Origin of the sequence: Rhodopirellula bahusiensis, assembly GCF_002727185.1 — a bacterium.
Classification (GTDB): Bacteria; Planctomycetota; Planctomycetia; order Pirellulales; family Pirellulaceae; genus Rhodopirellula; species Rhodopirellula bahusiensis.
The window spans coordinates 173,015-230,685 of the sequence record NZ_NIZW01000004.1 but is presented as its reverse complement, the minus strand read 5'-3'; the positions used below and the strand labels follow the sequence as shown (position 1 = coordinate 230,685).

38 protein-coding genes (2 of these 38 running past the window's edge) are annotated in these 57,671 nt (G+C 55.9%); 13 read left to right on the top strand and 25 right to left on the bottom strand.

What is annotated here, in order from left to right; all coding sequences use genetic code 11:
* The 3 genes from CEE69_RS07570 to CEE69_RS07555 form a co-directional block, all read right to left on the bottom strand.
* Positions 1-5,814, bottom strand: the beginning of a protein-coding gene (locus tag CEE69_RS07570; RefSeq protein WP_449314200.1) for a tandem-95 repeat protein. It extends 12,525 nt beyond the left edge of the window; only the first 5,814 of its 18,339 coding nucleotides appear in the window; the start codon lies at positions 5,812-5,814; its stop codon lies beyond the left edge, outside the window.
* A 614-nt stretch (positions 5,815-6,428) separates the two neighbouring features.
* Positions 6,429-7,778 (bottom strand): DEAD/DEAH box helicase, encoded by a 1,350-nt coding sequence (locus CEE69_RS07560; RefSeq protein ID WP_099260175.1) that lies wholly within the window; start codon positions 7,776-7,778, stop codon positions 6,429-6,431.
* Positions 7,779-7,894: 116 nt separating this feature from the next.
* On the bottom strand, positions 7,895-8,980 hold the full coding sequence (locus CEE69_RS07555) for an ABC transporter substrate-binding protein (RefSeq protein ID WP_390179964.1): 1,086 nt from the start codon (positions 8,978-8,980) through the stop codon (positions 7,895-7,897).
* A 791-nt stretch (positions 8,981-9,771) separates the two neighbouring features.
* Between CEE69_RS07555 and CEE69_RS07550 the strand changes: the two genes are divergently transcribed.
* Positions 9,772-13,590 (top strand): hypothetical protein, encoded by a 3,819-nt coding sequence (locus CEE69_RS07550; RefSeq protein WP_233214958.1) that lies wholly within the window; start codon positions 9,772-9,774, stop codon positions 13,588-13,590.
* Positions 13,591-13,600: 10 nt separating this feature from the next.
* Here CEE69_RS07550 and CEE69_RS07545 read toward each other — a convergent pair whose 3' ends face one another.
* Positions 13,601-16,441, bottom strand: coding sequence for a PAS domain-containing sensor histidine kinase (locus CEE69_RS07545; RefSeq protein WP_233214950.1), 2,841 nt, complete (start codon positions 16,439-16,441; stop codon positions 13,601-13,603).
* Entirely contained in the window at positions 16,434-17,516 is a 1,083-nt protein-coding gene (locus CEE69_RS07540; RefSeq protein WP_233214946.1) for an ABC transporter substrate-binding protein, read from the bottom strand. Before CEE69_RS07540 ends, CEE69_RS07545 begins: the two co-directional genes overlap by 8 nt.
* A 495-nt stretch (positions 17,517-18,011) precedes the next feature.
* Here CEE69_RS07540 and CEE69_RS07530 point away from each other — a divergent pair, with 495 nt between their 5' ends.
* Both CEE69_RS07530 and lpxK read left to right on the top strand, forming a co-directional pair.
* Complete coding sequence (locus CEE69_RS07530; RefSeq protein WP_099260097.1) at positions 18,012-20,648, top strand: DEAD/DEAH box helicase; 2,637 nt, start codon at positions 18,012-18,014, stop codon at positions 20,646-20,648.
* Positions 20,645-21,742, top strand: a complete 1,098-nt coding sequence (lpxK, locus tag CEE69_RS07525) for a tetraacyldisaccharide 4'-kinase (RefSeq protein ID WP_099260096.1) — start codon at positions 20,645-20,647, stop codon at positions 21,740-21,742. Before CEE69_RS07530 ends, lpxK begins: the two co-directional genes overlap by 4 nt.
* On the opposite strand, the gene CEE69_RS07520 is transcribed toward lpxK, so the two are convergent.
* Positions 21,715-22,932, bottom strand: coding sequence for a RimK family alpha-L-glutamate ligase (locus tag CEE69_RS07520; RefSeq protein WP_099260095.1), 1,218 nt, complete (start codon positions 22,930-22,932; stop codon positions 21,715-21,717). The two genes, lpxK and CEE69_RS07520, sit on opposite strands and share 28 nt — an antisense overlap.
* A 126-nt stretch (positions 22,933-23,058) precedes the next feature.
* Entirely contained in the window at positions 23,059-23,592 is a 534-nt protein-coding gene (locus CEE69_RS07515) for an ATP-dependent zinc protease family protein (protein ID WP_099260094.1), read from the bottom strand.
* 301 nt (positions 23,593-23,893) lie between these two features.
* Between CEE69_RS07515 and CEE69_RS07510 the strand changes: the two genes are divergently transcribed.
* Entirely contained in the window at positions 23,894-24,742 is an 849-nt protein-coding gene (locus tag CEE69_RS07510; RefSeq protein WP_099260093.1) for an SDR family NAD(P)-dependent oxidoreductase, read from the top strand.
* 44 nt (positions 24,743-24,786) lie between these two features.
* On the opposite strand, the gene CEE69_RS07505 is transcribed toward CEE69_RS07510, so the two are convergent.
* A complete protein-coding gene (locus CEE69_RS07505) occupies positions 24,787-25,557 on the bottom strand; it encodes an MBL fold metallo-hydrolase (protein WP_099260174.1) in 771 nt (256 codons plus the stop codon).
* 140 nt (positions 25,558-25,697) lie between these two features.
* Here CEE69_RS07505 and CEE69_RS07500 point away from each other — a divergent pair, with 140 nt between their 5' ends.
* The 3 genes from CEE69_RS07500 to CEE69_RS07490 are packed head-to-tail and all read left to right on the top strand — an operon-like array spanning position 25,698 to position 28,458.
* Positions 25,698-26,600, top strand: coding sequence for an ABC transporter ATP-binding protein (locus CEE69_RS07500; RefSeq protein ID WP_099260092.1), 903 nt, complete (start codon positions 25,698-25,700; stop codon positions 26,598-26,600).
* Entirely contained in the window at positions 26,597-27,412 is an 816-nt protein-coding gene (locus CEE69_RS07495) for an ABC transporter permease (protein WP_099260091.1), read from the top strand. Before CEE69_RS07500 ends, CEE69_RS07495 begins: the two co-directional genes overlap by 4 nt.
* 8 nt (positions 27,413-27,420) lie before the next feature.
* Positions 27,421-28,458, top strand: coding sequence for an ABC transporter substrate-binding protein (locus tag CEE69_RS07490; protein WP_099260090.1), 1,038 nt, complete (start codon positions 27,421-27,423; stop codon positions 28,456-28,458).
* A gap of 35 nt (positions 28,459-28,493) precedes the next feature.
* Here the strand turns inward: CEE69_RS07490 and CEE69_RS07485 are convergent, their stop codons facing one another.
* The 8 genes from CEE69_RS07485 to CEE69_RS07450 all read right to left on the bottom strand — a co-directional run bounded on the left by CEE69_RS07485 (position 28,494) and on the right by CEE69_RS07450 (position 36,769).
* A complete protein-coding gene (locus CEE69_RS07485; protein ID WP_099260089.1) occupies positions 28,494-29,495 on the bottom strand; it encodes a lysophospholipid acyltransferase family protein in 1,002 nt (333 codons plus the stop codon).
* A 127-nt stretch (positions 29,496-29,622) separates the two neighbouring features.
* Positions 29,623-30,333: a hypothetical protein gene (locus CEE69_RS07480; RefSeq protein ID WP_233214944.1), complete on the bottom strand. Its 711-nt coding sequence runs from the start codon at positions 30,331-30,333 to the stop codon at positions 29,623-29,625.
* 44 nt (positions 30,334-30,377) lie between these two features.
* Complete coding sequence (locus CEE69_RS07475; protein ID WP_233214943.1) at positions 30,378-30,659, bottom strand: hypothetical protein; 282 nt, start codon at positions 30,657-30,659, stop codon at positions 30,378-30,380.
* Positions 30,660-30,830: 171 nt separating this feature from the next.
* Positions 30,831-31,121, bottom strand: a complete 291-nt coding sequence (locus CEE69_RS07470; protein ID WP_099260087.1) for a hypothetical protein — start codon at positions 31,119-31,121, stop codon at positions 30,831-30,833.
* 110 nt (positions 31,122-31,231) lie between these two features.
* Positions 31,232-32,215 carry an alpha/beta fold hydrolase gene (locus tag CEE69_RS07465; protein WP_099260086.1) on the bottom strand — a complete coding sequence of 328 codons (984 nt, stop codon included), beginning with the start codon at positions 32,213-32,215 and terminating at the stop codon, positions 31,232-31,234.
* Positions 32,212-34,992, bottom strand: a complete 2,781-nt coding sequence (locus CEE69_RS07460; protein WP_099260085.1) for an amino acid adenylation domain-containing protein — start codon at positions 34,990-34,992, stop codon at positions 32,212-32,214. The genes CEE69_RS07465 and CEE69_RS07460 overlap by 4 nt, the downstream gene beginning before the upstream one ends.
* The gene (gene ectB / locus CEE69_RS07455; protein WP_099260084.1) at positions 34,989-36,353 is read right to left on the bottom strand and encodes a diaminobutyrate--2-oxoglutarate transaminase; all 1,365 of its coding nucleotides are present in this window, start codon (positions 36,351-36,353) and stop codon (positions 34,989-34,991) included. Before ectB ends, CEE69_RS07460 begins: the two co-directional genes overlap by 4 nt.
* A 158-nt stretch (positions 36,354-36,511) precedes the next feature.
* Complete coding sequence (locus tag CEE69_RS07450; protein ID WP_099260083.1) at positions 36,512-36,769, bottom strand: (2Fe-2S)-binding protein; 258 nt, start codon at positions 36,767-36,769, stop codon at positions 36,512-36,514.
* Positions 36,770-36,943: 174 nt separating this feature from the next.
* On the opposite strand from CEE69_RS07450, the gene CEE69_RS07445 reads away from it, so the two are divergent.
* Both CEE69_RS07445 and CEE69_RS07440 read left to right on the top strand, forming a co-directional pair.
* Positions 36,944-37,180, top strand: a complete 237-nt coding sequence (locus tag CEE69_RS07445; protein ID WP_099260082.1) for a ribbon-helix-helix domain-containing protein — start codon at positions 36,944-36,946, stop codon at positions 37,178-37,180.
* Positions 37,181-37,186: 6 nt separating this feature from the next.
* On the top strand, positions 37,187-37,513 hold the full coding sequence (locus CEE69_RS07440) for a type II toxin-antitoxin system RelE/ParE family toxin (protein WP_099260081.1): 327 nt from the start codon (positions 37,187-37,189) through the stop codon (positions 37,511-37,513).
* A gap of 8 nt (positions 37,514-37,521) precedes the next feature.
* On the opposite strand, the gene CEE69_RS07435 is transcribed toward CEE69_RS07440, so the two are convergent.
* From CEE69_RS07435 to CEE69_RS07410, 6 genes are all read right to left on the bottom strand, one after another.
* Complete coding sequence (locus CEE69_RS07435) at positions 37,522-38,151, bottom strand: hypothetical protein (RefSeq protein ID WP_099260080.1); 630 nt, start codon at positions 38,149-38,151, stop codon at positions 37,522-37,524.
* 166 nt (positions 38,152-38,317) lie between these two features.
* Entirely contained in the window at positions 38,318-40,114 is a 1,797-nt protein-coding gene (locus CEE69_RS07430) for a hypothetical protein (RefSeq protein ID WP_099260079.1), read from the bottom strand.
* A 2-nt stretch (positions 40,115-40,116) separates the two neighbouring features.
* Positions 40,117-42,141 (bottom strand): multiheme c-type cytochrome, encoded by a 2,025-nt coding sequence (locus tag CEE69_RS07425; protein WP_099260078.1) that lies wholly within the window; start codon positions 42,139-42,141, stop codon positions 40,117-40,119.
* 225 nt (positions 42,142-42,366) lie between these two features.
* Positions 42,367-42,966 (bottom strand): phosphoribosylglycinamide formyltransferase, encoded by a 600-nt coding sequence (gene purN, locus CEE69_RS07420; RefSeq protein WP_099260077.1) that lies wholly within the window; start codon positions 42,964-42,966, stop codon positions 42,367-42,369.
* Positions 42,963-46,469 carry an isoleucine--tRNA ligase gene (gene ileS, locus CEE69_RS07415; RefSeq protein ID WP_099260076.1) on the bottom strand — a complete coding sequence of 1,169 codons (3,507 nt, stop codon included), beginning with the start codon at positions 46,467-46,469 and terminating at the stop codon, positions 42,963-42,965. Before ileS ends, purN begins: the two co-directional genes overlap by 4 nt.
* Positions 46,470-46,566: 97 nt before the next feature.
* A complete protein-coding gene (locus CEE69_RS07410) occupies positions 46,567-48,618 on the bottom strand; it encodes a mu-protocadherin (protein ID WP_199169815.1) in 2,052 nt (683 codons plus the stop codon).
* A 420-nt stretch (positions 48,619-49,038) separates the two neighbouring features.
* Here CEE69_RS07410 and CEE69_RS07400 point away from each other — a divergent pair, with 420 nt between their 5' ends.
* Positions 49,039-50,313: a DUF1559 domain-containing protein gene (locus CEE69_RS07400; protein WP_099260074.1), complete on the top strand. Its 1,275-nt coding sequence runs from the start codon at positions 49,039-49,041 to the stop codon at positions 50,311-50,313.
* Between the two features lie 125 nt (positions 50,314-50,438).
* On the opposite strand, the gene CEE69_RS07395 is transcribed toward CEE69_RS07400, so the two are convergent.
* Complete coding sequence (locus CEE69_RS07395) at positions 50,439-50,627, bottom strand: hypothetical protein (protein WP_099260073.1); 189 nt, start codon at positions 50,625-50,627, stop codon at positions 50,439-50,441.
* A 251-nt stretch (positions 50,628-50,878) separates the two neighbouring features.
* Positions 50,879-51,904 (bottom strand): glutamine synthetase beta-grasp domain-containing protein, encoded by a 1,026-nt coding sequence (locus tag CEE69_RS07390; RefSeq protein ID WP_099260072.1) that lies wholly within the window; start codon positions 51,902-51,904, stop codon positions 50,879-50,881.
* Positions 51,905-52,271: 367 nt separating this feature from the next.
* Here CEE69_RS07390 and CEE69_RS07385 point away from each other — a divergent pair, with 367 nt between their 5' ends.
* A complete protein-coding gene (locus CEE69_RS07385; RefSeq protein ID WP_099260171.1) occupies positions 52,272-52,865 on the top strand; it encodes a hypothetical protein in 594 nt (197 codons plus the stop codon).
* Between the two features lie 89 nt (positions 52,866-52,954).
* Complete coding sequence (locus tag CEE69_RS07380; protein WP_099260071.1) at positions 52,955-53,386, top strand: peptidylprolyl isomerase; 432 nt, start codon at positions 52,955-52,957, stop codon at positions 53,384-53,386.
* Positions 53,387-53,541: 155 nt separating this feature from the next.
* On the opposite strand, the gene CEE69_RS07375 is transcribed toward CEE69_RS07380, so the two are convergent.
* Positions 53,542-56,481: a CRTAC1 family protein gene (locus tag CEE69_RS07375; protein WP_099260070.1), complete on the bottom strand. Its 2,940-nt coding sequence runs from the start codon at positions 56,479-56,481 to the stop codon at positions 53,542-53,544.
* Positions 56,482-56,799: 318 nt separating this feature from the next.
* Between CEE69_RS07375 and CEE69_RS07370 the strand changes: the two genes are divergently transcribed.
* On the top strand, positions 56,800-57,671 hold the 5' portion of the coding sequence (locus tag CEE69_RS07370) for an FG-GAP repeat domain-containing protein (RefSeq protein WP_099260170.1). The gene runs 778 nt beyond the window's last position; the window shows 872 of its 1,650 coding nt (coding positions 1-872); it begins with the start codon at positions 56,800-56,802; the stop codon falls past the right edge of the window.

Genomic DNA, 57,671 nt, shown 5'->3' with positions numbered 1-57,671 from the left:
ACCGGGGCTGACTTCCGATTTGAGTTCACGTTCGAGAATGAATTCGATGTTGGTGTAATTCGCGTTCTCTTCGAACAGGATGCTACGCCAATCATTTGATTCTGGACGGCTAGCGAACGAGTCACCATTGGTGTCCAGGAACGAAGTTCCATCCGGCATCAAACCGGCACCTACGGAATCGTCAGCCAAGCTGGTCAAGACGACAGGCGAACCTGGCATACCGATCACTTGAACCGTTCCGCCGATGCGATCGTCGATGTCACCGACGGTGCCGGTGGCAGTCAATCCGGTGCCGCTGGTGGAGCTAAACGCGGTTCCACCACCAGACAATTTGACGACCAGGCTTTCTTCCGCACGGCTGAACAAACGCAAGCCGCCGCTGGAGTGCAGGTTGCCGACATCAATGCTGTCAAACAGCATGTGAACGATGTCCGTGTCATCCCAGATGCTCTCGGTGGTGAGTTCGCCACCGCGGATTTCTAGACCGCTGAGTTGTCGTTCCGCCGCGGCGCCGTTTGCGACCACTTCGTAACGGTTCAAACGGATCAAAGGACCGTAGTTGTCATCGAGCTCAGAGAAGTTCTCAACCGAACCTGTTTGACGACCGAGGTCGACGATGCGTTCGGCGGTCATCGAGTTGCTGTCGATGTCGATGATGCTGCCGCGGTTATCGACGAAGTCGTTGCCAACGATGATTGGTTGGCTGCCGCGAACGTGAATGGTCGATGGAGTGACGCCCGGACGACCGAATCGGCCAACGTCACCGGCACCATCTTGTCCGTCGTCATTGAATTCGAATCGTGAATTGACAACGCGAGCGGAGGCTTGTTGCAATTGCAACGGAACAAAGCCGCGGCTTTCACCACCGGGAATCAAACTCACGCCACCCGCATAGGCGATGGTCGCGGAGTCCAGGCTGATGTGCGAGTTCGGGCCGGCATAGATGCCTGACCAGTCGCCGCGATCCGGATCGAAGACCGTGCCGGTCGCTGCATCGTTGCTGGTGTCGAACGTTCCGCCCGCACCAAAACGATCGTCAAGCAAACTGGTGAAAATCACTGGACGCTGGGCAGTGCCTTCGGCCAGCAGTTGTGTGCCATGCCCCAGTTCGATTCGTGCTCCGTTGAGCTTGATGATCATCCCCGGATCGATCGTCAGCGAAGCGTCCAAGCGGCCGCGAACGCCGTCCAAATCTGGGTCGAGCAGTGTGCTGTTGGCTGCGGTCTGTTCGCCATCGTCAACAAACGTCTGGCGTGTCGCGTCCAATTGAGCGACGAAGACGTAGTCATTCGTGCCCGGAATGCTGCGATACAAACGACGTGCGACAAAGTTGCTGACTCCGCCGATCGCTGGCAAGTTACGAAGTTCAATCGACGAACCGCTCAAAGTCGATGGGACGACGAAATCGCCGCTTGGGTCGCTCGCAGCGGATTCGAATCCGAAGACGTCGACGAACGTCATCTTGTAGTCGTAAGTCCCTTGATCCAGGTTCCCGCCCAGATTGACGTTGCCCGCGGAACTGGTCAGGTCGGGACGAATGCCGTCTTGGATACTGCCACCGGGAGTGCCCACGATGGAAAGGTTTTCTGCCAGGTAGTGAACCACATCGATGTCGTCGAATCGGCCGGAAACGGTCAATTCGCGAGGCGGTTGATTGGCAGTGGTTTGAACTCGAATGAACAAGCCATTGATACTGTTATCAAGCAGTTGGTTCGAGTAGATGTCTGGACCCACGCGGTCGTAATCCGCGATGAAGCGTCCGGCCACTTGGAACTTCGGACCTTGGAAAGTGGTTTCCTCGAACGTGTCCGGCGAAGCGCTGATCGCCGCATCGGCACTGCGTGTGATGTCGTTGAACGAGATCGTGGGTCGGCGACCGATCATCGTGATCGGGTTGACCAACTGTTGAACCGAATCGATCAGCAAGTTGCTACCACCGCCGAAGCGAATTTCAGCGTGATTGACGCGGTCAATGAAGATGCCTTCGTCTTCCAACGAACTTCGGCCTTGAACCGAGTCGAAGTCACTGCGGAAGACAATTCCGCCCCAGTCGCCAGGTCCGGCTGTCGGCGAGATTCCAGCCGCCGAGACATCGACGTCACGGTCTCGCATGCTCGTCAGGATCACGCTGCCGTTTTCGTAGGCGGCGGTCGCATCCGATGGATCTGTCAACAGAGTTGTGATCGGATCAAATGTCGGGTCGTTGACGTCGTTGTCCGTCGACAATTCAACCAGTCGTGGAGTACCCAAGACTTGCAGCAATGAACCGCTGCGGTCGATTTGCAAGCTGCTACTACCGACCCCGATGCGAGCACTACGGAATTTCAATGCGGCACCCGCATCAATGACCGTGGTCACGCCTCGCGGGATTTCCATGTTGCGTCCGTCTTCCAGGACGCGGCCACCGGTTTCAGTGACACCGAATTGATAGCTGAAGTTGTCGTCTTCCGTTTCGATGTCTCCATCGATTCCACCGTTGCCAACGATGCGAACTTGGTCACCAAAACGAGCGACTGAGAACGCGCTGAGCACGTCGTCACTGGCGATGTTGTTGATCGGCGAATCAATGCTGCCGTCGGCTTGGGCGGCGCCCATTTTATCGACGAAGATCGTTCGGCCATGGATCGTCATGCCCCGGAAGTCAGTCGAGGTGTCGACGGATCGCTCGCCGGACAGTTGAACCAACTCACCCGAGCCAATCAATTCCGCCGAGACGCCCGTGATGCCGGTCAACAGGTTGATTGTGGTAGCCAATTCGTTCGCCAAACCTGCTGCGGGCGAACCCGCACCAACGGTGGCGTTGTACTGAACTGTGACGCTGCCTGGAACGGTCGAGCTTTGACCGATCGGTACGAATTCGTAAACGCGGCGAACACCGGTTCCGCTGATGACTTCGATCGTTTGATTGGGAGTGATCGAGTTGCCGGTCAGTTCAAATTCCAGGATCCGTTCTTCTGGACGGGTTTGGAACCAGAATTGGTACAAGCCGCCCGGAGCTCCATCGCCGTCACCATCCAACGGTGTGCCAGGCACACCGATGCGATCGCCAACGTTGTTGCCATCCAAGTCCATGTCGCGAAGCACGTTCACTTCGTCGACGTTAGGATCAAATTTGACAAGCAGTTCGTATTCGCCCTGCGTGCGACCACCGAAACCACTTTCAGGGATCAATGGGTTGTATTCATCGTTGCCGCTTGCGGCGACGCCGATGTAGTAAGTGCCAGCACCCAGTGACGCGGTGAGGTAGGAATCTTCGCTGAAGTAATCGTCGTTGCGGCTGAGTTGTTCCAAGCCACCGCCGGAGAGGCTGATGGCCGAGAAGTCGAGCACTTCGTTCGGACGTGAAATGTCGGTCGTTGCATCGCCTTCGATCAAGCGAGCTTGGACCAGTGACGAAGCAAACGGATCGTCGTTGATCGCATTGATCAACGCGGACACCGGAACGGCACCCACGCTGCTGCGACGTGGAACGTCCAACAGGATGACGTTGTCGAGCAATTGTCCATCGTCACCGGTTTGACGCAGCACGCGAACTTCGTCGTCGTTGGCAGCACGATCGCTTTGAACGAATTCGATTCGAGTTTGGTTGCCTTCGGCACCTGCTGCGACGGCCATGAACTCGACAGTGAGCGAAGGGCCGAGGTCGAAGTCCGAGGTCGCTGATGCAGCGACTTCTTGGAACAGGGTCAACGTCGTATCGAGAAGGCTGGATTGAGCCAAACGTTCCGCGAAAGTTTCGACGGTCAACGTTCCGAGTCGATCTGCGTCGTTCAGGTTGACCTCGAACCGATACATGTCGATGTCGACACTGTCGGGTCGATAGAGATACTGACCGTGCAGCACGTCCGCGTTACCTGGGAAGACGGGTTCCAGGTTGTTCAGAGCCGCTTCGGTATCCGGGTTGATCGTGTCGTTGAGGAACGCGAACGATCCGCTGAGCAATGTTTCGGGTGGCAATTCAGGAGCGAATTCCAAACCGAGCAACAATCCGACGCCGGCGGCTGCTTTGCGAGTGAAGTCTTCGCCGTAGGCTGTTCCGAAAGTGATCTGGTTGCTGAAGACAATCGCGGGATCCGCGAAGGTTTCGTCCACGCGAACGTTGGCGTTGATGACGTTGAAGCTGACGGAGCTTGCCAGACGTGCGTTGTCACCAACGGCGAACGTGATGCCTTCGGAAACCGTTTCTCGGAACTGCACGCCGATCTTGGCCGACCAGAGGTCGAGCACTTCACGAACGCGATCTTTCTGACGATCGGTGATCTGGTTGCTGAAGGTTGTGCCGCCGGTTGAAGCGACAATGGATTCAAAGTTGTAGGCAATCTCGGTGATGCCATCGACCGAATCGGCACCGAACAATGGGTTGAGGTGGCCTTGGAAGGCGGTGTCGACCTGACGGTGTCCGGGATCGTCGTTCCCACCGGGAAGATCCAAGTCAAACGGCATCGGCGAGATGGATTCGCGAATCAAAACGCTCGACAGTTCACCCGTCGAACCGAGTTCGCCAAGGTTGTACGAGGTTGTCAGCGTGCCGCCCAAACCAACCAAGTTGAAGTCACTCTTGTTGGTCAGGCTCAATGGCAGTGCGAGCGAACCGAAGCTGTTTGAATCGACTTCAACCAATCCGGCGACCGATGGCGTGCTAGCAACAGCGACTCGCAAATCATTGACCGTTGGTGTGGATCCACCAAAGTCGACGACGACGCGTCCATTGGCATCCAAGCTGACCGCCAATCCACCCGCGGCCGAGTTCACGAAGGCAACGGATCGTTCTGGTTGGTCTTCGCCAAGCAACAACGATCGGATCAAAAACTCGCTGCCGCTATTGTCCAGACCAACGCTGGTGAACGGACGAGGGATCACTTCAGCTGGTTGCAGTTGCAATTCAGCCGAGCTGCTGATGGCGTTTCCGATCCGCAGACGGAACGTGCCTCCGCCAACGGGAACTGCGAAGGTTTCTTTGAAGGCAGCTAGGTTGGCTTCGGCTTCGGCCACGGTAGGCGTGCCAGCGACCAAGGCTGCCTCAAGCTGGGCCAGTTGCGATGCATCTTGGGCGGTGAGAACGGCTTGCTCGAACTGCAGGTCGTTGATGTCTTCGGTGTCGAAGAACAAGCGTGCGGTGAAGGTCGCTTCGTCGTACACAACCTTGGCGGGTTGATACACCACATCGTCGGTGGTTCGGACCGAGTCTTGGGTCAGCAGCAGTTGGTAGAAGCGAGGGTTTTCGGCCGATCGCGTGGTGGGGTTTCCGCTGGCATCGTTCTCAACGAACAACGGATCTTCGTTGAAGTAGACAACGATTTCATTGCGGTTCTGCGTCAGGCTTCCGTCCGCGTTGCGAACAACCGGTTGCGGCACGACCGATTCGATCAATGCACCCAGGTCCAAATCGAAGTCGATTGTTTGGACGCGTTCGCCCGCTTCATCGGGAACGAACAGTTCGCCATTCAGGTTTCGAATTCCGACGATGTCTTCATCGGGATTGTCGTAACCGAACAGTTTGATTTGGTAGTCGTCATCCGGCAGGTTTTCGGCAAACCGGACGATGATTTCATTTTGATTGGGATCGCCCAATGAAATCGAACCCGGCTCGATCACGATCTTCTCATTGAAGTCGCTGTCGCCACCGGCACGACTGATTTCAACACCGCCCAACGTCGTCGGGTCGATCTGTTGATTTTCGTCGAAACGGAACGTCAACACGCGCGGTGCCGTTTGGCGGACCGCACCGTCGTCGATCAAATCGCCCTCGTTGGGTTGCACCCCAATGAGTTGCGGCCCGGCCAGTAATTGGCGAGCTTCGAGCGTTTCGACCAAATGACGTCGACGCTGTTGGCGACTCTCGCCCCCGCGTTTGGACGTCTTGGACCGACGACGAACCGGCGCCGATGGCGCACGATCGCGGGAAGAGGCATTTTCCGTGGACGGAGACACTGTGTTTCGCTGACGCGAGGTCATAGACCGAACCTTCTAGGCAGACCAGAGATTGGGCCTTCATTGGCTTCCGAAACAGCCAATTTCCAACCCAATCCGCCGAACTTGTTGTGAATCTCGGAACTTCAACGGACCGCGGAATTGCGGCCAATCAAAGATCAGTCGTGGATGACAAGGCTGATCACACGGCGTTGCTGGGGATCGCTCCGACGTCGATGTCGGGCAATTGGGGCGCAGCTCGCGCGATCAGTCCGATGAGTATAGTTGGGGTAAATAACGTCGCAAATTTTTGCGTCATCGCTACTTACCGCAGCGTTCACTCGTTGGACAAATGTGCCAATTGCACCGGTTCTGATGACGAAATCGACCCGAGAGGTACGCCCACAAGAGGGGGCGGGAACGGTGGGTCAGAGGTCTCGCAACTCACAGCCGTCACAATCGACACATTCTTGCGTCAACTTGGACGTTGGGCCTGCGAAAAAGTTCCCTGGTAGAAATCAGCGCCGGCGACGGCGTTTTCGTGTCATAGGGTTGAGGGTGCGCCGTACCTCTTTCTCTGGCTCGGGCGCCGCCGCGGCAACCGCTGCTGCTTTCTCAGCGGGCGATTCAAAACCATCCATTTGATCCCGGATCAGCAATTTGTTGATCCGTTGTTCAATGCTGGTCAGGATGTCGCCTTCACCAGGCACGACAAAGGTATAGGCGACACCATCTCGGCCCATTCGACCGGTTCGGCCGACTCGGTGAACGTAGTCGTCGCAATCTTGGGGGACATCAAAGTTGACGATGTGTGAGATCGTACTGATGTCAATTCCGCGGCCGACAACGTCCGTTGCAACCAGAAACTTCAAGTTGCCGTCGCGAAGTTTCTGAAGCACGCGGTCACGCTCGCGCTGCTGCAAGTCACCGTGAATGGCACCGCAGGCGCTTCCGTATTCATGTGCCAGCTTTCTGTGCAGGCGATCGGTTCCACGCTTGGTGCGACAGAAGATGATCGCCTGTTCAGGTTTTTCGCGTTTCAGCAGCGACTCCAGCAATCGAACTTTGTCGTCCTGGGCAATGGTGAAGTAGCGCTGTTCGATCGTGTCGACAGCCATTTCATCACGGCAGCAATCGATCACGACTGGTTCGTGCATGTAGCTCTCCGCCAAACGGCGAACAACCGGCGGCAAAGTGGCCGAAAGCAGCAAGGTTTGGCGATTTCGAGGGCATTTCCGCATGATCCGTTCGATCTGCGGCCGGAATCCGATGTCGAGCATGCGGTCGGCTTCGTCCAGCACCACGCACCACACTTTGTCAGTGCGCAAAGTGCCTCGTTGAAGGTGGTCGTGCACTCGACCGGGGGTCCCCACAACAAGTTGTGTTCCATTTTCCAGCTGACGAAGCTGGCGGTTCATGTTTTTGCCACCCGACAGCACTGCAATCTCGGTCGGGACGCCACGAGCGAGCTTTTCGGCTTCCGCGGCAACTTGATCGGCCAACTCACGAGTCGGGACGATCACAATCGCTTGCGGGTCGCGGCAATCTTCCAAGGAATCCAGCTGCTCGAGGATCGGAATCCCGAACGCGGCAGTTTTGCCGGTACCCGTTCGGGCCTGCCCGATCACGTCTCTGCCATCCAAGGCATGCGGGATCAAAGCGGCTTGGATCGGCGAGGGCGTTGTGAATCCCGCGTCCTTCACCGCTTGGCGCATAACCGGCGACAGATCCAATTCATCGAAGGAATCCATGTCTGGCGGCGTTTCTACCGGTCCGACGGATTCAAGTAGAGCGATTGTGTCGACAGGCTCTTCGAAGCGAGCGGGTCGTGATCCGCGTCCTGTACGCGGTGGGCGTTGATTTCTCATTCTGTTCATGCCGGGAAGTCTATCCTCTGACTGTCGTTTGCGACACTGATCAGATGCGGCGGGAACGCAATTTTTGTTGGGTTCCGCCCCGCAAACGCATCCGCGTCCACCTGAACTCACTCACTTGCGATGGCGGGACGCAAGAGTCGCGAGATGTTTGGGTCGTCTTGGTTCTTTGCCGTTGCGACAAAAACACCGGTGTCGATGAACTGCTCGGGCGTTTCTCCACGAAGATGAGCCGCCATCGTTTTGACTGCTTTGTAGCCCATCGCGACGGGATCCTGCAGCACAATCGCCTGCACATCGCCAGCCGACAGTGCGTCTCGCAGCGAGTCGCTGCTGTCGAAGGTGACCAAGTTGACTTTGCCGGCCAGGTTCCGCTCGCGGAGCGCACGCAGGGCTCCTTCGGCGGTTGGTTCACAAACGGTGCAGATCCCATCGACTTCTTCGCCAAATCGATTCAACAACGCCTGAGCTTTGTCGATGGCGGATTCCGTGGTGGTGCCAGCGTACTGGTCACTGCTTAAAACTCGGATGTTTGGGTACTCGGCGATGGAATACAGAAAACCCTCTTCGCGTTGGTGAGTGCTTTCACTGCCTTGTTCGTACCTCAGCAAGATCACGTCACCGCCCTTTTCTCCCAAGGCGCTTGCCATCGCCTCGCCCGCCAGTTTGCCGCCTTCGAAGTTGTTCGTCGCGACGTAGGAAACAAAATCGTCCGGGTCGGTGTTCAATCCGCTATCGAAAATCACCACCGGTACGCCGGCACGACTCGCTTCCTTCACCGGACGGACCAGAGCGTCGGCATCCAATGGAGCGAGCAAGATTCCGTCAACTCGAGCGTTCAGGAATCCTTGCACGACATTGATTTGCTCATCACGGTCGTTCTCTTTGGAAGGTCCCCGGAACGTGATCTTCGCGTTGATCTCTTCGCCGGCTTGTTCCGCACCATGTTTGACGGATTGCCAGAAAATGTGCGTGGTGCCTTTGGGGATGACCGCGAAGTGCAACTCTTTGTTGCCTGAGTCGGCTGACGTGTCCGCTGGAGGCTGGCAGCCAGCGCAGGCCAGCAACATGACGACCGGCACGAGACAGAATGAGCGACGAACGAGGTTTGCTAGCAATTGACCAGCCGAAGCACTTGAGCCAGTCGCGTTGATCAAGCTTCGGTGATCCGATGTCGCTGCAGAGTGATGACGCAACTCGGCGGAACGTGACGCGGCAGATGAGGGATCACCCGTAGAAACCTGTGAATTTTTCTGCGCTTTGGAATGTGAAGAGAACTGCATTGAAGGAGTTGGCTTTGGCGGGAGTGAAAAGAAAATCGATAAAGTTTTCACGCTGATTCTAAACGATTTTCGGGACCAAAATGAATCGGAGTCAAAGGACCATCGAGAACCTGAAAGAGTTTTTACGAACTCGGCTTGACCCACGAAAGCGGCCCCGGCTAAGTTGCCCCCATCGTCGCAAACGGACCTCCAACCCGGTCCGATTGCGACGTGCGATGTTTCAAAATTGCATCTCGCATTGGTCGTCTTTTGATTGCGATTGAAAGGCTGGCTGCGAGATTCTCAAGACGTTTTTGATGGTCACGGATCGACCTGAAAACCCTTGTTAGGATTTTGAAATGACGGACGTTCGGTTGGTGATCACAAGGATGTGCTCACTTGATCGAACAAACCGCCCACCGGCTCCCGGAACAGAAGCGCGTTGTCCTCCGCCCCCCTAGGACCTCGTACTTTCCGGGAGCTTTTTTTCTGCGCCGACTGAAAGTGCGATGCGACGATGTTCGCGTCCATGGTGCGAGTGCAATCGTCACCGCGGCAACGATCCATCACCCACGAATCTTCTTCGCAACCTGAGTCATGCACCCGTCCCGCGAAGGCTTCAAAAACGTCTCTTGGGGTCGTTTGACAAAAATGGGTATGCTTCGCCATGCCGCACCACGATGGAAGGGGATGCGGCTTACTTTTCACGGATTGGATCGATGGCGATGCGACGCAAAGCGAGCCGGGACTACGACCTCGATGCCAAATTAGGTGTCATGGAACGTTCGCAGGAAGTTCGCACCCGCAGTCGCCGGCAAGGCCGACTGCAACGCAAGCGAACGCTTGTGCTGGTGCTGCTGGCGTTCGTCATTCTTGCAGTGGGGGCTCTTCCGAGTCTCGTCAGTCACTCGCCAATGGGACGTTCTTTGTTGGTGCGAACGCTCGATTCGTACGACTTGGACGCCGACGTTGAGTCGATGCAAATCGGTTGGTTGACGCCTCTTCAAGTTCGAGGCCTGCATCTGGTGGGACGCACCGGCGGATCCGAGATCTCCGTGGATGATTTGCAAACCTCCATCTCGCTGAGCAACCTTTGGTCGGGTGAACCTCAATCGGGGCAATTTGGTGAAGTGCTTGTTCGCGGTGTTCAGCTTTCCTGCACAGTTAGCAATGGAACCACTTCCATTGAACAGGACCTGGCCAAGCTTCTGGCCCCCAGCAGCGAACCATCCGCCTTCGTTCCTCGAGGCATAGTCAAACTGCAAGATCTCGCTGTTCAAGCGACCGACCTGGCAACCAACCAAACGTGGACTCTGAGCCAATCTCACGCGGATGCCACGCTCGACGCATCGTTGCTGGATGTCACCTTTGATGGTGTCTTGAGCCAGCCCGGTGGTGGCGACGGGTCGCTGGCCGGGCACGTTAAATTGGCAATGGATTCCACGAATGCGTCTGCAGCCAATGAGCAGCTTGCGGTGGAGATTGATGCGGATTCTCTTCCGCTGTCCGTTCTCGCTCTTGCTCAGCGTCGTTTTCCCGGCAGCGAGTTGCCGACGGCTATCACGGGCGATGTTTCTGGCAGAACACAGCTGATACTGACAGGAGCTGGCGAGCCTAACCTTTCCTTGCGTCAATTGTATGTGCGAAACCTGGTTGCGGCAGATTCGCAAACCGGTAGGAAGCTTTGGGACAACGAGCTAGCAACGTTCGATGGCGACTTGCAAATTCGCGGCGGACGTCTCAACGCCCAACAGATCAACGCGAAGACGGACTTTGCTAGCGTTCAAATGAACGGTTCGTTCCCCGATTCCGTTTCGTTGGCGGGGGCTTCGACGAATCCATTGGCGTGGCTGAATCAAGTCGACGCAACCGCGACCGTTCAAGTTGACTTGCCGCGATTGCGACGTGCATTGCCCGAGTTGTTGCCTCTGCGAAACGGGGTCACTTTGGTCGACGGAATTGTCGAAGCTCGCATCGAACCCCTCGCGGATTCAGGCTCAACGGCACTTCGAGGCGAGAACGTTCGTCGCCGCCGATTGAACATTCGCAGTGGCGTCATTCAGGCTCAATCCGATGGTGGCGAGGTACGTGTTGCACCCATCGATGTGCTTGCGATCGTCGCAAGCGATTCCCAAAGGCTTTTCGCGGAACAGTTCCAACTCGACAGTCCTTTCGCTGCGGTCAACGGCCAAGGTGACCTGCGAAGCGGATCCGCCAATGTGGATATCAATTTCGGAAAGCTCGCTCGTATTCTGCGTCCACTGATTGACTTGGACGAACGACGCTTGGAAGGCAACGTCCAAGGCGGTCTGCAATGGAATGCTCAGAACGACGGAATGTGGCGTTTGCGTGGCGATGGCCGGATGACCGGACTAGCAATCGAGCTGACTCCCGGGCAAAGCTTTCAACCTTCATCGTTGCAGTCTCAACTGGATGTGACAGGTCGTTGGCAACCAAGCGGCGGTGGACATTTGGCTGAATTGACCAGCGGAAAACTAAACGTTCTCGGAAATGGATTGGAAGCCGATGTTGAATTGGTCCAAGCGATCTCGGGTTTGGATGCCAACCGTTTGATTCCGTTACGCATGAGCGGCCAAGGTCAGCTCAATGCAATCGCACAAACTTTGGCACCTTGGATGCCGGCGGGCTACGAATCACTGCAGGGTGGTTTTCGATTCAATGCACGAGGAGGGCTGAGTCAGTCCGGTGCGGCGTTGCTGGAATCCGTGGATGCCCAAATCACTCAGCTCGAAGTTCCAATGTCGGATCAGATCTGGGAACAACAGTTGGTCAAAATGCATTTCGATGGCAAGGCGAGCTATCCACAGCAAGACGTCATCATCCGATCTTTGACCGTCGCTGGGGATGCTGCCTCCGCTGCGATTCAGGGTGAATGGATTGGCGGCATGACCGATATCGAAATCGCGTGGCAAGCGGAACTGGAACGATTGCAGACCAGTGTCCGCGAGCGTCTCGCGACTCGTCCAAAAAATCCACGCCTATCGCAATCCAATTCTCAATCACGGTCGGCTCAACAAGTTGCTTACCGAAACGCGACAGCCAACAACGCCGCGTCGAGCGAGTGGTTGCTGCGAGGCAAAATGGAAGGCAGCGTCGTGGCCACGGGTGATCCGGCTGTGCTGTTTTTAGACTCGCACCTGACGGGACAACAGTTTGAGCTGGTGGAGACCGTCCCGCCGACGTCGGTCAACTTTGGCAGCACCAAGCGAGTCGTCTGGGCGGAGCCGAATCTGCGTGTCGATGGCCGAGCGGAATGGAACCGGGTCGAATCGTCACTGCAGGCCAAGGCCATGCAGATCGCTGGCGATTGGTTCGCGACGACTTTGTCGGGAACGGTTGATTGGAAAGGCGATCAGCAATCTGTCCGCATGGAGGGCCCCGCGAATTTCAAGATGGATGAGGTGGCCAGTCGACTCGCCGAGCTGACAGGAACACCAATTATCGCCGAGGGAATTCACTCGACTCCATTGAAATTGGAGTATCAGCAAGGTCCCAAGGACCAGGTTTCATTCAACGTGAATGGCAGCTTGGGCTGGGAAAGCGTTGATACGGCTGGAATGTGGTTCGGTCCTGCGGAAGTGCCTTTCCAAATGACCGAAACGGTCGTCTCGATTGCTCCGAGTACGATTCCGGTTCTGGGTGCCAGTCGCTACGTGCAGCAACAATACGGCCCGGTGGTGGCACCGCTGGACTACGACCCGAATGATCCGGCCACCTATCAAACGAACGGGATGGCTTCGGCTGCCAATGGCAAGCTTTTGTTGGCCGGAGACGTCCACTATCGCCCTGCCATTTGGATCGATCTGAAGCCGGGGCCGATTGCCAAGAATGTTCAGCTCACGCCCGAGATCACCGGCCAGTGGCTGAAGTACATCGCTCCGATCGCAGCAGATGCCGCTCGAGTGGATGGCACCTTCAGTGCGACGCTCGAACAAGGCATGGTCTCCATCGACAATCCGAATCAATCGACGATTCGAGGCAGATTGGAAGTTGATCAAGTTCGTATGAACGCCGGACCGTTGGCGGATCAGGTCATCGCAGGTGCCCGGCAGTTGCAATCTCTCGCTGCTATTGGATCACGTGCCAACCCGCCTCGCAGCGGACGGACATTGATCACCATGCCAGCTCAAACGATCGAGTTCAACGTCGCCGGCGGAGTCGTGGATCACCGCGCACTGCTATTGGAAATTGATCGTGCCAAGGTGACCACCAGCGGCCGCGTGACGATGAATGGGCAGTTGGATTTGATCGCTCAAATCCCACTGGATGCATCATGGATGGGAAGCGATCTAAGTATGTTGACCGGTCAAACCATCACCATTCCAGTCAGTGGGACTTTGGATCGTCCACAGTTGGATTCGTCTGGTATCCAGCGGATCATGGCGGACATGGGAACTCGAGCCGCACAGGATGCCGGCGCGAATTTCCTTCAGGAACAGATCGGCCGCGGCCAACAACAGCTCGAAGACAGTCTGAACAAAGGAATCGAAAAGCTTCGGATCGATCGATTGTTTGGGCGGTAGTTCGGGCTTTTCAAGAGAGTGCGATCGGAGCGTCGATGGCCGGCATGGGCATCGGTGCTACCGCGATGGCGTTTGTCGAAGAATCAGTTTGCTTTGTCTCTCGCGGAAGGGACAGAGTGAACAGGGTTCCTTCGCCGAGTTCACTTTGGATCTCGACCGTCCCTTGATGCAGTTTGGTGATGACGTCGTAAGTGATGGACAACCCTTGCCCGGTTCCTTTGCCGACCTCTTTCGTCGTGAAAAATGGTTCAAAGGCTTTGGCTTTGACCTCATCTGACATTCCTGGACCATTGTCCCTGATTTCTATATAGACGTGATTGTCGTCGAATCGGGTGGTGACATCGATCTCGCCTAGTTCGATTGAATCGTCGTTCAGTGTTTCACCAATCGCATCCGCCGCATTGATGATTAGATTCAGGAAGACCTGGCTGAGTTCAGCGGGCAAGGCACCGATTATTGGTAGATCACTCGCGAGCGACAGCTCCACCGAAGCGACGCATTTCCATCGATTGCGACTGAGGATGCTTGCGTCATGAATGAGAGCATTGATGTCCGTGTCGCTTTTGGCTTGCGACCCGGGGTGCGACATCACTCTCATTGCCCGCACAATTTCGACAACTCGGCTGGCGGCTGTTGATGTCTCTTCGATCGCCATCGGGAACTGCGAACGTATGAAGTTCAAACGATTTTCTTTCAGCATCTCGAGAGCAGTCTCAATTCTTTTTTCCCTGCTCTCCGGGCTCATCTTCAGCAGTTCTTGGAAGGTGTCGACGACAGCAAGTAGACGACCGGAGTGTTCTTGCAGGAAATCAATGTTGCCTCCGATGCACTGCATTGGAGTGTTGATTTCGTGAGCAATGCCAGCGGCAAGTTGCCCAATCGACTCCAGCTTCTGAGCTTGAGCAAGTTTGTTTTCAAGCTTTTTGTAGCTCGTCATGTCCGTTGCACAGGCAACGAACACCTGTTTGGATTCGTGCTCGATGGTGAGCGTTCGGACGTGAACCGGGTAGGTCGTGCCGTCGGTTCGTTGGTGGGTTGATTCGTATTCCACTTCAACGGCATCGCCCTGGATGATGGGCTGCAGATGCTTCTTCAGTTTCTTTGCGTTTGTCGCGTCAAGAAAGTCAGGAAGGCCTTTTCCGCGATACCCGGTTTCATCCACCAGCAGGTTTTGACAGGCGGCGTGATTGAGTTCCAGTAGTTCAAGGTTGTGCGTGCTAAACACGTAGATCTCGCTGGGACATTCGGCTTGAATTTTTGCCAACCCATTGAGTCGTTCTTCTGCAGCCTTGCGTTCCGTGATGTCAATGTAGGCGCCCACCAGACCAACGCTCTTGTCTTCCAGGTTGCGTAGTGGCGTTTTACTGGCGAGCACGACGAAGGACCTCCCGTCCGAACGATGCTTTGCCATCTCTTGGTTCTTAATGGGAATCCCATAACGCATGATCGAACTTTCCAAGGCAATCTTGTGCTCGCGAGTTCCGATTTCCCAGGGAAGTTCAGCGTCGGTTTTTCCGACAATGTCCGCTTCGGAGGTCAGCCCCATCCATTGAGCGAAAGAGCGACTGCATCCCTGGTAGCAACCCATTTGGTCTTTCCAGAAGAGCGGGATCGGCAAATTGGAAAGCACCGAGCCCAGCAAGAGCTGCTCGTTTGCCAACTCGGTTGCCGTGTGATCAATCGCATCGACCTGCATTGCGATGTCTTTCGACACCTTTCGCGTGAGAATGAGGAAGATCAGTCCTAGAATTGCTCCGGATGCGAGGTTGACTCCCCAAACGGTCTTGAGTGTTTTTGCAAAGCTTTCCGAGTATCGGTTTTTTTGTTTTGCGCCTGCCAAAGCAAGCTTGTTTCGTTGCTCATCGAACATGCTAGCGTGCTCAGCTGCGAGTTCGACAAGTCTCTCACGCTCGGACCTGCTTTCAGCGAGAGCGAACTGCAATGCCAGGAGTCCGGGCAAATGATCGGTGAAGGAGCCGGGTGATTTCCTTGGTTCGATGTGATCCGTCATCGGATCAAAAATGGTCGATTCGACTTCGTCGATTACCTTCGATTTCCCGAGCTCTTCGGTTGATGCCTTCAACCGCAACAAAATAGGGCGAATATGGTTTTGACTCATATCGGTCAAGTCATCGACATTGGGAGTCGCTATCAATTGGCTGAGATTGAAACGTAGTTGCTTGATATCACCGCTGAGCTGATTGGTGAGCGTCGAACCGGCGCAATCCCTCATGATCTCCGCGATGGGTTTTGGCTGGTTCGAAAGATGGCTCCGCAACCCAAGCGCCAGATTGAGGCGGTGTATGCCCCGTTTTTTGTCAGCGGTTTGCAACAAATCGACGAGCGTGCGGTCCAACTCCGAGAAACGTCGTTCCGACATTGCTGTCAGATAGATTTGTCGACGCTTCCAGATTTCTGCCCGGTTGTTCCATTCCTTCAACGGTGCAGCTTTGATCTGCAGCCGTTCGTCGCCCTGGAAATCAAGGGCAGCGTTGAGAGAATCGCAAGTGCTTTGGACCAGCAGCAATTCTTCGTGCCAATGATTGCCCAGGTGAACCAAGGGTGCGTCGGTCGTAACGGCCGAATCCGACAGCAGCTCCGTCCACTCTTTGTTTCGGCTGACCGTCACTCGGCTCATTGCTAGCCTCGCATCGTTGACCTGAGCTTCGATTAAATCTGCTTTGGTTCGGCTGTCTTCGTGCCAGTTCAACAAGGCGGTCGCGATGGCAAAGAACAGAACGCCACTGCAAACCGCTGTTGCACTCAGCCAGCGAACTCTACGTTGAGCATCGTGGGCGTTCTTTGACTTCTTGGGGGGCGTGCCGCTTGCGATAGAGTTTGAATTATTCAATGGACAGCTCCTCCCATACGAGTGATTGGCTGCCATCGGCGCCAATCAAGACAGGCCAAACCTTTTTGCTGGCTTGATGGTCGTCTGGACCGAGAGTCAGGGGGCTGCCCAAGCCTATGTCAAATTGTCCGAGCCTTTGCAGGGCTTCCGCAATCGCTTTGCGGCTGACTTCCCCTTGGATCGATGCAACCGCTTTGATCAAGATGCGTCCGACGATGTAACCTTCCAGCGACACAAACGACAGCGGCAGTTCGGAATTGTAGGTCTGCATCGCACGACGGTAGTCACGGACCAACCGCAGATCGCTATCGAAGTGTGGAACCACTTGCGTCGCGATGATCCCGTTGGCCATGTCACCGAGAGATCGTTGGAGTGCATCGGCACCAACGAACGATACAGCCAAGAATTGAGGATTGAAGTCATTCATGCGTGCTAAGCGGACCAACTTCGAACAGGGTTCATAGGTCCCTACCATGATGACCGCTTTCGGAAGAGGCTGATGCATCAACAGATCGGCGAGTCCCTCTTCAACTTGTGACGTGTTTCGGCGATAGCGACCATGTGGAACGCTCGATACTTTGACTGGCTGGTGCCGGCGGATCGCGGCCAGACCACCAAAGAATCCGTCGTCGCCGTAGCTATCGTTTTGAGTGAAAAAGCCAATCTCGTCTGCTCGGATTCCTTTCGCCACCAAAGCGTCGACCATGGCGGCCGTTTCTTCTGCATAGCTGGCTCGGTAGTTGATAACGAGGTTGCTGGAATCCTGTGTTCTCAAAACGCTGGCTCCCGTGAAGGCGCCAAAGAACGGCGTGTTTGACTTCTGTGCGATCGGGATGGCTGTGATGGCGGTGGGCGTTCCAACATTGCCAACCACGGTTAGAACATTGTGAACACCAGTGAGTTGATGCATGTTGGGGGCGGTGCGGGCCGGTTCGTACCCATCATCGAGGGCAATGAGTTCCAGTTGCGTGGAAGGAAGTGCCTTCCTTGTCTCCGGTTCGCCGAATGCGGCGAGAATTCCATGCCGCATATTGATACCGAGTTCCGCTGCCGGCCCGCTCAAAGCGGTCGACATGCCGAACTTCAACAGACGCGTATCAGATGGTTTTGCTCCAAGCGAATTCGGTTTCGCTCCCTCAACCGGTCGCAAGTTGGTGCTCAGCAGCGTCACGATCGCAATTTGTGCGAAAACGTGCCCGAGTGACGGTGCTTGTGTGATTGCCCCTTTAGTCTTCATAAAAGTTGCCCCTTTTTAAGTGAAAGACTCACAGGGAACCTAGGTCTGGATTCAATCGGGCCACGTTGGGGGGAGATGATTCAAACCCTGGAAATGCATGTCAAAAGTGCTCGTAGCGGTCATGCCGGAAATCAATGCAATTCGCTCGCCGGGGGTTTCAAAAGACGCCCTGCGGTTTTGGGTTTTGGTTCCGGCGTGAACGGTCGCGAAGCAGGAATGCGAAGCGCGGACGCAAATCCGACGTCGCTGGCATCCAGGATGTGAGGAGTTCAGAGGCGACGGGGAAAGCTTTGACGCAGCCCCAATTTCGGGTACTTGTGATACAAAGACGGCATGAACGACAACTCGCCATCGGCACCCGAATCGCTTTCCCCCCGCTCTGCCACCGTTGAGCCCGATCTTGATCGAGACACACTGGCGGAGGAGTATTTCGAGCTGCTTCCCTACGAGCCCTATCCGGTTCAAGAGGAAGCGTTGCTTGCCTATTTCACCGGCGACACCCAGCCGTCCGAAGGGGGCCCCGCGGCGCAGCATGGTGTGCTCGTTTGTGCCCCGACCGGAACGGGAAAAACGTTGATCGCCGAAGCTGCCGTTTACGAGGCACTTCGGACCGGCAAGCGGATGTACTACACCACGCCGCTGATCGCGCTGACGGATCAGAAGCTGGATGAACTTCGAGAGTCCGCTGTTCGTTGGGGTTTCTCCGCGGATCAAGTCGGCTTGGTGACCGGCAACCGCAGCGTCAACGCGGACGCGCCCGTTCTGGTGGTCGTGGCCGAGATTCTGCTCAACCGTTTGCTCAACCCGGACGCGTTCGAGTTTGACGATGTCACTTGCGTGGTGATGGATGAGTTCCACTCGTTCAATGATTATGAACGCGGTGTGGTTTGGGAACTGACTCTTGGGCTACTGCCCAAGCACGTGCGCACGCTTCTCCTGAGTGCGACGGTTGGCAACTCCATGGCGTTCACCAGTTGGTTGCGAAACGCCCACGGTCGGAATCTACAACTGGTGCAAGGAACTGAGCGAAAGGTGCCGCTGCAATACGAGTGGGTGGAAGATGAACTGCTGAATGAATTTTGCGAGAAAATCTCGGCAGGTGATGACGAGGAACGCCGCACCCCTTCGTTGCTGTTTTGCTTCAGTCGATCGCTGTGCTGGACGAATGCGGAAATGCTGAAAGGCAAATCGCTGATCGACAAAGCTCGCCAAAAGGAACTGGCTGACATTCTCAACGCAGCGGACTTCACCAACGGCGTCGGACCAAAGCTCAAGCAAATCCTGATGCGAGGAGTCGGGGTCCACCACGCCGGGATCTTGCCTCGATATCGCCGGATCGTCGAAGAGTTGTTTCAAAAGAAGCTGCTCAGTATTTGTGTGTGCACCGAAACTCTGGCAGCGGGAATTAACTTGCCCGCGCGTAGCGTCGTGTTGCCATGCTTGTTGAAAGGACCGCGTGACAAAAAGAAATTGGTCGACATCGCATCGGCGCAACAAATTTTTGGTCGTGCCGGACGTCCGCAGTTCGATGATCGAGGTTATGTCTATGCGTTGGCTCACGAGGATGATGTCAAAATCAACCGTTGGCGTGAAAAGTACGATTCCATTCCGGAGGACACCAAAGACCCCGGGTTGATGAGGGCCAAGAAGCAACTGAAGAAGAAAATGCCCAAACGCAGAGCGGGCGAATCGTACTGGACGGAGACTCAGTTCGAACAATTGCAAGTCGCGAAATCGGCGGACCTGTCCAGTCGCGGAAAAGTCCCTTGGCGATTGCTTGCGTATCTGTTGTCCAAAGATCAGAGCGTCCAGCCCATTCGTGAACTGGTGGGCCGAAGGTTGATGACACCTGCCCAGATCGAAGTGGCGCAAAAGGATCTCAATCGAATGTTGATCACGATGTGGTCGGGCGGCTACATCGAGTTGCAACCGCTGCCACGCATTGCTGCTGAACGCAAACCAACGCCGAAGGGTACCAAGCCCGGTCAACCGAAATCGGAACAGGTCGATCCCAAGCCAGCCGCGACCGGCGGGTTGTTTGGCGAACTGCTGGACGAAATGCGGGCGGCGGAACCGGAGGCACCACCCGAGCAAGCAGCCGAAGAAGCTCAACCACTCGACGACGCGGAAGCTCTCGCGAAACGCGGGTATGAGTTGGAGGACTATCGACCGGAAACTGCCAATCCGACGGTTCGGCTCGAGCGGTTGGTCCAGTTGAAAAGTGTCAATCCGTTGTTTGGTGTTTTCATGGCGGATCAATTGGCGGACGCCGATGATCAAGAACGGATCGCCGTTTTGGAAAGCATGTTGGAAGTGCCGGGTTCAGTGGCGAAGTTTGCTCGGATGCCGTCCTACGACATGGTTCCGCCTGGACAATTGGCTCAAACCCGTTTGGACGCTTTGTTGCTGCAGCGAGGGCTGGCGACGATCGAAGAACTCGGTGGCGGTCAAGAAGAAGAGGAGGAAGAGGTCAAGGACCGGGGATTCGGGCGAGTGATGTTCGAAGAACCTCGAGTGTGGCCGCTCACCATTGGCGAAAAACTATTGCGGCTGTTTCGCGATGAATTTTCCAAAGTCGATGACGTGCGGGTCCGTCCGGTTTGGATTGTGGGTGAATTGCTTGAGTTCGGTGGCGACTTCAATAAGTATGTCACGGCACGCAAACTTCAAAAGGAAGAAGGGATCCTGTTCCGACACTGCCTGAGGATGATCCTGTTGTGCGACGAAATGGCAAACGTCCCTCCCAAAGGAACCACGGTCGAAACCTGGGAGGATTGGCTGGACGACATCGCTGATACGCTGACCGAGGCTTGTCGGAAAATCGATCCACAAAGCACCGATGAAACACTGAGTCAGTCTGAGTCGCCTTTGACGGACGACTTGACCGGCGGTCGCCGCAATGTCGGCAAGAAAGAATACAAGCTAACGCCCAGCGAATTAGCTGAGGATGAGGAACAAACGACACCATGAGCTGGGACTATCGACCGCTACTGAGCGGCCAATTGCGAGATCCTTTTTCTTACATGGCTCGAGGAGCATTGTGGTGTGCCAGCGGATTTTACAACTTGGGTGCCAGGCATCGTCGCCACCAATATGACAGTGGCGCGAAAGAAACATGCGAGGCTGGCGTTCCGGTCATCAGCGTCGGCAATCTTACCACCGGCGGAACGGGCAAGACGCCGGTCGTGGCGGATCTGTGCCGCCGACTGAGAGCCATGGATTTTCGCGTGTCCATCATCAGTCGCGGCTACGGTGCCAGCGATGGTGGGATGAATGACGAAGCCATGGAGTTGCAAGAACGTTTGCCCGATGTGCCTCACGTTCAGCATCCCGACCGAGTCGAAGCAGCTCGAATCGCGGTGGAGGAGTTGGCCGCCGAGGTCTTGGTGATGGACGATGGTTTCCAACACCGACGACTGCGGAGAGATTTGGACATCGTGGTCGTCGATGCGACCTGCCCGTTTGGCTATGGTCATGTGCTGCCGCGAGGCACGCTGCGTGAACCACTTGATAGCGTGGCGCGAGCGGATTGGGTCTTGATCACTCGCGTGGACCAAGTCGATCCGGAGGAAGTGTTGGCGATACGTTCAACGATCGCGCAGTACGCTCCTGACTGTCCGGTCCTCGAAACGGAGCACCGTCCGTCAACCATTCAAAGTTCCGACGGCGATTGGGAGGCGATCGAAGTCTTGAATGACCTTCCCGTTGCCTTGGTGTCCGCGATCGGCAATCCGGATGCGTTTGAGCAAACCGTTCGCGATTGTGGAGCCATCGTGGTGGACCATCTTCGCCTGCCCGACCACGACGCATACGAGCGAGCCGCTCGCGAAAAGTTACGGGCTTGGGTCACCAAATTGAAAGGTGGCAAGCAGCCGCCGCAGCGTTTGCTGTGCACTCACAAAGACGCTGTGAAGTTGGCGACGGATTCCGTCGCCGGCGTGCCGCTTGGTTACATGCCCATCGAACTGGCCTATCGCACCTCCGACGAACCGATTCAGTTGCGTTTGGAGTTGCTGATGGGCGGTTCCGTCGAGGATCAATCGTCGCGAGAAGATTCGGCGTGAATCGTCGCCGCCGAATCGGGCAAGCGTTTGATTTTCGGCCGGCGTTGTTTGCGGACTTTCTCGGGAACCATGCCTCGCATTGATTCCAACTTCCCAAAGCACAGCAAGCGATCGTTGGGTTCCAACGTGCGTTTGAGTCTCGGGTTGGGGATCACCGTTGTGCCGCGGTAAAGCGTTAAAACGTTGATGTCCAACTCCGGCAGCCCCGATTCGTCGATCGTTTTGCCGACGTAATCCGATCCATCACGGACGTGCAGTTCAGTCACTCCATAGCCGCGGCTGACCGTCAGTCGTTGGCGAACATCGACTTCGGGAAAGTCAACCTGAGCGGACATGTAATCGATGATCGCGCCGGCGATGTCGAGTTTCGTGGCAGACTCGATTCCCTCCAGACCCGGCGATGAGTTGACCTCCATCACCTGCGGGCCATTGGCACCCTCGAGCATGTCCACTCCGGCAACTCGAAGCCCCATGATTTGTGCTGCTCGAACAGCCGTTTCGGCATACGTTTCGTCCAGAACGACCGCCTCGGTTTGACCACCGCGGTGAACGTTGCTGCGGAATTCATTGCCCACCGCAACACGTCGCATCGCGGCAACGACGCGGTCGCCAATCACGAACGCTCGAATGTCTTTGCCGCGGCTTTCGGCGACGAATTGTTGCACCAGGACGTTCTGCTTCGTGCTTTGCAGAGTCTCGATGATGGCTTCGGCGACTTTCACGTTCTCTGCCAAAATCACGCCAACGCCTTGGGTGCCTTCCAACAACTTGATGATGACCGGTGAGCCACCGACTCGCTCGATTGCGGGCAGGATGTCTTTTCGATCGCGAACGAAGGTCGTCTTGGGAATCCCGATTTGATGTCGGGAGAGAATTTGCAAACTGCGAAGCTTGTCGCGTGAGTTACTGATCCCGGCGGATGAGTTCGCACAGAACACGTCCATTTGCTCGAACTGTCGAACGACAGCGGTGCCGAAGTAAGTGATCGAGGCACCGATCCGTGGCAGGACGCCGTCATAATCGCTGAGCTGCTTGCTTCGATAGTAAAGGTCAGGTTCACCTTCGGCCAAGTCGATGGCGAACTTCAGCGTGTTCAGGACTTTGGCTTTGATGCCGCGTTGTTCAGCGGCTTCCACCAGGCGACGCGTGCTGTAGCAACGTGGTGAGCAAGACAGGATGGCAAGTTTCAAGGGTTTTCTCTCAGGAAGCTGGGAGTTGCTGAAGGCGGTCCGAACAACCCGGCACGGATGTGTCCAGTGCCAAGCTCGGAAACAATGTCTATCTTCGACCGGACGGAACGGTCTCGTTTCGGCGAATCACTTGCGTGGGGGTTCGTTCCCACCGGGGCGTTTGCGTCGTCTTCGACCGGCCAAAAAGGACGCGGCTGAGTCGACCAGGAATCGGTTTCGAATGGCTTCGCGACCCACCAGCATTCGGAAACCCATTGAGTCACGATTCGCGAGTGTCAAATCAACCATCACGCGGCGACGCAAAATTTCCAGTGCGGTACGAATCACAATCCGTTCGCTGACGTTTCCGTTGCTGCTGCGCACGTGCCGGCGTTCCAGGATCGGCACGTCGGCTTCGATGTGCAGGTCATCTCGTCTCTGAACGGGGTGAATCGAGAATCGAACTCGTTCGACATCGTTTTCGAAATAGGTGTCCACATCGAATGCATGAAGCGAACTGGATCGTGCTCCGGTGTCAATCTTTGCTTTGACATGACGAACTCTCAACTCCGGCAACCCGACCCATTCTCGCCACCCGATCACGACCAATGGATCCGTGGGCAGTAGTTTCGAGCCGGTGAATTCCGTTCCAGGCTGTTGGGGACTAGGATCGTTTGTCATTGGCCATCGTTGGTGGGTGGGGACGCAGATTGCTGGCCGATTCGGTCATGCAAGACAACCAACTCCGTCAGGCATTCAGCGGCGGGCTCTCCATCGATTGAGCAAACACGATGAGCGATGGGATGCATGCAGATTGACGATTGAGAGGTTGAAACGTCAAGCGGATCAAAAAACTTTGGCTGGGAGCACGCGTCAGTCTCGGACGCATTGTGGCGGATTGGCTATACTGCGTGGGCGTTTTCTCTCAGAATGTTCGTCGGAAAAGTTTTCCAACCACACCCCTGCTCCTGGAGTTGAATGAATGTCCGCTGAATCATCCGATTCGATCCCGTCCGCCGAAACCCCTCGACCGTTGAAGGGAAAGCGTGCGTTGATTTCGGGAGCTTCACGCGGAATCGGACGAGGGATCGCCTTGGAGATGGCTCAAGCGGGCGCGTCGGTTACGATCAATTATCACTCCAATCCCGATGAGGCCGCGAGCGTCGTGAAAGAGTGCGAGGCAATGGGCGTGGAAGCGTTCGCGATCGGAGCGGATATCTCGGATCCGGACGAGGTCCAAGCGTTGGTCGCTGGCGCAAGCGATCACATGGGCGGGTTGGACATCGTGGTCAGCAACGCTGCGTACAGCGATCGGCACCTGATGCTGGAATCCGACATGGAGGAATTTCGCCGCACGATTGATGTCAGTATGTGGGGCGCGTTTCATCTCGTTCGATCAGGTGCTCAACAGATGGTTGACGCTGGAAACGGTGGGAACATCGTTGTCATCAGCAGCCCACACGCGCACATGCCGATGCCCGGCGCGATGGCTTACAACATGGCCAAAGCTGCCAATGATCAGATGGCCAGAACCGCCGCGGTGGAACTCGCCTCACAACGAATTCGCGTGAACCTCATTCACCCCGGTTGGATCGACACTCCCGGCGAACGAAAATTCTTCCAAGAAGAAACGCTGCGTTCCGAAGGTGCCAAATTGCCTTGGGGCCGACTCGGCCACATTCGCGAAATCGGTCGCGGTGCGGTGTTCTTGTGTGACCCTAAGAGTGAGTACATCACCGGGAGCACGCTGACGATCGACGGCGGCATTCAATTGCCTTGGCGTGAGATGTACCGAGTCGAGGAAGCACGCCGCGAAACCGCTGCGACATGATCGCGTCCTATCCGAGGTCGCGATTCATTGGCATCCACTGGCCATCAAAACGCGACATGCAAACCGTCAGTCGCGATTTGGATGGGGCACTCAAGCAATTCATCTTCGTCGTTGAGTTCTAGCTCAGCGATTGGGTTGATATGTGTGAGCAACAACCGTTGCGGCTGGGTCTGTCGGGCGATGTCCAGCACTTTCTTCAGGTAGCAGTGGCCGGTCTTCTCCGCCCATTTCTGATTTTGATCGTCGAAGTTGCACTCATGCATCAACAGATCGGCGCCGGACATCCATTGCAATGTTGCGGGATCTTCTGTGCCGAGTGTGTCGGTGACATAGAGCAAAACCGCGGCTGAATCCGATGGTGATGATTCCAGTTGTGGCGTTTCCAGTCGGTAGGCCACCGAACCACCCGGGTGTTCTTGCGGCCGCCATGACATGGTTGTTCCATGCAGGTCCCACTCTGGTTTCTCATCAATTGAGTGCCATGTCACCGGTAGCGGAACCGGGAACAGGCTCTCATGGAACAAGTGCTCCTGAATCGCGGCCAGCTTCTCGGCCTGTCCCCAGACACGAACTTCCTTCACCGGGCGTTGGTACAGAATGTCCAATAGAAACGTCAGGCCAACGACGTGATCGAGGTGAGCGTGGCTGAGCAAAATGTCGAGGTGATCTGTCTCGATGAGCTCTGGTAAACGGAAGATTCCCGTGCCCGCATCAAGCAGCACGCCGCACTTTGGAAGGAAGTAACACGACGTGTGTCGTGACTCATTGGGGTGATACCCCGCCGTTCCCAAACAATGCACTTCCAATGTCTTCATCGAATATCCAATGCCTTCACCAAACTCACCATCGCGGAACTGCGGTCCGGGTGGTTTCATTCTGCCGTCGCAATCTCTACGGCCAAGAGATGTCACCGTCCTGTCAGAGTCCATTGTCGAATGATTAAACTCTGTTTGACATGAACGCCCCCTCCGACAAACTCGATGCTGGCACCGCAGTTCTTTGCCGCGATGCCACGGTAACCTATCCAGGCGGAGTGTGCGCCCTCGATCGTATCAATCTGTCGGTCCGGCAGGGAGAAAGGCTGGCACTTGTGGGGCCGAGTGGATGCGGCAAAACCACCCTGCTTCGAGTGATCGCTGGATTGCAACCTCTGACCGGTGGTGTTTGCCAGCGAAGCGGTGGAGGAACCCAGCGAAGCGGTGGAGCATCTCAGCGAAGCGGTGTAGTAACTCAGCGAAGCAAGGTGGAAACTCAGCGGGCCGATTCTCGCGCGGGGGATCGGCGTTCTGTCGCCACTTCATTTGTGTTCCAGCAACCCGCGTTGTTGCCTTGGGCGAATGTCCTGAAGAACGTGACCTTGCCACTCTCGCTTGGAAGACGCCGCGATCGACCGTCTGCGACAGAAATGCGGGAGCAGGCTTTGGCGGCCATCCACGAAGTGCAACTGACCGACGCCGCGAAGCGTTTCCCGCATCAGTTGTCCGGTGGAATGAAGATGCGAGCCTCCATCGCGAGAGCACTGGTGACGCGTCCCGAGTTCTTGTTGCTCGACGAACCATTTGCGGCGTTGGACGACCTGCTGAGGAATCAACTGGGCCGACTGCTGTTGCAGTTGTGGCGTCATCACCGGTTCACCAGCGTTCTGGTCACTCACAACATTGCCGAGGCGATCCAGCTCAGCGAACGAATTTGCGTGATGCACCAAGGACGTATCGTCAGCGAATTGGACAACCCGTTGTCGACATCCGACCCGCACGATGATCTGAGACGCACCAGTGAATTTGGTGTGTTCTTTGGACGAGTCAGCGACACGCTCGAGAAAGCTGCGTCGCCCGACATGGAAGGATCCTTCGCATGAGCGACGAGCTTTCCGATAACCCTGGACCGACTCGCGAAAGCGGTCGTGAGATCGCATGGACTGTTTTGGCAGTGATTGCTGTGGCCGCGATTGGCATCGTGGGATGGCATCTTATTGTGGTGCTATTCGATCTGCCAAAGCTTCTCCTGCCCACGCCATGGCAAGTCGCCGAAGCCGCCTGGCAACATCGAATGGTCTTGCTGGATTCTGGTTGGATCACGTTGTGGACGGCGACTGTCAGTTTGTTCGTCGCCGTGATCGTGGGTGGTGGCGTATCGGTTCTATTCAGTCAGTCGCGGTTGTTGCGTCGAGCGTTGTTTCCTTACGTGGTGTTCTTGCAAACCGTCCCCATCGTTGCGATTGCTCCGTTGTTGGTGATTTGGTCGGGGTACGAGTTTCGAACCGCCGTGATTGCCACAGTGATCATTTGCTTGTTTCCAATCGTCAACAACGTCACCACCGGTCTGACGTCGGTCCGTTCAGAACACGAAGACTTGTTGCGAATGTACGGTGCGACTCGATGGCAAAGACTATGCCGCGTCCAATTGCCCACGGCGGTTCCGTTTCTGGTTCTCGGTGCTCGAATCAGCAGTGGACTGGCCGTGATCGGTGCGATCGTTGCTGAATTTTTTGTCAGCAACGGGGCCGACTACGAAGGACTGGGGGCCGTGATGACAGGCTGGCAAGCTCGTACAATGACGGACGCTTTGATGGCCGCCTTGGCGGTTTCCACGCTGCTGGGTTTGATTCTTTTTGGCGGAGTGAATCTACTGAGCCGACTGTTCCTGAAACGATACCTCCTTGTGAATTGAGTTCACCGATGCGATCGCACCTTCATTCCGCCAGCGTCCGTGCGTCTGAACGGATGCGAACTTGGTCGTTCTTCGGGTGCATGCTGCTCGTATTTGCCTCCGGGTGTTCGCAGCGAACCGAAGTCACTTCGGGCGACACCGCGGACGATTCGATTCGTGATGTATCAGTCCAATTGAATTGGTATCCCGAAGTCGAGCACGGCGGGGTCTACCAATCGGTCGCCGACGGCACGTATGAGTCGATGGGACTCAATGTGGAAATCCAACCGGGAGGACGTGCGACACCGGTTGCACCTGAACTCGCGATGGGACGCAGCCAATTCGCTATCACGAATGCGGACGATGTGGTCCTGTTTCGAGCTCAAGGAGCCGACGTGGTCGCGGTCATGGCGGCCGTTCAAGACCATCCGCGGTGCATTCTCGTTCGTGCGGATAGCGGTGTTGAAAGCCTGGACGACTTATCCGGGATGACATTGCAACGCCAAGCCGGACGGGCGTTTCTCGCATTCCTTGAAAAACGTGGGTACCTCAAAGATGTTCGTCAGGTGCCTTATCACAACAGCATCGCGGCCATGGTGACTGACCCCAAAATTGCTGTGCAAGCCTACAGCGTCGCCGAGCCGTTGATCGCGGAACAACAGGGTTTGGAGGTTCGCACATTGATGGTCAGCGAGCTGGGTTGGAATCCGTATTCGAGCGTCTTGGTGACAACCGGCGACATGATTCGAGAGTCGCCCGAAGTCGTTCGCGAAATGGTGGAAGGCACCGTCGCGGGTTGGAACCAATATCTCACGTCACCGGAAGAGGCCAACGAAGCGATTCTCGACGCGAATAAACATGGTATGACGGAAGAGGCTTTGCGTTTTGGAGCGGAGCAGATGATCCCTCTGGCAATGCCATCCGGAAAAAACGCCGAGGTTGGGACGATGAGCTCGGTTCGTTGGCAAGAATTGGTTGATCAGATGATCGAACTGGAATTGGTGGATACCGACTCTGTGAAGGCCGAAGATTGCTTCACGACAGAATTCTTAACGCCAGCCGAGTGAACCCGAGGACTCCGGTTGCGTTTGAATAACGCTGATCAGGCTGCTTGCGAAGTGGACGCGTTCGAAACCGAGCTTGCCTTCAAGGCTTTTTCGCGTTTCTTCGCCAATCGACGAGCGACTCTTTCGGGCGGTGTTCGCCAACGTCGATGAAGCCACCAGTATTGCTCGGGTGCCAGATCGATCATCGATTCGAGTTGTCCGTTGTACCACTCGGTCAGCTGTCCGACGGATTGGCCATTCTCTGAATCCGTTGCGGGGTCCACGACTCCGAGCAACCCCGATTCGAACTGCATCGGTTTGCCTCCGAGACGACGTGTGTAAACGCTCATCATGGGCGCGTTCGCAGTCAACGAAAACAACGCGAGAGCTTTGTGGCACGACGCCGGCACCCCACAGAATTCGGTCCACAGACCTTTCTCGCCCGCATGTTGATCGCCGAGCAGTGACAACAGGCCTCCGTCAGTCAAATGTTTTTCGACAACCGGTGCACAGCCGATCTTGTCGACCATGTCCTGACCCTTTGCACTGCGAAAGTCTTCGACCCAATTGTGCAGGTATTGGTTGTCGAGTCGGCGTGCGATCGCCAGTGTTCGCACGCCCATCAAACCCATCGTGTATCCGCCGACTTCGAAGTTGCCGAAGTGGCCGGTTACATAAACAGAGGGACGATCGCTCAGCATGCATCGCAGCATCGTTTGGCTGCCGTGGAATCGAACGTGTTGATACCAGTTGCTGCGATGCAATCGCCGTTGTGCCCAGGCGACTTCGCAAACCATCAGCATCAAATGATGCCACATCGCGAATGTCAGTTCTTTTTGGTCCGATTCGGGCAGTCCCGGGAAGACTTGCGAAAGCGTTGACCGGATGACTCGTTTGCGAATTGACAACGGGCCACTCAGGATCGCTGCCACCACGCGGCAGAACCGATCGCCCATGTCGAGCGGCATCACTTGGATCGACGAAACGATCAAACGCACCATCGCGTAAGCAATTGCGTCGAGAGCACGTTGACGCATCAGACGCAGACGCGATTTCACGGTTTCCTACCCGAATTCAAGACGTGATTTGGATTGGCTGGCGACTCCTGCACAGCACACTTTGCTCCGTCGAGACGGGCAGTGTCCGCTGATTTTGACGCAATCCGGTTTGCATCGCCAGATGAATTCAGCGTCCACCGAGAACCGGTTTGGAATTGGTCAACATCGGTGCTCGGACCGTCGTTTCGATCACGAGGCGGTTTTCGTCGCGAAATTCAGTGACGTAGCCTGTGACGGTCCATCGGTCGTCGTTGGAATCTTCTTCGATCGCTCGTGAAATTCGGTCGAGCATCAAATTTTCGGTCACCAACGTCATCGGGACCGCGATGGCGGCCGGAGTGATCGGCAGATCGGGATCTTCGAGGTTCGCCGAGTCGAAGGTGCCAATTCCTCGACCGATCGGTTGCTTTTTGCCAAGGAGGGTTTCTTCTTCCTGAGTCGGTTTGCGAGCCAGACCATGTTGAACGAGCGTGTCCAGGTTTTGCTCGTGAACGGATTCCGCTTGCTCGGGAAGAAAACGCCAGCGGTGGCCGCTGATCACAAATCGTCCGGTGACCGGTCCGACTCGGGTTCCTTCTCGCAAGATCACACCCGCGTTCGTCAGCGGATCACCGACGCCCGCGTTTCCGCTGGCCATCGAAGGGATGCCTTGCTGTCCAAAGTTGGATTGGCCACTGCCGACCGGGTCAGCTGCCGAAACCAATGTTCCACCCAGGCAAATCGTGAACCCGAACGCAAGCACCACGGGGGTGACTCGGTAGCGGATGATCCAATCCCGTCGAATGAATCGTTCGTTTTGCATGGATTCAACTTTTCGCGTGGGGTGCGATGCAGACATCTTTGGTTGTTGCTGATACCGCCGAAAGTCTCAACCGACGAAACTCATTCACGAGGCATCGCGATGGCGTGCAAACTGACGACAGTTCCGACGGCGATCATCGCCAGTCCCAACCAGCGTGGCGGGTGAACGCGTTTGGTTGGTTTCGGGTGCACCTGCATCAGGAAATTACTGAACGAATCTTGGGCCACCACATTGGACTTCTTCGACATCTTTGCCATCGTCCGGGTTGTCTGTTCGTTCAGAACAAACGAGTCGACCATTCGAAATTGGACGCCCAGCAATATCAGCAGGACTCCGATCATGAAGTACCGATTCCGATTCATGTCCATTGCGATCATTCCCATCACGCGTGAAGCCTACGCTCTGAATTGAGCGCTGCTGGAAATCATCGTCTAGGTCGCCCGTCGGTCTCGAACGTTCCGATTCAGAGTCGCGTTGTCGTGAATGACACGAATGAGGCAAGCGAATTCAATGAATCGGTCGTGACGGTTGCATCACTTCGAAAACAGGCCATCCACCAACGAATGAACATTTTCGCGAAAGCCTGTGAGCGTCGAATCGGACAACAACTCCGCTTGATTGCTCTTCATGATCGCGGCAGCCAATGGTTTGTGTTCGTTCCAATCGTCGAGCGTGTACTCTCGAATGTCGACGTAGACGTCTTGAAGGTTGTTGCTAATCTTCGGAACCAAAAAGAACCCTTCTTCACCGCGCACCAAGTGATAGTGCATCGAGCCGTACATCAGCACGGCACCAGTTAACATTCCAAAGAAAAAACGAGACATCCAACCATTCCTTGACCAACGTTTCCGAAAGCTCGGCTGCTTTCGCCGCCTTTATCGTTCGTTATCGCAGCTCAAAAAGCAAGGGATCTGATTGCTACCCAGTTCGTCGATCAGCTTGCTTCAGCGAAGTCGACCACGCGTTCGGTCACCCGATCAACGAGCTTTTTTCGGTCCTCGCAAAGAATCGCGACGTGATCCATCTCGGGATAGAAATCCACCGTCGCGTGATCTTTCCAGCGGACACCGGGAAGCATGTCAAAGAATTGCTCGGCATAGTTGTAGATCTCTGACACTCCGCCGGTGTAAATCAGATGCAACCGGCAACCTTGATCCACCAAGCGTTGGAACTCCTGCTTCGCAATGTTGCGAGAAGGAAACTCTCGCAAATCCGTGCCCATCGGCATGGTTGAATAGTTCGGACTCGGAGCGTCAGGTAGCAGTTGAAGCAGCCACTGGGTTGCGCTGGTCTTGCCGAGCAGTCGTCGGCTCAAGCGTTTCCATGCGGTGGGCGATGCGAGACGCGGCAAGTAGTGATGTCGAATGCGATTCCATCGGAAACGACGCGTCGGGTACCCGCAGGCATCCATCGCGACGATTCCGCAGACTCGCGGATCTTGCTGAGCAGCATGGATGGAATCGTCCGCCCCAGAACACAGGCCGAACAAGATCACTTGTTGGATGCCGTGATGTTCTTGCAACCAATCAATCGCTTGGCTGATTTCACCGCTGGCTCGATCGATCGACCGGCCGCTGGACCCAACCGGTAAGCTCTCGCCAATCCCCGACAAATCGAATCGCAAGGACGCTACACCGCGACTGCCGAGTGTGCGAGCAAGATCGACGTGCAATCGAAACGGTCCCGCGTTGTGAAGCATTCCTGGAGTGACAAAGATCACGGCGGTCTTGTCATTCACTGCGTTGGTTGTCGGATGATAGATGCCGACCAAATGATCATGACTGCCGAAGACGATGGCTTGTTCAGTCGCGATGCGATTGACAGTTTGTCGATCCTTTCGCGCAGGACCGGATGGGACCATCGGCGGAACCATGGCCGTGCTCGGGAATGCGGCCGTGGGAGTGTTGGAAACATTCATGATTTCACCTCGATTGCACGGTGAGAATTGAATTGACCGTGTTCACTTGATCCACCGAGCAGCAGATCTGTGATTTGCTGGTTTGCATCAGGCGAGGAGAACGCGGACTCGGTGAGCTCAGGACGGTCCCAGCCGATTTCATCGCTGAGCTGGATGACCGAAGCATCCGTTTGTATTTGTGAATCGGCCATCTTGGCCATCTGGTAGTCGCGACTGCAAAGCAGCGTCACGACTGAACTGCTCGGCTTGTCATCCAGTTTCAAAACCAATTGGCTCAGTTGTCGGCGGACAACGTGGTTGATCCTGGTGCCATAGGCTTGGTCGATCGCACTTGATTGACGAGGCCGAGAGAAACGCATCCCGTTGGACAACGTCTCTTCATGCAATTGATCGAGATGCTGCAGGAACGATTCACCGCGGACAATGGGATCCCAGAGCAGCAGTTGATCGACGCTGGTTGTTGCCGAGCAAGCGGCCAACGTCGCACCCAGGCGGATGCCGATCATCGATACCGAATTGACTTGGTGTCGTAGACGCATCCAAGTCGTGGCATCGCGGATGTTCTTCATCATCACATGCGGCGTGGCTTCCAGGGCGTTGCCATGCGAGTTGCCGGTTCCGGCGTAGTCGAATCGCAAAACTTCGAATCCGTTTTGTGCCAATTGCATGGCAAGCTGCTGCAGGTTGCGATAGCTGCGTGCGTACTCGTGCCCGTAGGCATTGCACAGTACGACCGCGCGGTTTTGACGCGGTTGTTGTGTAGGTGGTGAATAGTGAACCGCGAAGAGTTCGTGTGCTCCACTGGGCAAGAAACACGCTTCCACCTGTGGCAAACGGTCTCGCTGGGATTGAATCACCTTCGCCGAGTCGCATGAAGGATTTGATTGTTCACCGAGCATCGCCTCAATGTGCCGAGCAGCCAATTCGACCGTCGGGTTGGCGAAGAAATCTCGGACGGGAAGCTCCAATCCAAGTTGGTCTTTCAGCCGGGAAACCACTTGAGTCACCAACAAGGAACTGCCACCGAGCAAAAAGAAATCGTCTTCGATTCCGATTTGTGGGATTTGCAGGACTGAGCTCCAAATGTCACAAAGCTTTTGTTGTAGTTCTGTCTGCGGGGTAATGAGGTCTTCATCACGAGCCGTCACAGCGTGGCTGCTATCGGGAAGACCTTCGCGATCAATTTTTCCGTTGATCGTTTTGGGGAAGACTTCCATAAACACGAAACGTGTTGGCAACATGTAGGGCGGAAGCAGCTCACGCAGTTGTTTCGTGATGCGGGAGGCCGTTGCTTCCAAGTGTGCCAGTGATCCAGTGTCACCATTGACGCTGGAGAGCGAGTTGCGACCCAGTCCAATGTGCGCAAGCAGTGTCTTCTGACCATCCATCGTTTCCGCAGTGACGAGAGCTTCACTCACCTCCGTGATCGAAGTCAACGCAGCTTCAATCTCACCGGGTTCGATGCGATACGATCCGAGCTTGATCTGGTGATCGACTCGTCCGCCGAAATCGATGTTTCCATCGTCCATCCACCGAGCGATGTCGCCGGCTTGGTACCAACGTTGCGTTTCGCCCGCTGGGTTTTCTCGTTCGATGAAGGCGGCTTGAGTCAATTCGGGACGGTTGAGGTAGCCATCGGCGAGGGCCGGTCCTCCGATGAACAGCTGGCCTGTTTCGCCGATCGGAACTTCGTTTCGATTCTGGTCGAGAATCACCGCGGAGTAGCCTGGCAAAGGTTTGCCAATCGGCATGTTGGCTTCGGAGAAGTCCGCGTCGGGAATGAAAACTGTGGCCGTGACGGTGGCTTCCGTCGGTCCATAGGCGTTGCACCACAGCACGTTGTGATCGCAAATGGTTTGCCAACGTCGATAGTGATCAACGCTCACTTTTTCTCCGGTGACAACCATCAATCGCAGACTCGATGGAATTCGCGAATCAGTCGCTTTCATTAGGTCGACCCATTGATGCCAGTAGGCGGTCGCGAGGTGGACGGCGGTGATTTGGTGGGTGTCAATCAGATGGGATAGCTCGTTGACTGAATCGGCTCGTTCGAGCGGACGAACCACGACACAGCTGCCGCAAAGCAAAGGTGGGAAGATCTCTTCGATGGCGATGTCAAACGTGAGCGTCGAGAACTGCAGCGTTCGGTCATCGGCACGCAAGCGATAGACGTCCAAGTCCGCTCGGCAGTAGGTCGTCAACGCAGCGTGATTGATCAGCACGCCTTTGGGATTGCCAGTCGATCCCGACGTGTACATGACGTAGGCAAGTTGCTCGCCACAAAAGGCAGGGAAGTTGTTTCGGTCGAGATTGGCGGGGGAAGGTTGGATAGCAAGCAGGTCCGATGCTTCGATCCAGTTGAGTCCCGCCGACGAATGCACTGATTGATCGTCGGAGCCGCCGGCATCAAATAACGGTTGATACTTTGCGTGTCCGATCAGCGTTCGGATTTCCGCGTCTTCGAGCATGTACCGCAAACGCTCAGTGGGGTACTCCGGATCCAGTGGCACGAACGCGGCACCAGCCAAGTGGATTCCCAGCATGGATGCGATCGCGATGGGACTCCGGTCAAGGCAAATGCCCACTCGGTCGCCTTGTTCCACACCATCACGCAGGAGCGATTGGGCGATCTTGCATGATTGAGAGAGCAGATCTTGATAGGTCCATGAACAATCTTCTTGAACTACGGCGATGCGGTGCGGGGTGGCCTCGCATTGTTTCCAGAAGAGATCGATGAACGGCACCGTTGAGGCCGTGAGCGAGTTCACCTTGTTCATGAGCGCACCATCGATGAACCCTGAGAGGCGTTCCGTGTTTCCTTTGTTGGAACCAAAGCTGGTTTGGATGCGGCTGGTTTCAAGAGCACTGCGTTCAAGCTGTCTCGGAAAAGGTTCAGGCCCTGAAGAAGTAGATGCTCAGGGATATTCAGAGCGGGCATGAACTTCAGGACTTCGTCTTCACTGCCGGAAGCTTCCAGAAGCAATCCAGTTTGAAATGCAAGGTCGATGACTTTGCGAGCCAGTTCGCCAGAGCGGACATCGAGTCCCCAAATCATCCCGCGGCCACGAAGTTCCCAGTTCTCCTCAGAGTTCTCCAGTACGATCGAAGACAAATGCATGCGAAGGGTCTCGCTGCGATCTTGAATGCCACTGATGAAGGATGCGTCATTCCATTGATTCAGCACAGCTTCCGCTGCGACGAATGCGAGATTGTTTCCACGGAATGTGCCGGTGTGTTGACCTGGTTGCCAAACATCGCACTCGGGACGAATAAGCAACAACGACAGCGGCAGTCCGCCTCCAATCGATTTGGAAAGACACACCATGTCCGGTGTGAGCCCGGCTTTTTCGAAGCTGAAGAATTCACCGGTTCGACCGTTGCCAACCTGGATGTCATCGATGATCAGTAGCACATCATGTTGGCGACACAGCGTTTGGATTCGTTGCAACCATTCGTCGCTCGCAACGTGGATGCCGCCCTCGCCCTGAATTGTCTCGAGGACAACTGCGGCCGGGAGTGGCATGCCGCTGCTGCGGTCCGACAGCATCTTCTCGAGCAAGATGCTCGTGTCGAATTCACCAAGGTAGCCGTCATATGGAAGGAAGCTGACGTTGTTGTGCGATCCGTAGTATTCGCTGTGATAACTCTGGTTCCCGGTCACCGAAAGCGAGCCAAGCGAATGCCCGTGGTATGCATTGGTGAACGCAACCACGTGGGAACGCTCACGATGCTGTTTGGCCAGTTTGAGTGCCGCTTCGACCGCGTTGGTACCCGTCGGGCCGGTGAACTGGATTTTGTAGTCCATCGATCGTGGTTGCAGAATCGTTCGTTCGAACGTTTCCAAGAACCGCGTTTTGGCCTCGGTCATCATGTCCAACGAATGTTGGATTCCATCTTGGGAGATGTATTCCACGAGCGCTTGCTTTACCGCCGGCGGATTGTGCCCGTAGTTGAGTGATCCGGCCCCGCAGAAAAAATCGATGAGCGGGCGACCTTCTGCGGTCGTCAAGATTGAGCCGCTGGCACTCTTGAAGACGCTTGGAAAGAGTCGGCAGTATCCGCGGACTTCCGATTCCAGTCGTTCAACGGTGGAGGTGGCTGAATCTGAATGGGAAGTTGGATGACTCAACCGAAACACCTGCGATCAATGAAAGAATGCGAAACAAACTGGCATTGAAAGCTAGAACGCTCACATTTCGCGAACGCGTCTCAGTCATACGACGCACCAAGTTCCCGTGAGAGGAAGGACGTCTTTGACGATTGGTCGGGTTTTGATGGCGGTGTATTCGCGACCGCTCAGCAATCGTCGGATTGTTGTCGGCGGTAGTCCTTGCGGTCGCTTTGGTATTTGGCCGGTTCAGGCAAGGACTCGGAATCTGGTTGCTTGGAATCGAATAAACGCTGAAGAAACGGACGACACCAACCGCATCCCGTCCCGGCCCCAAAACACTCCGACAGTTCGCTTGCACGCCGAGGTTTTTGCACGCGAATGAACTGCTCGACTTTTCGTCGAGGAACGTGGAAACACAGGCACAGGTCGTCGTCTGGTTTCATTTTGGAAAATGCGGTGCGTGGGGGCGGCAAACGTGATGGAAGACTGGGGGAGTCCGGTTATTCAGAAGCATCCTACCGGGCTTGGACCCGAGTTTCCCTCTGCAAATTTTTGGATCGGCGGCAACATCACGTTGCAGTACAATTAAAACCACCGCCAACAAAGAGGATGCCCAAATGTCTACCATTTCCGTGAGTTTGCCAGATGCCGTGATGATGGATGTCACGGAACGTGCCCAGAAAAATGGGTTCACCGATGTTGGCGAGTTTGTATCGCAGATGATTGCCAAAATCAGCGATCGCCAAAGACAAGTCGAAATACTCGCCATCGAGGGGGTCAATAGCGGCCCCAGTGAACCGTGGGATCCCGAAGAAATCGAAGCGATTCGCGATCGCCTGCGATCGAAGCACTGAAGCTGAATGGCAAATCAAAGGGTTCCGCATCGTCGGCGTCTCGCGATCGACGACATCGCCGGGCATTCACAGAACATCGCGGAGAATAATCTTGATGCCGCGATGCGTTTTCTCGATGCGGTTGAATCTACAGTTGAACTGCTCTCGCAGTTCCCAAATGCTGGCGGTAACGTGCCGACCAACCGTGATGACGCCAAGGGGCTGCGAGCGAAGTTGGTAAACGGGTTTGACAACTATGTCGTGTTGTACTTCGTCACTGAGAAGACGGTCGACATCGTACGAGTCATTCGAGGCGGTCAAGAACTCGATCAAATCGCACTCAATGCGTGCTAGTCGTTGGTTCAATCACCGCCATAGATTTCATGCACCTTCCAGTCTCGAAGGCACACTGTGTATCCCATGTAGCCGTGCTCTGGGATGGACGAGTACCAAACCTCAAGGTCGATCTCGTCGTTCGGTGAGAGGATATGTGCGCTCACACTACCGAAGTCGACGGTCTCATAGTCTTCAGGTGCTCCCATGTCCGCGAAGTAACTTCGTAGCTCTTCTCGGATATTTGATTCAATACTGGCGAACTGTTGAGGAAGTTGGCGAATCATCTCCAGCTGCTCGGATGTTGGCCCTTCGCAGGACGCGTCAATCAAAATCGTTCGCTCAATGATCGCTGAATGTGGAGCGTCTGGGCAAAGCTTAATTTCCCATCGGTCTGGGAACTGCCGTAGTTCGCCAAGACCTGCGACGGTCGAGATTTGAATCGGGGTGTTGATGCGGCGGAAGGATTCGTCGAGTGCGTGGTCCATCCAACGCATGGCGACATATCCCGCGACAAGGAAGGCGGGGATTGTCGCCCAAAGGGAGTGCAGGATTGGTAAGCCTGCAAATTCGTGCAAGCAAAACGATGCGATGCCGCCAAACGCGATCAGGCAATACCAAATCGTAGCGATCTCTTTGCTTGGAAGATCGATTCTCATGCAGAATGTCCGTCCTCACCGAGGACGGCTGATTTGACTTGAGAATGTCCCATTTGTCGCCGAACCTCTTGGCTGTCGCTAGTGAAAACGGAGGCGGTTTGGTTGGACAATGTCTGCGTGCCGCTGTCGCGCAGTGGCGATCAAGTTCAAACTACAATTGCCTTGCTCAGAACTTCCAGCGGTATTCCATTCGGGTTCCGTAGACGTTTGGCAGATCGCTTCGCCAGCCGTGCATGACGTCGAAGCGGAGCAACGTCCGGTTGGAAACTGGGAATTGATAGCGGGTGCCGAGACCGAATTGGTCACCTTGCACGAACGGATTGGAGTCACCGTGTTCGGTGAGATACGACGCTTCCAAAAGCAGTTGGCGGTCCAATTGATTGCCAATCAAGTCGATGCCAATCGATCCGCCAACGGTGTCGAACCCGGTCGGATCCAGTGTCGCAAATCCGTTCAGACCGTCGGTGTCGAAGTTGATGCCGGTGTTGCGAAGGATACCGCCGCTTCCGCCGGCTCGTGCGACTGATTGAGGCCTGCCCCAACCGTAGAAGAAGTTGGCGTAGGGAACCACGGTGAGTGGCGACGCGGTGATCAAGCTGTTTTCCCACAGGAACAATCCGCCGTCGGCGGTCACGTCCGCGTCGGGAAGGTTCTGGCCGGTGTTAATGATCAAACGAATCGAGTTGCTGATGCGATCGAAGTAACGTTTGGTGAAGCTGACCGTCATGTTGTGATAGCTTCGCCGAGTGTCATCACGGTCACGCAGATACGCGTATCCCGCCTCGATGTAACCGTCGTAGGCTTCGATGAAACAGGCGGTGCCAAAGGCTTGTGCAGCGTGTTTGTCAGTTCCAAATGCGTTGCTGTTGATTTGGTCAATCGCCGCAAAAAATGTCCAGTCAAAGTTTGCCCAGTTGAGCGTTCTGCTGTGCCGAGCCGGGATCGCAAACGCGGCACCGGTCACAGCGTCTTCCATCCAGATTCCGTTTTGGAACAGCAGCGGAATCAATCCGATCGTCACCGGCATTTCGGCTGGCGACGATTTGCCGTGAAAGCCGCCCCACATCGCACCGAGATCACCTTCGAAGAAGGCGGTTACGAAGTTCGGGTCAAAGACACCTTGGTAGTCAAACTTGCCGTCCTGAAAATCAACTCGGTTGAATTGACCATTGCGATCAAGCGGCCCGATGAATCCGTGGAAGCGTTCCGAGTCAGTCAGACGGAGGTCGAGATCCAGATTGAGGCGATTGGCCCAGTTGTCGGTCCGTCCCGCCGCATTGCGTCCGGTGCTGACTCCCGACCGGAAATCGCCGTACAAGTAGAACTCCGGACGCGCCATGTTGGTGCTGCCGAACCAGTTCTTGCCTCGCGGTGTGATCCCATCGCCATAGAACGTCCGTCCCCACTCAATCCACGGGCTTTGAGTCGGCACGGCAGCTTTCGCGTCGTACACCCACTGCTCGCGAGATCCATCGTGCCAGTCCGATTGTTGTGGCAAGGGTGTGGGCGAGAAGTCGTTGGCGAAGTGCGACAGGTTCTCCAGCCCAGCTGATTTCGCAAAGTCAGCTGCGGATTCCTGTTGCAGAACCGACTGCCCCGAGATGCTTGGCGAGCCGAGCGATGCGGCTGAGTGACCGGCGAAGTTGAAGTTGGATTGGTGTTGGGGGAGATGGCTTGGTTCGGGTTGTGGTGGGGGAGTGCTGCGGTTGCGCTCGGCCCTCCCCTCGCTTTGCTCGACCCTCCCTGAGGGAGGGTGAAAGTTGGCAACGCCGGAGACTACCAAGTTCGAGGCCCGCACCTTTTCTCGTGGCTGAGCCGTCTGTGTTTCCGGTTCAACGATTGGCAAACGCTTCGGGCGAGGTCGTTGGGACTGCGCGAGCAGGTCCGCAGATGTCGCTGCCATGAACAAGCAGGCGACGCACAACGCGAGCGTGGTTTGAATTGAAAGGCGAGATGGTGGCATGATCAACGCACCATGAACGTGTGCGAGTCATGGCAGATGTCGATCATCCGCTCGTTCATGCGGCGAATCATGTCGGGCGTGCTGTTGATTTGGCGCATGAAGTACATTGGTTCGGTCCGGCTCCGCATCCGAACACTCAGTCGGTACGGACCGGGGACCCGGAACGCTTCTGCTGGAACGGTGTACTTGGCAATTCGATGATCCAACGGTGCGATGCTGTGAGCTTCCATGCGAATCAGCGGTGGGTGGTTGAGCACGCTGATCGGCAACGCTCCCGGACGCAGAAACACCAATTGGTCCAAGCTGAAGTTCAATGGCAACGCAGCTTCGCGGTCTGTGCCACGGATGTTGTTGATCAAGAACTTGGTTTGCAAGTTGAACAAGTTCTTGTCTCGCGGGATGCGACCCTTGGCGACTTCCACACTGTGCATGTCACAGAGGTCCGCGTTGGCGTCCAAGTACCCAGTTTCCCAAACGCGTTGGTTGTTGGGGTTGATCAAGACTGCGTTGAGCCAAAGCTGCGGTTGTGCACCGAGCGAGCCCGTGGGCAAATTATGTCCGGTGCTGATGTTGTCGACTCGGTAGCCCATCTTCAGCGGCATGCCAACTTGAGGTGTCGTGAAGAACATCGGATCGCTGATGTGAGCACCGGCTTCCAGCGTCATCGCTGAGTAGCCACGCTTTTCATCGAGCTTTGCAATGTTGGCATCAATGACTTTGCGTCCATCACGTCGATCGTCAGCGTTGTCCCACGGTTTTGGGAAATGCATCCCCTCGGGGACGTTGCGTTCAAAGGCTTCGGTGCCCCAGCCGGCCCGGTCGTCAAACGTCAGCCATTGACGAGGCGTGAAAGCTTTCGCTTTGGGATTGTGCGGGAAGATTCCCGGGTGAGCGATCGAGTATCCAGGACCCCAAAACGTATGGTTGGAGTGTTTCTTGGGTTCCCCATAAGGCTTGCCTGAAAGCTCCGCCACGTGGCATTCTTCGTAGCCCGCTGCTTTGCCGGGGACCGCACCCATGTGGCAGTCCTGGCATGAGATGCCACACTTCGCCGCGGGGCTGCTGCGGTACTGAGCGTGAACAACTTCCAGCGAAATACCGGGATGCACCGCGACTTGGTGACACGACGCGCAAATGTCCGATTTGGTGAGCGGTTCAAAGAAGTAGGACCCGTTGTGGATCGCTTGGCCCGCACCTTTTTGACCCGGGTGCGTTTTGAGTTTGTTCTTTTCCGCATTGGCCAAAGCCGCCGCCAGTCCCGTTCCGTTGCCTCCACGACCGACTGGAGCATGGATGTTGCCCGGCTCGATTCGACGATCACCGTTGCTGCTGCGTCCGTAGTGCTCATTGATCCGGTGACAGCTGACGCACGTCACGCCTTCGCGAGCGACGGGCGGCTGATCCAAAATGCTGACCGTTCGCGGGATTTCGAGCTGAGTTGCAACGGGCGAATGACATCGCATGCAGAAGGAACCCACGGTGCCTTCGGTCAATTCTGTCATCGCTTGTTCGAAACGTTGGAACATGGGCGAGACGGAGGCGTAGGCATGGCTGCTGACGCTCCATTCGTCGTAGTGCTTGGGATGGCACGCGCGGCATGACTCCGCCGACGGATAGCATTCTTCCGTCCAAAGCCCCTCGTGCGGATCCTTCTTCTCGGGCGTTTTGGCGGCCGGTGGTTTGATTGGTTCGCTGCTACCAAGACCCGCGAGCGGATCCGCTTCGGCGGAAGGATCAGCGAAGGCGGCTAGCGGATCGGTCTCGGCCCCAACCAAACGATCGGGGCGACGTGGAATGCTCGGTTGACGCGACGCGACGGAGGCGGCAGGTTGGCGTCCGTACAATCGATTGCCGACGCCCAACAATTGGCCGACTTCGAGCAACTCTTGGTCGCTGAGCGTTCGTTGTCCGCCGTACGGAACGCCATCATCGCCGGTTGCTAATGGCGTGGCAGCAAAACCACTCCATAGGCCCAGGCAAAGCGTAACAATCGCGAACGTTTCACGACGAGGAATGATGAGCATCATCGTGTGAACCTGAACAACCCAAAATCGCGTGGACAATCCGAACAACGCCGACAAACACTTTGGGTGAATCGACTGGTGGTGTTCGGATTGTCCAGAAGCATCCGCGGGATGCGATCAAATGCCTCAATCGGCAAAGCTTGCCAACTCTCAGCGTTCGCGATTGGGTATTCGCGGTTTCACGACGGTGTTTCAACAAAGAAACGCGGTCGGTGTTGAGCGAAACGTTCAGGTACCTTGCTCGTCAGCCATCATTCGGATGGCTTCCGGCAACGTTTCGCATTCCAGTTTGAACACGCGGGAGGACAGGTCGTCGGGCGTGTCGGTGGGAAGGATCGGACAGGCCTTCTGGTGGATGATTGGTCCGTTGTCGTAAAGATTGTCCACATAGTGAACCGTGCAGCCACTGATCTTCACGCCTCGTTCAATCGCCGCCGCATGCACATTGCGACCGTACATTCCCTTTCCGCCGAATGCTGGCAGCAGAGACGGATGGATGTTGATCACTCGATGTTCAAAGTCGCCCGGGATCAAAACGTGTTTCAGGAACCCCGCCATGATCACATGGGTCGAGCCGGCGTCTCGGCAGGGACCAAACATGGCTTCGCTGTAGGCTTTGTCGGAATCAAAATCCGTTTTGCGAATGACCCGAGTTTCGATGCCAGCGTCCTCGGCGATCTCGATTCCGCCCAATCCTTCTCGGCTGGCAATCACCAATCGGAAATCGATTGGCAAACCATGCTCGTCGCGATGGCGAATTAAATTGGCCAACGTCCGGCCGCCTCCGCTCAGGAAGACGGCTACTTTCAAGGTGCTTGGATCGCTCACGCTTCACTCACTTTGGCGACATACAGTTCGCCGCCCTCGATGGTGACTTGTTGAGCATTTTGCAGAGTGCCCATGGTCAATTCATCGGCCAATGTTTCGCCACAAATCATCTCGCGGTGTTCATCGATCGCAGATTGCAGTTCCGCATCCGACGTTTCGACGGCCACTCGGATTCGATCGGTGTATTGGCAATCGAGTTCTTTGCGTTGACTTTGGATTCCGCGAATCAAGTCCTTGGCCAATCCTTCGCGACGCAGTTCGGGAGTGACTTCGGTGTTGAGCACGACGACGCACCCCGAGCCTTGAGCGGCCGCCCATCCATCGCGAGCTTGCAAGCGAACTTCGATGTCTTCGCCGTCGAGCTTCAACGGACCGGAAGGAAGCTCCAGTTCGACGTAGCCAGCGGTTTGAAGCTGCGTCAGCAATTGATTTCCATCCGCTTCGCCCAACATTTTTTTGACGACGGGAATGTTCTTGCCAACTTTAGGACCAAGCCGTTTGAAGTTGGGCACGATGGTGTACTGAACGTAGTCGCCACCATCAGTCGTGTAGTCGACCGCTTTGACATTCAATTCTTCGCGAACCAAAGCGTCGTGACTTTGCAGCCAATCAATCGCGGAATCGTCGGTCAAGATGACTTCGACCTTGGACAGTGGCAGGCGAACTTTCAGCTTCGCATCCGCGCGAGCCGAACGCCCCATCGATGCGATCTCGCGAAGCAATCGCATGGAATCGGATAGCTTTTGATCGACTCGGGAGGCATCTGGTTTGGGGAAATCGCAGAGGTGAACGCTCTTCAGCGATTTGTCACCGAATGGTGCGGTCAATTCTTTCCACAAAGTGTCGGCCAGGAACGGAACGAAGGGAGCAATGACCTTGGTCAGTTCCAACATCACTTCGTACAGCGTCCAGTACGCATCGTGCTTGTCTGGTGAATCCGATTCAGGTGCCCAGAATCGATCACGACTGCGCCGGACGTACCAGTTGCTCAGGCCATCCAACAAGTTGGTGATCGCTTGGCACGCGTTGTAGTTGTCGAACGCGTCCATGCGGTCGATGACCGTCGCCAGCGTGCGATGCAATTCGGAGTGAATCCAACGATCGATCTCGCTTCGTTCACTGATTGGACGATAGGTCGGTGCCAAGGCCAGCGATTCTGGTGTCACTTGGTTATCCACACCCGTCGCGGTTGTCGGATCAAACCCATCGATCTCGGCGTAGATGGAGAAGAAGCTGTACGTGTTCCAAAGTCGCAGCAAGAACTCGGGGATCGAATCGCGGATCGCTTGATCGGCGTAGATGATCGAATTCCAAGGGGCTTGGTTGGCGAAGAAGTACCAACGCATCGCGTCAGCACCGTACTTGTCAAAAATCTCCGAGGGGCTTCGGTAGTTCCGAAGACTCTTGGACATCTTGCCGGTCTTTTTTGTGAACTTGCCATCGGCCTGATCTGCCTCGGCTTCTGACAGCAATACCGTTTTGGGTTGGCCTTCTTTGCCAGCGGATTCGTACCACTGCGACAGCATCAATCCCAGCACGATGCAGTTACGGAACGGATGCGGGTAGTCCGACTCACTGTCACGTGACGGAGCGGATTCGCTCGCCTGAGTTCCTGCTTCGCGAATGGAGGCGCCTTCGCCGAACAACATCGTGCTGATCGCCAATTGGCTGTAGAACCAACCGCGAGTTTGGTCAATCGCTTCGCTGATGAAGTCCGCGGGGAATTGTTCTTGGAACTGAGCGTCGTTTTGATGCGGCCATCCCCACTGAGCAAACGGCATCGCACCGCTGTCGTACCAGCAGTCGATGACCTCGCTGACTCGTTGCATCCGGGCACCGGATTCGAATGGAGAATCGTAGGTGACCGCATCGATGTACGGTTTGTGCACGCGAAGATCGTCGGGCAGTTCAGGGTTGGCTGATTTCGCGTCGTCCCAAACCTGCGTGCCGTCGACACCAGGTTTGGCCAGCAACTCCTCGTAGCTTTCGATGGCTTCCATCCGGCCGGTGGATTGGCAGACCCAGATCGGCAGCGGCGTGCCCCAGTAACGTTCGCGTGACAGCGCCCAGTCAACGTTGCTTTCCAGGAAGTTCCCAAATCGTCCGTCGCGGATGTGCTCGGGTTGCCATCCGATCTTGCTGTTGTTCTTCAACATCAAGTCACGGAACTTGGTCGTTCGGATGAACCAGCTTTCTCGCGGGTACTGGATCAAAGGATCGTCATCGGCTCGCCAGCAGAACGGGTAATCGTGCAGGTATTGTTCCAGGTGCAGCAGACGTCCGGACTCGCGAAGCGTTCGCGTTAGAGCCTTGTCGGCTTCCTTCACCCACACCCCTTTCATCGAAGCGAATTCGTCAGTGAACTTGCCGTCGGGACCGACCGCACAAAGCAGTTCGGGGCGTTGGCCGTCGACGAATCGAGTTCGCTCGGTGACCAAAACTTCGTGATCGATTTCACCAAACGCGGGTGCCAGGTGAACCAAGCCACTGCCCGAATCGGTGGTCACAAAGTCAGCGGCAACGACACGCCAGTAAAGCGATTCTTGTTCGCCGGTGACCAACTCGCCCGACGGATCGCTCAGCCGGGAATGGTAATCATCAAACGGAGGTTGGTAACGTTGGCCGACCAGTGACTCACCCGAGATGGTTTCGACGACGGTCAATTCACGTTTCAATTTGCCCGCGAGCGACTCGACCAAGGCGGCGGCCAGGACCAACTCTTGACCGGTTTCGGAATCTTTGACCACGGCGTAGTCCAGTTCGGGCTTCACCGCCGCGTACATGTTGCTGGGCAACGTCCACGGGGTCGTGGTCCAGACGACCAAGGATCGTTCGGGTTGATCAACCAGCGGGAACAGAACGTAGACGCTCGGATCAGCGACTTCGCGGTAGCCTTGGCCGACTTCGCCAGCGGAAAGTGCCGTGCCGCCTTGAGCCCACCACCACACGATTTTGTGGCCTTGGTAGAGCAGTCCGCGGGCAAACAAGTTTTTCAGTGACCACCAGACACTCTCAACATAGGATTGGTGATAGGTCACATAGGCTTCTTCCAGGTTGACCCAGAAACCCAGTCGTCGGGTCAGCGTTTGCCATTCCTGCATGTAACGCCAAACGCTGGATTGGCATTTTTGGATGAACGGTTCGACACCGTATGCTTCGATCTCTTCCTTGCTGTGGATGCCGAGTTCTTTGCCGACTTCGACTTCGACGGGCAATCCGTGCGTGTCCCAGCCCGCTTTGCGTTCGCAGCGGTAACCACGCATGGTTTTGTAGCGAGGGAAAACGTCTTTGATCGCACGCGTCAGGCAGTGGCCCGGGTGGGGCATCCCATTGGCCGTTGGCGGGCCTTCGTAGAAGACGAAGGTGGGAGCGTTGGCGCGGCGGGCGAGCGATTGCTCGTAGATCGAATGCTGGTCCCAAAACGCCAGCACTTGTTCTTCGAGAGTCGGAAAATGGGGGCTCGCGGCGGGGGCACGAAAAGCGGCGGTCGAATTCGCGGACACGGGATAACCGAACGAATGAGATGGGAATGTCAAAGCAACACATAGTTTTATGCGTTGAAGGACATTTCCCCCACCCCCGACCAAGGCAGGCTGCTTCCTAGGCGACAGCGGTCGCGTTGGAGCTCGCGGCGGCCCGTTTCGCGGCGACCATTTCCTGGTATTTCAGACGCAGGACGTTCAACCAATACATGAGGTACAAATTGGCGACGAAGGAAACCAGCAGCAATGCGTTGAATAGAGTCTGCGTGGCCACTTTTTCGCGGTCCGGCCGACTGCCGTTGTCCATCGGTGGCCCGGTGGTCGCATCCAGGTTATCGGCGGAACTGGAGCCCTGATTTCGGGGCGGTGCGCCCGCGTTGGACCCTCCAGTCGGAGGTGCTCCCGTGGGCGCGTTGTTGCTGGCCAAATAGGTCGGACCTGTGTTTGGGTAGCTCGTGTTCGTGTAGGGGTATCCGGTGGCCGGATTGATGGCCGGATTTGTCGCCGCGTAGGGCGGGTTGGTGTTGTAGTTCGGGACCTGCAGGTATGGCGCTGCGGGTTGGTTCGGATTGGGATACCCGCTGGTGGGCTGAGCGGCGTAGGTATTCGGCATCGTAGGCGGCGATTGTTGCGAATTCGGGTTCGGGTACGCCTGACCGTTCGGTGCCTGGGGATTCGCCGGTGCGCCCGAGGCAGTGTTTCGGTTGTCGGGATAGGCGGGTTGGGTAGGACTGTTGCCTTGTTGGCTGGCGTACGTCGAATCTGGATAGCCCCGAGTTGGCTGGTTCGTTGCCGATGTACGTCCAGGAAACGGATTGCTGTCGGGGGCCTGCGGGGTGCTTGCTACGCCCGTGTTCGCGCCGGAGCGATTGTCAGCGTAGCTCGAATCGTTCAGAGGTCGACCGTTCTGATCGATCCGTTCTCCGTAGACGTTCAAGCGATATCCCGCACGATCGATGGGGACACCAGCGTCGTCGAAGTCGTAGCCATTGTCAGGAAGCCGAGCCGCTTGGGCTGCGGTCAAGCCAGGAGCATATTCATTTCGATTGATTGTGTTGTCACGGCCAGTGGCCGGGTTGGAGTACGGGGTGTCGCGTCGTGAGGATGAATTGGCGACGGTGTCCGCGTTTGTTTGACCGTACGAGCTCTGGCCGTTGAGTCCGCTGGGCATTTGATTGAAATTGCCGGTGCTAAAACCCGTGTTTGGGTTGTTGCGGTTCGCCGGGTCGGTTCCTGGTCGAGGCGACGCACCCGTTGTGGACGTCATTGAATCCGCGGTGGAATTGTTGACGGGGGCGGTCGATGGACGCTGTGCGGGACGGTTCCCAAGCGCGTACCAATCGTCGTCATCGTTCGGCCAAGGACGAGCGTTGGTTCCGGTGGATGCAGCTGGATCGGTCGATGGACCACCAGCCCGAGCACTGCGATCCATGGCGCCAGAATTCGCGGGGCCTGTGAATGGTGGCGGAGCGACTGTCATCGACGGATCACGCGTTGCCATGTTTGGATTGGTTGAAGCGGTGTTGGGAGTTCCCAAACCCAAGGTCCGTCGTGTTGCTTCGCCGAACGCTTCGGCTCCGGCGCGGAGGCTGTCGTTGAGCGATCCCGTGTTGGGTGCCGCGGTGCTAGGAGCAGGACCCGCGGGGCCTGTGGCCAATGAGGGCGGCATATTGAAACCGCTGGTGGATGGTCCGCCGGTTGGAGCGGGGGCTTCAAATCCGCCAGGCATGCTCATGCCACCGGATTGAGGCTTCATCAACCGAGTGATGCTCGGCGAGTTGACGTTTCCAGGAATGACCCCAGGTTGCGTCGAATTGGATGACATCGGAATCGGGATCGGACGACGGTCGTCCGCCGCGATTGGCAAGCCGCGAAGCGCATCTTCATCCGAGACCACTTGGGAGACGCCAGATGGATGAGATGCGTTTGTCATCCAACGCGCAGGCACTTCACGTGGAACGGGGCCGTTTCCTACGCGAATCACGATTTCGCTGACTCGCCCTCGCACTTCCGGCGAGATCGTGCTGGTGATTTCACCGACACGTTCGAGTTGTTCGAGCTGGTCAGGCGGGACTTGGATGATGTATTTCACCCCATCAGCACCGTCCGGAGTCCATCCGAAGGTGATGCCCATCGTCGCGACCAACAATAACGTCACAGCGCCACCCATGGCACAATCCTTTGCTGTGTTCAGTTGTGGGCTTGGAAGCACATTCCGAGTGATTCACATCGCAGCCCATCGGGTTTCACGCCAAATCGTACCGGCGATGGCTGATTGAGGTAAAGCCCGATGTGGGGTGAAAACACAAGACTGTTTGGTAGCGGGACTTGCGGAAATAGCACTCCAGTCTGAAACCGGTTGCAGAGCATCCTTCGATACAAAGGCGGGGTTCATTGCCATTGGAGGGGTGATTGCTAGGGAAGGGAAGCGACCTCTGGACGGGTGTTTCGTGAGATAAACTCGCGAAAAATGTGTTTTGGTACGTGATGTTTCTGTACCGAAGGTTGACATTATCCCTAAGATGGGAAGGCACTCGCTCTGCTCGTATTGAGTAAGTGCTGTTTCATTTTGTTTCTAGGAGATATTGTCATGAAGCGTTTTCGCGTTCAGCCGAAAGGTTTCACTTTGGTGGAGCTTTTGGTGGTCATTGCCATTATTGGCGTTTTGGTGGGGCTGCTGCTGCCAGCAGTGCAAGCAGCCCGAGAAGCAGCTCGTCGGATGAGTTGCAGCAATAATTTCAAGCAGCTGGGGTTGGCGATTCACAACTACCACTCTGCGTACAACCAGTTGCCAATGCATGGAGCGGGTACCGACGGTCCTGGCGGAACTCCGGCAATCTCTCGTGGAAACTCCGCGAATGCTTCGACCGATTGGTGGGGGAACTTCGCAACCAACAATGCCTGGCGCTTGTCGGCTTTGGTTGGGATGACTCCATTTGTCGAGCAACAAGGCCTGTGGGAGGAGATCAGCAATCCCAGCTTGGTCAACGCTCTCGATCCAACCACTCCTTTGGCGACACCATGGCCTCCAATGGGGCCGACCGTCGAATTCTTGGAGTATCGTCCTTGGATGACGAACCTTCCGACGCTGCGTTGCCCAAGTGACCCCGGACAAGGATTGCCTGGACAAGGTCGAACCAACTACGGATTGTGCCTCGGCGATTCAATGGAATGGTCGGTGCGAGGGCCGGTGAATCCTCCGGCACGAACCGGTGGTGGTGGTACTCCCAACTGGAAATACGCTCAACACAGCGGTTGGGCCCAACGTTCCCGTGCCGCTGACCGTGGCATGTTTGTGCCACACGCCAACGCGAAATTCCGAGATGTTTTGGACGGGCTGTCCAACACGGTTGCCATGGCCGAGTTGATCACTGATGTCGGAGATCGCGATACACGTGGAATCCAGTCCATCAACGGAAATCCGCCCAACGAAGTGCGGGCCAACCCAAATTTCTGCGTCGAGGACGGCCAAATCGATCCGGAACGCCCGCAGTTCTGGCTTGCAGGCACTCCGATCCAAGGTGTGAATGGCGGCCGTGGTTATAAGTGGGCCGACTTCCGGCCCAACTTCAGCGGCATCCACACGATTGCTCCGCCCAACGCAGCCATTTGTGGAGGCAACAATGCCGGGCAGACTGGGATGTTCCCGCCATCGAGCCGTCACCAAGGTGGGGCTCATATTTTGATGGGCGATGGAGCGGTCAAGTTCATCACGGACTCAATTGATGCAGGCAACCAAAACCACGAGATGGTTTGGCAAAGTGCAGCGATGGCAACCGCGAGGCCAGGTTCAAAAAGCCCGTACGGTGTATGGGGAGCCATGGGAACCAAAGGTGGTCGAGAGATCATCGACGAAGAGTTTTGATGCTCGCGAATTCGTTTAGAAAATAGTAAAAGCCGGCTTTGCTTATGTGAGCAAAGCCGGCTTTTTAATTTGTTACAAGCGAACTTAGATCGAGTCGGAATCGGTCGAAATTCAAAGTTCCTTCATTATGGCTTGGTGTCGAGCGAGTCATCCATTGCAGCTTGTTCTTTGGCTTGCTCAGCCTGATAGGCTTCGATTGCGGATTGGTCGGCGTCTTCCAAAGCGGTTGTTGGTTGAGACGGGCAGCCGACTGCCGTGCCTAGCGTCAGGCAACACAAAACGGCGAAGACTCGATGAAGGTTCGAGACGTTCATGGGGGGACTCCAAGGAAGAACTGGAAAAACAATAGGCGTCATCAATTTAGACGCGGCGCTTCATATTGTAGCCGTTCGGTGGGCGCGACGTGGCGGGCTGAGTGACAGCCCGAGTTGGCGGGGATTGTCAGCGCACAAAAAATGCCGAGTCACTTGCGTGACTCGGCATTGAAGTTGAGAGTGATATTGATTGCAGCGATTGGAGTCGCTCGCAATCAAATCGGCTCAGAAGCCTGGGCCGGAAACGTCGATCAGACGCCGGATGGGACGGCTGCCGACTTCACTGTCTTGATGATCTGAGCGGCGACCTTGTACGGGTCGGCGTTCGATGCTGGGCGACGATCTTCCAACCAACCCTTCCAGCCGTGTTCAACGGTGAAGATTGGAATCCGGATCGATGCACCGCGGTCCGAGATGCCGTAGCTGAATTCATCGATCGACTGGGTTTCGTGAAGGCCAGTCAGACGCTGGTTGTTGTCAGCACCATAGACATCGATGTGCTCTTTGACGCGAGGCTCGAATGCTTGGCAAATCGCTTCGTAAACTTCCTTGCTGCCGCAGGTTCGCAGCGTGGTGTTCGAGAAGTTGGCGTGCATTCCGCTGCCATTCCAGTCACCTTTGACGGGTTTGCAATGGTAGTCGACCTTCAGGCCATACTTTTCGCCAGTTCGTTCGAGCAGGTATCGAGAAACCCAGATCTGGTCGCCAGCTTCTTTGGCACCCTTGGCGAAGATTTGATATTCCCACTGACCCATCATCACTTCGGCGTTGATGCCTTCGACGTTCAGGCCAGCTTCCAAGCACAGTTCGAGGTGCTCTTCGACCATGTCGCGAGCGATTGCATTGGAAGCTCCAACGCTGCAGTAGTATGGGCCCTGAGGACCTGGGTAGCCGTTGATGGGGAAGCCGACTGGTTTGCCGGTTTCGACGTCTTCGAGCACGTACTCTTGCTCGAATCCGAACCAGAAGTCGTTGTCATCGTCGTCGATCATGTCGCGACCGTTCGATTCGTGTGCCGTCTTGTCCGCGTTGAGGACTTCGCACATCACGATGTAGCCGGTGCCCAGGCGAGCTGGATCGGGGCAGACGTAGACAGGTTTCAACAAGCAGTCGCTGCTGCCGCCTTCCGCCTGTTCGGTGGAGGAGCCGTCGAAGGACCAAATGTCCAAGTCTTCCAGCTTGCCGCTGAAATCATCGACGATCTTGGTCTTTCCACGCAAACTCTGGGTAGGCTTGTAGCCGTCGAGCCAGATGTATTCCAACTTGCACTTGGTCATGGACGCGAGTCTCCTAAAGACTTTTTTGCGCTCGTGGCAGTCTTGCCAGAGCAGAGAACGAAACTGTCAGACAAACGGTTCTACCCAACCGCAGCAATTGAAAAGGAACCAACGTGGTTCATTTCGATGCAGCCAACGCCCCCCAAAATACCCGAATTGAATCGGAATACCAATGCTCAGGAGTGGAAGATTCCGGGGCGGTATTAAAACCGGTGGCATTTCGGTTTAATGTTCTCTCTGTTAGGAAACAGCAGAGTGTGCCAGCTCGGTAAACGTTGCGGCCTCTTGGCGGGACCACGGCGGCGATCACAGTCGTCAAATGCTCGTCAGGGAAGATTTTTCACCATCGCGTGGGCGAAACGGAATCATGTCCAATACACCAAACGATCCATTTGATCCGAACCGGGCGTATCAAAATCCATTGACTCCAGAAGTCGTGGGCGGACCCGGTGGTCCTGGTGCGCAGTCCCCCGTGAAGAAAAAGTGGCCGATGGTCCTGGCGATCGTCTTGGGGCTCGGCTTCGTCTCGATGGTGATTTGCTGTGGCGTCCTTTGGTACGCGATGTCGCAAGTCGGCGGTTTGGGAGTTGTTTTTGAACCGGTGAAAGAAGAATTGAATCGAATGCCCGCGGTCACGGAAGAGATCGGCGAGATTGAGTCGATGTCCATGAACTTCGGTGAAACAGTCAACGAAGCGGAAGAAAACCCTGACTTCATCGTGTTTGACCTGGAGGGCACCAGCGGTTCCGCCAAAGCCGCCGTGAAAGTCGGCTCGGATGGTGGAATCGAAGAAGCGATCTTGATCCTTCCCGACGGGACTCGCAAAGAACTCGATTCGTCGAATCCGTCCGCAACGATTCCCGACGACCTAGGTGCTTTGAACCAGCCAATCGACGAAATGACGATTGAAGACGAGACTGAGCGAGAGCTTCGTGAATTGGAATCCTCGCTCGATTTGTAAGTCACACCGCATACGCAATTGCCGCTGCCAGCGTTGACTCAACCGACCAATCCAACGAACCGTTTTTACTTCTTAGACGAAAGTGACCGATGAAAGTTGCCACGTTTGATACCGATCGCGGAACGATTCGCATCGAATTGTTTGACGACAAAACCCCCAAGACTGTCGAAAACTTCGAAACGCTCTGCGAGAAAAAGTACTACGACGGATTGGTTTTCCACCGTGTGATCCCCAACTTCATGGTCCAAGGCGGTTGCCCCGAAGGAAGCGGACGCGGCGGCCCCGGCTACCAGTTCGAAGATGAATTTCATCCCGAACTCAAGCACGATGGTCCCGGCGTTTTGTCGATGGCCAACGCGGGACCCAACACCAATGGGTCGCAGTTCTTCATCACTCACGAAGCCCAGCCTCACCTGGACAACCGCCACAGCGTGTTTGGCAAAGTCATCGAAGGCCAAGACATCGTCGATGCGATTGAGCAAGGCGACACGATGAAGACCGTTCGCGTCACCGAAGAGTGAGCTCGATCGATTGTCGGCGTTTAAACCGTCGGCGATGATCTCCCGAACAATCTAACCCTGGTGTTTTCACTGGGGTTTTTTAGTGCCATTTCGAATCGCCCGCAGGACGGCTGAAGGCTTCGCGTCTAACTCGCACGAACATTCCCGTTGCTTCGTCACCGAAGGTCGATCGCTTCAGTCAGCCCCTGCACCAGCATCCATTCGCCGTTGGTTGTCACTTCCGCAAACGTTTGTCGCTGGCCATCTGGCCAAGTGATTTGAACGTCGACTTTGTCACCGGAATCAGGGCAACTCAGCATCCACGACGGTTCTTCGTTGCAGAGATAGCTGCCGCCAGCGGTGACCCAATGAGTCTTTTTCCAGTCGCCGGCGACCACTGTGATCTTAGAGCCAATTGCATCGCGAGATGATTGCGTTCCGGTCACGTGGATCTTTAGCTTGGGCGATTCAGACTCGGTGTGATTGACCAGCAAGGCGACCGGTTCGGTTTGGTGCGTCACCACGAGGTCAGGTCGGAAATCGCGGTTGGCATCGATCGTCCACAGGCTCCGTCCAACGTGCGGTTGCGAGAGGTATTCGCCGGACGAGTCCGCTTTAGCAAATCGACCATCGGATCCACGTTGGAAAATCTGCATTGGTTGGGCGTATTGGCTGCGGCGAGCCGGTTCCTGAGATGGTTCCTCGGACAGGTCGTCGCGTTGAAAGATATCGACGTGCCCGTTGGACACGACCAACTCGTTTTTCCCGTCACCATCGAGATCCGCCGTGGTGGTTCCAAACCCGACTAGCGGTAGCGTGTCCACGCCCAAGTCCACCGCCATCGTTGAGTCACGCCAGCTGCCCGGGCCGGTTTGCAAGTGAAGCGTGTTGTACTCTTGGTCAAAATTGGTGACGTAGAAATCGAGTTTGCCATCGTCGTTGAAGTCGTCAGTTGCGATGCCCATCGATCCTTGCGCGACTGAGCGAGCGTCGACTGCCAACCCTCGCGGCAAAGCGGACTCCGTCCAGTTCACGGCCGCGTTGTCTTCATCGGTTGACTGACTCTGAGCACGCGACCAGTAAAAATTGCTGGTCATGTCGTTGGCGACGAACACTTGGTTGCTCGGGCGATTTTCAAAGCCGCCGATGACCACCCCAAGTCCGCGACCCGCATCGGTGGTCGTGGCATTCCACTGCTCCGTAACGTCTTCAATCAGTCCTCGAGAATCAGTTTTGAAGAACTGGTCATGGTCGCCGCTGAATCGCATCGGCGAGCAAGACCGAGCGGGTTCGTCCGTCCCATCGCCACAAACATACGTGACGGGATCCAAGCCCTCGCAGTAGTTCAGGACAACCAAGTCAGACAGACCATCGGAATCCAGGTCCGCGAATGCGGCGCCGGTTGACCAACGTGATTCCTCGGGGTTGGCGAGCCACTGATGGGTTGCATCAACGTATGTCCCGTCGCCCTGGTTGATCAAGAGTGTGTTGGGGCCGTAGTTCGTGCAAAGCAGATCGGGCCAGCCATCTTCGTTGAGATCACCCACCGCGAATCCTTGTGCGAACCCGCGATCATTGACGCCGGCCGATTCTGGGGCGGTCGTGAATATGCCGTCTTGGTTTCGAAGCAACACGTTGGGTGGCGAGTCCTTCTGTGGAGGCGTTCCTCCCGCCGTGACGAGTGCCAAGTCACTCCATCCGTCGCGATCGAAATCCAGCGTCGCTCCACCGCAACCGAGCGTTTGATGCAAGCTGATTCCGGGTCGGTTCAGGTCGTCGCCCGTTGAAGCCAAGAACGAAATGCCACGCTGTTGGGCTTCGTTGACCAGTTCAATCGGGCGAAGTGTCGTTTTCGGATTGGATGCCATTTCGACATCTGAATCATTGGGTCGCGAAGGAGTCGGGCCTGGATTGCTTTCGCTCGATTGCTCGCGGAGGAACTGTTCAACGGAAGGCTGAAACGCCTGACTTGAAAGATCTAGTTGCAGCTCCGGAAAGTCGTTGACTTGTTGCCATGGAGTGTCGCGGCGGAGTTCGGTGACCAACTCTTTGCGCATCTGTTGTAGGTCGACGGAATCATCCTCCGGAAGTTGCATGGCGACCGAGATCCAGGCTTCGGCTTCCCAGGGACGACCCATTTCTCGAACGACACCCACCATGTCAGCGATCACGGATCGAGAAATTCGTCCAGACCGGTCGAAGCGTCGCCGAAGTTGATTGAAACGGTTGAGCTGCTTGGCCCGATTGCCGATGGCCTCAATCACATCCGATGCGACTCCAATCGAAGGATTGCTTTGGAGAACTCGCTGCAAGTCCAGCCAAGAACGCGATATGTCTGGGTCAAGTTGAGCTGCTCGCAAGTACGCCCGGGCTGCTGAGCCGGAGTGGCCGGTCGATTCCGACCACATTCCGATCGCGGTCCAGAAATGTCGGCGTTGGATGACTTCCGCAGGCAACGTTGGCAGTGAGGATTTGAGCTCTTGCCAATCCGCTTGTTCAGCGAGCAACAGCAATCGCATCGCGGCCGCGGTTGCATAATCGGGGTGGCGCTTGATGATTCGATCCAAGCTGTCTCTTGCTTCGTCGAACAAGTTTTGATCGAGAGCCGAACGAGCTGCACCAATCAGCGGCCGGAGGTCATCCGGATTGCGTTCCACCATCTCGTCCAGCGGTTTGGCATCCATCGACCGGATTTCGGTATCGGTCATCGTCATCAGAAGTTCGAGGTCAAACTGTCGCTCCAGAATCAGCTGACGCCCGTGTTCCAAACCATCGCCGCGTTCTTCGGTTCCCATTTGCAGATCGAACAGCACCCGCCGAGTCTCGTGGCGATCCGGATGAGATTCCACGACCTGTTCCAAGAACGCCATCGCATCGTGCGTCCGACCAGCTGAGATCATGGCGATCAACGTTTCGTCGACTCGCTTTGCTGAAGCATAGTTCTCAACCTGGCTGGCTTGTTCGAGGTAGTCCGCGGCCAGATTGGCGCGTCCGGTTTGGTGGGCAACTCTCGCGACGTAGGTGATCGCGTCCGCATCATCACCGTGCTTTTCCAACACGGCTTCGCGAAGCTGCCACGCGTCGTCCCATTTTCCGTTTCGCCCCAGCACTCGCATGCGACCCAGGGGGCGTTTGGCAGTCGTTTCATCGTTTGGATTGCTGGGCGGCGTGGAACTGGGGCACCCGACGCAAAGGCTCAGCAAAGCCCAAGCAGCAACGAATCGACCGACGCCAAAGGAGCGGCGACGGACGGAATTCTTCATGGAAAAACAAGCAGCGTTCATGGCCGCCATTGTATCTCAGCAATTGCTTTGCCATTGGCGACAGGACTAAACTGCCAAGGAGATTTCGACGATATCTGGCAAACTCGTTCTTGGGATGAATTTTTGTTTCGCGGCACGCACACGACAATCGCTCGGTGGCTCTGCATCGGGATGGCAATCGGAGTGCTTTCGGCGGAGAGTGGTTGCACGCCTTCATCGGACAAGTCATCCGCGAATGACGCCAAAGACTCGGATGATTCCATCGTCGATCCTTCTGAGTCAGATGCACTGGCAACTCCCGATTCGCGAACGCTCGATGATCGATTGGTCGAGCGAGTTCGCCCGCAGGTTGAAGTGTTTTGTTCGAGTTGCCATGTGATGCCGAAACCCGAGGGGGCACCTCAAGGTGAGTGGCCGCAGATCGTCGACCAAATGTACATGACGTACAAAGATTCCAAACGCACAGATGTCGTTGTTCCTGATCGCACGGAGACGTTGAAGTTCTTTCAGCTGCAGGCTCCGAAATCAAAAGGGTTGCCGTTTGCCGAGCAAGAGTTTGGACCGAGCAAGGTGGAATGGCAGCAGCTCGCGGTGGATTTGCAAACGTCGCGGCCACCCGGGATCAGCCACCTTCAATGGATCGCGTCTGGTTTAGGTGCTTCGCCGGCGTTGGTGGCCTGCGACGTGAATACGGGAGCCGTCTTTGCCACGTGGCCCGATCGTTTATCGACTTCCCCGAAGCGTTTGGCGACTCTGTTTCAGCCGGTCCACGTCGAGTCTTGTGACATTGATGCCGATGGAGTGTTGGATTTGATCGTTGCTGATGTGGGCGAGTTCAATGCGGCGGACAGCGACCTCGGTCAAGTCATTGCGCTACGCCAAGCAGCACCCGCCGACGCTGATCAAGTCGGCGAGATGCAGAAGATTGTTTTGGCAGAAGGCCTGGGCCGAGTCGCCGAAGTTCAGCCCGGCGATTTCGATTCCGACGGAGACCTCGACTTTGTCGTCGCGGTGTTCGGATGGAGAAAAACAGGCGGGCTATA

What these genes read in the sequence shown, in the direction of transcription:
- CEE69_RS07560 (WP_099260175.1), bottom strand. Translation starts at nt 7,778, where the DNA reads ATGAGAAATCAACGCCCACCGCGTACAGGACGCGGATCACGACCCGCT.
- CEE69_RS07550 (WP_233214958.1), top strand. Translation starts at nt 9,772, where the DNA reads ATGCGACGCAAAGCGAGCCGGGACTACGACCTCGATGCCAAATTAGGT.
- CEE69_RS07540 (WP_233214946.1), bottom strand. Translation starts at nt 17,516, where the DNA reads ATGTCGACCGCTTTGAGCGGGCCGGCAGCGGAACTCGGTATCAATATG.
- CEE69_RS07530 (WP_099260097.1), top strand. Translation starts at nt 18,012, where the DNA reads ATGAACGACAACTCGCCATCGGCACCCGAATCGCTTTCCCCCCGCTCT.
- lpxK (WP_099260096.1), top strand. Translation starts at nt 20,645, where the DNA reads ATGAGCTGGGACTATCGACCGCTACTGAGCGGCCAATTGCGAGATCCT.
- CEE69_RS07515 (WP_099260094.1), bottom strand. Translation starts at nt 23,592, where the DNA reads ATGACAAACGATCCTAGTCCCCAACAGCCTGGAACGGAATTCACCGGC.
- CEE69_RS07510 (WP_099260093.1), top strand. Translation starts at nt 23,894, where the DNA reads ATGTCCGCTGAATCATCCGATTCGATCCCGTCCGCCGAAACCCCTCGA.
- CEE69_RS07505 (WP_099260174.1), bottom strand. Translation starts at nt 25,557, where the DNA reads ATGAAGACATTGGAAGTGCATTGTTTGGGAACGGCGGGGTATCACCCC.
- CEE69_RS07500 (WP_099260092.1), top strand. Translation starts at nt 25,698, where the DNA reads ATGAACGCCCCCTCCGACAAACTCGATGCTGGCACCGCAGTTCTTTGC.
- CEE69_RS07495 (WP_099260091.1), top strand. Translation starts at nt 26,597, where the DNA reads ATGAGCGACGAGCTTTCCGATAACCCTGGACCGACTCGCGAAAGCGGT.
- CEE69_RS07490 (WP_099260090.1), top strand. Translation starts at nt 27,421, where the DNA reads ATGCGATCGCACCTTCATTCCGCCAGCGTCCGTGCGTCTGAACGGATG.
- CEE69_RS07480 (WP_233214944.1), bottom strand. Translation starts at nt 30,333, where the DNA reads ATGTCTGCATCGCACCCCACGCGAAAAGTTGAATCCATGCAAAACGAA.
- CEE69_RS07475 (WP_233214943.1), bottom strand. Translation starts at nt 30,659, where the DNA reads ATGAATCGGAATCGGTACTTCATGATCGGAGTCCTGCTGATATTGCTG.
- CEE69_RS07470 (WP_099260087.1), bottom strand. Translation starts at nt 31,121, where the DNA reads ATGTCTCGTTTTTTCTTTGGAATGTTAACTGGTGCCGTGCTGATGTAC.
- CEE69_RS07465 (WP_099260086.1), bottom strand. Translation starts at nt 32,215, where the DNA reads ATGAATGTTTCCAACACTCCCACGGCCGCATTCCCGAGCACGGCCATG.
- CEE69_RS07460 (WP_099260085.1), bottom strand. Translation starts at nt 34,992, where the DNA reads ATGAACAAGGTGAACTCGCTCACGGCCTCAACGGTGCCGTTCATCGAT.
- CEE69_RS07450 (WP_099260083.1), bottom strand. Translation starts at nt 36,769, where the DNA reads ATGAAACCAGACGACGACCTGTGCCTGTGTTTCCACGTTCCTCGACGA.
- CEE69_RS07445 (WP_099260082.1), top strand. Translation starts at nt 36,944, where the DNA reads ATGTCTACCATTTCCGTGAGTTTGCCAGATGCCGTGATGATGGATGTC.
- CEE69_RS07440 (WP_099260081.1), top strand. Translation starts at nt 37,187, where the DNA reads ATGGCAAATCAAAGGGTTCCGCATCGTCGGCGTCTCGCGATCGACGAC.
- CEE69_RS07435 (WP_099260080.1), bottom strand. Translation starts at nt 38,151, where the DNA reads ATGAGAATCGATCTTCCAAGCAAAGAGATCGCTACGATTTGGTATTGC.
- CEE69_RS07430 (WP_099260079.1), bottom strand. Translation starts at nt 40,114, where the DNA reads ATGCCACCATCTCGCCTTTCAATTCAAACCACGCTCGCGTTGTGCGTC.
- CEE69_RS07425 (WP_099260078.1), bottom strand. Translation starts at nt 42,141, where the DNA reads ATGATGCTCATCATTCCTCGTCGTGAAACGTTCGCGATTGTTACGCTT.
- CEE69_RS07410 (WP_199169815.1), bottom strand. Translation starts at nt 48,618, where the DNA reads ATGGGTGGCGCTGTGACGTTATTGTTGGTCGCGACGATGGGCATCACC.
- CEE69_RS07400 (WP_099260074.1), top strand. Translation starts at nt 49,039, where the DNA reads ATGAAGCGTTTTCGCGTTCAGCCGAAAGGTTTCACTTTGGTGGAGCTT.
- CEE69_RS07395 (WP_099260073.1), bottom strand. Translation starts at nt 50,627, where the DNA reads ATGAACGTCTCGAACCTTCATCGAGTCTTCGCCGTTTTGTGTTGCCTG.
- CEE69_RS07390 (WP_099260072.1), bottom strand. Translation starts at nt 51,904, where the DNA reads ATGACCAAGTGCAAGTTGGAATACATCTGGCTCGACGGCTACAAGCCT.
- CEE69_RS07385 (WP_099260171.1), top strand. Translation starts at nt 52,272, where the DNA reads ATGTCCAATACACCAAACGATCCATTTGATCCGAACCGGGCGTATCAA.
- CEE69_RS07380 (WP_099260071.1), top strand. Translation starts at nt 52,955, where the DNA reads ATGAAAGTTGCCACGTTTGATACCGATCGCGGAACGATTCGCATCGAA.
- CEE69_RS07375 (WP_099260070.1), bottom strand. Translation starts at nt 56,481, where the DNA reads ATGCGAGTGCTGGGGCGAAACGGAAAATGGGACGACGCGTGGCAGCTT.